Consider the following 55,645-nt stretch of genomic DNA (forward strand, 5'->3'; position numbering starts at 1 on the left):
CAGCCGCTCGCTCTGCCAATGGAGTGGCGGTCGCATGGCGCCCTTCTCGGGTTCCGATCCCGGCGGGCTGCTGCGGTCCCGCCCAGCCCCGGAAGATCGAATCGCGTGAGGGCCGGCCGCAAAGGATCGGGCACATCATTGGCCGCCCGAACGCCGACACTCGATCTGCGCCCGAGCGCTCTCGACGGCCGAACGGCTCCCCTACGGTCTGGATCGCCCTCCATCGCCGCGGCACCACCATGAAGGTTTCGGTGATGTCATCGTCGAGCCTGCGCAGACGGGAATTGCCGAAGCCTGAGCCGGCGGTCGGTTGGGCCTTTGGCACTCCGGTGAAGAAGCTGACTCATAGCGTGTCCTCTCCGACGGGGACAACGATACGCCATCACACCGTGGGTCTGAACACTCAGACAACGTAAGGTGTCGAGGAGACAGCAGGGATGATGGTTCCCCTAAATTCAGGAAACTTCGCCGAACCCGGGAGGTTTCGTCCTTCTGGAGGCCGAATTCATTATGGCCATTTCGTCTCACGGCCGCTCTACTTCGATTTTTCAATCGTCGTTACCGTCAGTGCACCATTCATCCGCTCAATGTTGAATTTTACCTTGTCGCCGGCCTTCACCTTGGTCAGAAAGGCCGTGTCGGCCACCTGGAAGACCATGGTCATTGCCGGCATATCGAGGGCCTTGATCTCACCGTGCTTGATCGTGAGCTTCTTCGCCGAAGCGTCGACCTTGGTGACCTGACCGTCGACGGGATCGGCGGCGAAGGCGGGAACGGCGGTACAGAGTACAGTCAGGAATGCGATCGTCTTGTACATGACAGGTCCTCAGCGGTTGGTGAGCTTCTGCTTGATGGGCAACACGACCAGCGTTCCCTTCATGCCGGCCTCGTAGTGTCCGGGACGCAGACAGGCGAATTCGAACGTGCCGGGCTTGGAGAACATCCAAACCAATTCGTTGCGATCTCCGATTTTCAACGACTTTCCGTTCGGATCGTCGTGTTCCATCTCCGGAAATTTCTGCATTAACGCAGCATGTTTCTGATTGTCCTCGACAGTACCGAGCATGAACTCGTGGTCGAGCTGGCCGGCATTGATGAGCTTGAAGCGGACGCGCTCGCCTTGGCGCACCTCGATGCGGTCGGGCAGAAAGGTCATGCGGCCGTCCACTTCTTTCATGCTCACTTCGACGATGCGGGCGGGCTTTTTGGGGTTGCCCGGTTCACCAAAGGCGAAGCCGTCGTGGGTGTGACCAGGCACACCTGCCCCGGCCCAGGCGGTAGCGGGCGCGACGGCGAGCGCGAGCACAAGGACGACGGCTGTCTGAAATCTCATGCGGTGTCTCCTCAATGTCCGGAATGTTTGGAACGACCCTTGCCGGGCTTGACCACGGTCACCTCCGCGCTCTTGCCCGGGATGACCTTGGCGGGCAGAGCTTCGGTCGCGGCCTTTTCTTCGCCCTTCCACTCATAGGCGACCGTGCCTGGCGGGTGGCGATACCAACCGGGGTCCTTGTAGTCGTCGCGGGCGAGGCCTTCGCGCACCTTCACGACCGAGAACATTCCGCCCATTTCGACGGGCCCGAACTGCGCGAAGCCGGTCATCATCGGCAACGTGTTGTCGGGCAGCGGCATTTCCATTTCGCCCATTTCCGCCATGCCGTTCGAGCCCATCGGCATATAGTCGGGCACGAGCTTGCGGATCGTCTTGGCGACATCTTTCTTGTCGACGCCGATCCAGGTTTTCACATCGTGGCCCATGGCGTTCATCGTGTGATGCGACTTGTGGCAGTGGATTGCCCAATCGCCCGGTTCGTCCGCCACGAATTCGTAGGCCCGCATGGCGCCGACCGGGATGTCGATGGTGACTTCCGGCCAGCGCGCCTCGGGCCTGACCCACCCCCCATCCGTGCAGGTCACCTCGAAATGGTAGCCGTGCATGTGGATCGGATGGTTGGTCATGGTCAGGTTGCCGACGCGCACGCGCACCCGGTCACCCTTGGCGCAGACCAGATGGTCGATTCCAGGGAACGCGCGGCTGTTCCAAGTCCACAGATTGAAGTCGGTCATGGTGTTGACCTTGGGTACATAGCTTCCCGGCTCAATATCGTAGGCGTTGAGCAGGAAGACGAAGTCCCGGTCGACCGGCATGAAGGCCGGATTCTTGGGGTGGACCACGAAGAAGCCCATCATGCCCATCGCCATCTGCACCATTTCGTCGGCATGCGGGTGATACATGAAGGTGCCGGACTTCTTCAGCTGAAACTCGTAGACGAAGGTCTTCCCGGGCTTGATATGTGGCTGGGTCAACCCCCCGACACCATCCATGCCGCAAGGCAGCAACTGGCCGTGCCAGTGCACGGTCGTGTGCTCCGGCAGCTTGTTGGTCACGAAGATCCGCACCTTGTCGCCCTCGACCGCCTCGATGGTCGGACCGGGGGACTGGCCGTTGTAGCCCCAGAGGTGGGCGACCATTCCGGGCGCGATCTCGCGTACGACCGGTTCGGCGACGAGATGGAATTCCTTCCAGTCGCCGTTCTGCCGCCACGGCAGGGTCCAGCCGTTCAAGGTCACGACCGGCTGGTAGTCGGGACCGCCGGCAGGCTTCAGTGGCGGCTGCATCGTCGGCTCGGTCATCACCGGAGCTTCCGGGATCGATGCGGCCTGGACGCGGCCGGAGACTGCGGAAGCTCCGATCAGCGCAGCGGCGGCGCCGCCGGCGCCGAGCAGGGAGCGACGGGAAACGGTCATCGGCGGTCTCCTTTCAATGGCCTGCGCCGCCGGCCCCGGCCGGTGCGGCGGCAGCTGCGACCAAGGGGCCGGACCCGCTCCCGCCGCCGACCAGGGCGGTTTCGAAATCGACGGCAGCGAGCAGAAAATCGCGTCGCGCTTCGATTGCACCGACGTTCGAGGCCGCGCTTTCGCGGGCAGTGGTGAGAAGCGTGAACACGTCCTTGAGCATCCCGTTATATTCGAGGACTGCTTGCTCGCTGACGATCCGCCGCAACGGCAGGATGCGGTTCTGGAACTGGCGGGCGATATCGTAGGTCGCCCGATAGGCCACATAGCCGGTGCGGACCTCGGAGCGGATGGCGACCGCTTTCTCGATCAGGCGGTTGACTGCCTGCATGTAGGTCTCGCGCGCCTTGCGCACCCCCGTCTCGCCGAGGTCGAAAATCGGGACGCGGACTTCCAGTTCGAGGCCGCGCCTGCGGGTACGGCTCGTTTCCCGTCCGTCCTTCTCCCACTCGGTGCTGGAGATGCCGGCCAATTCGACCGCAGAGACGTACCGCGTCGCCTCGGTGAGGCCGAGCGAAGCGGCGAGAGCGTCAAGTTCGAGCCGGTCGGCAATCAAGTCGACCCGTCGCAGAATGGCCTGCGTCTCGAAATCACCTGCGCTGCGCACCGACTTCGGCAGCGACGGCAGGCGCGTCGGAATTCGATAGCCAAGATCGCCCCCCCACAGGCCGAGCTGACGCGTCAGCGCTTCCCGGTCGATCGTCGCCTTGAGGCGCGCCCGGGCGAGATCGTTCGAGACCTCGGCGTGGAAGGCCGCGGCGCGGGCCTGATCAAGCTTCGTCGCCGTGCCGGCCGCGCCGAGCTTGCGGGTCAGTTCCGCTGCCGCCTCGGCGGAGAGCCGGGCTTGCTCCAGAAAGCCGACGGTCTCGGCCGACGCCACTGCGCGGATCCAGGCGCGCCGTGTCTCGGCCGCGGTTCGGAACGTGGCCTGGATCGCACGGTAGCCCGCCGCTTCGAATCGATCCCGGCCGATTTCGCTCCGCTTCTGCAGCGTGGCCAGCGAGAGGAGATCGGCAACCAGCCGACGCTCGATCTCCAGGATGCCATCGCCGACGAGTCGCTCGATCGAGAGGGTCGGACTTTCGGGCAGCGTGGCGGCGACATAGTCGGTCTCCGCAATGCCCAACGCGTTGTAGTCCGCCTGCAGGCCGCGATTGTTGAGGAGCGCGACCTGAACCGCATCGCCAAGTCCAATCGGCTTGGCCAGCTTGGCCCGGACCCGATCGCGCACCACGGCAGCGGTTTCCGACCCGTCGATCTTGACGACGTCCTGCTTCAGGTCGGCCGACGCGGCGGCGACGACCGGGGTCATGCCGCCGTCCTCCGTGAAACTCGCGCAGCCGCCAAGGATCGCCGCTGCGAAGAGGAGGGAGAGCACCGTCTTCATGGCACTTTGCCTCCCGGTCGGACGGCATCGTTGCTCGCCTTCCAAGGTTGCGGTTCGACCGGCTCGAAGACGGCCGTGCCGTCAAGGACGGGCCGGTAGGCGACGGGCCGGACTTTTGCGGCCGGGTCGGCAGGATCGGGCCCGGCTGTGACGACAGGCGCAGGGGATGCGCAGGCGGACAGCCAGAGGGCTGCGCCAAGCGCCAGACAGACTTTCATGATGGTCTCGCAGGAGCAGGGCCGCGCAACGGCGCGAGCCGGGGCCGATCACCGAACGGACGGATCGGCTGCGTGAGCAGCCGCACGCGCAGGCCGGGAGCGTCCCGGCGGCGCCGACATGCTCAGGCTCTCGGCGGGCGCTCCAGCAGATCAACCGGGCTGCCCGACCGGACGTCACTTCGCGCGAGGACTTGCAGGCTGGACGGGGTCGGCGGGGCCGCGAGGTTGAACAGGGGGCCGTCGGCAAGCGCGTGACATGCGGTTCCGCAGCAGGCGCCGTCGTCCGTATGGCTCGAAGCCGGACAGGGCAGTTCGCCGTGCCCGGCCGCAATCGGCGAGAATGCCCGGTCGGTCGTGTCGATCGCCGAGCCTACGGACCCGCGGATGTCCGCCTGTCGCTCCGCTGACGCCGGTCTGTGATGGGCATGCCCTGAATCGGCGTACGCCGTCGCGCTGGCCAGGAAGGCCAGCACCAAGGCGGCGAGCATGCCGAAAACCAGATGGCGAACCGTTCGGACCATATGCGGGATTATACGTTCGGTTCCCAATTCGGCAAGCCGGTGCATGCAGGCGAGCCGTCGCACCAGCGCGCGAGCGCGCCGGCGCGGTCAAATCGGCCGGCGGGCCGTGGCCTTCGCTGAATTCCGGTGCGTCAGCAGCGCCGTCTGTCGATGATCGCGGTCGCGGCCGCGAAGGCGCCGTCGCGGTCGAGATGGCTGGTGTCGAGCAGGACCGCATCGGGGGCGGGCTTCAGCGGCGCGGTCTGGCGGCCCGAATCGCGCGCGTCGCGCTCGCGCACTTCGGCGAGGATGCGCTCGTAGTCGACCGAGCGGCCCTTGGCGGCCAGTTCGTCGGTGCGTCGCCGGGCGCGCACCTCCGGCGAGGCGGTGACGTAGATCTTCACGTCCGCATCCGGACAGATCACGGTGCCGATGTCGCGCCCGTCCAGCACCGCGCCGGGCATGCGGGTGGCGTAGCCGCGCTGGAAGGCCACGAGCGCCTCGCGCACCGAGGGGTGGACGGCGACGCGCGAGGCGAGTTCGCCGGATTCGCGGCCGCGCAGGCCGGGATGTTTCAGATCCTCCGGATCGAGCGCCTCGGCGATCTGGCCCGCCAGCACGGCATCGTCCAGGTCGAAGCCGCGATCGGCCATCAGCCGGCCGATGGCGCGGTAGAGCAGGCCGGTATCGAGATAGGGCAGGCCGTAATGCCCGGCGAGGCGCTCGGCGAGGGTGCCCTTGCCGGCCGCAGCGGGGCCGTCGATGGCGATGACGAAGGGCTTTTCGGTCGGCATGGGGCCCGGTTTGGATCGATCAGGTCAGAAATCGAGGTCGGCGTAATGCGGCGCGGGCGGGATGGCAAGGATTCTGTCAGCCAGGATCGGCCGGAAGGACGGCCGCGACTTGATCCGGCTGTACCAGTGGCGGGCCTGCTCGTCGTCGTCCCAGGCGACCTCGCCGAGATAGTCGGCACAGGACAGCGTCGCGGCGGCGGCCAGATCCGCGAAGGTCAGCTTCGGCCCGGCCAGCCAGTCGCGGGTACCGGCGAGATAGCCGACATATTTCAGGTGGTGGCGCACATTGGCCCGCGCGGCGCGCAGCACCGCCGAATCCGGGGCACCGCCGCCGGCCTCGCGCGGCATCTCCAGCTTGTAGATCTTCTCGTTGACCAGATAGCCGGTGACTTCGCCCTCGAACTTGATCAGGAACCACTCGACCAGCCGGCGCACCTCGGCGCGCACTTCGGCATGGTTCGGCATCAGCCGGCGGTCGGCCATCGCGTAGCCGCGGGTCTCGTCGATATATTCCATGATCGGCGCAGCGCCGCAGATCGGCGGGCCGCCATTTTCGCTCATCACCGGCAGCGTCCCGGCCGGGTTCATGAGCAGGAACTCGCGGCGCCGGTCCCAGGGCCGCTCGACGACATATTCGGTCTGAATCCCGTATTCGGCGGCGACCAGACGCACGAAGCGCGATGCGGCCGAAAAGGGATGATGGAAGACTTTCAGCATGCGTCGCCGGATCCCGTTTTTCCGTCTGAAACGGACGGTCGCGCCCAGTTCGGGTGCGGGCGCCGGTCGCTTGGCCATTCGGACGGCGATGCGGTATAGAGCCGCCACAGCCCCCGAACAACCCCGATCGCGCCGGCATCCGCGAATTTAGCCGAGAGGTCATTGCATGAATCTTGATCGCGCCGTCGAAGCCCTCGTTTTCGGGGCCGTCGAGGGGTTGACCGAGTTCCTGCCGGTCTCTTCGACCGGCCATCTCCTGCTGCTCGGCCATGTTCTCGGGGTCGACGGGGAGGGGGCGTCCTGGAAGACCTTCGTGGTCCTGATCCAGCTCGGCGCTATCCTGGCCATCCTGCTGGTGTATTTCCGCCGGCTGCTCGGCATCGCGCTCGCCCTGCCGAGCGATCCGGGCGCGCGCCGCTTCGTCGCCGGCATCCTGATCGCCTTCCTGCCGGCCGCGGCGATCGGCGCCGGTCTGCACAAGTACATCAAGGAAGTTCTGTTCGAGAGCCCGGTGACGATCTGCATCGCGCTGATCGTCGGCGGCATCATCCTGCTCGCGATCGACCGCATGAAACTCAAGCCGCGCTATACCGACATCACCGCCTATCCGATGTCGCTCTACCTGAAGATCGGCTTCTGCCAGTGCCTGGCCATGATTCCCGGGGTGTCGCGCTCCGGCTCGACCATCGCGGGGGCGCTGCTGATGGGGACCGACAAGCGCTCGGCGGCGGAGTTCTCGTTCTTTCTGGCCATGCCGACCATGGTCGGCGCCTTCGTGTACGATCTCTACAAGAACAAGTCGGTGCTCGATTTTGCCGATGCGCAGTATATCGCGCTCGGCTTTGCGGCCGCCTTCGTGGCCGGCCTGATCGTCGTCAAGCTGTTCCTGGAGATCGTCTCGCGCCGCGGCTTCGCGCCTTTCGCGTGGTGGCGCATCGCCGTCGGTACGCTCGGCCTGATCGCCGTCCTGGCCTTCCCGCAGGGCCATCTGCGCAAGTCGGCCGAGATCGCGCCGGCCTACCGGAGCGTGCCCGGCATGCTGGCTCCGGCCGTCAATCTCTGAAGGCTGTCGCGGATCGAAACGCAAGGCGGGCGACCCATCCGGACCGCCCGCTGAAATCTTCCGGACGAAGCGCGCAGCCCATCAGGCCGCGCGGCTCTTCGTGAACTGGCCGTGCACACGATAGGGCCACAGATAGCCGGCCAGCACCGCGGCGAGCGCCTTCGGCTCGATGCCGAGCCCGGCGAGGGTGCGGCCTTGCGCGATCGCCTCTGCCGAAACGACGTTGTCGTGCTTCAGCATCTCGACCTGGTCGACGGTCAGAAGCGCGCCCGGCAGCGCCTGCAGGATGCGCGCCTGGACATGGGCGAGGCCCCACGGCACCGGCGCCAGGATGCGGCGGCGGCCGATCGTCTCAAGCATGAGTTCCATGCATTCCTTGAAGCTCTTCACCTCCGGGCCGCCCAGTTCGTAGACGGTCCCGGGTGTCGCGCGGCCCTCGACGGCGCGCGCCACCGCTTCGGCGACATCGCCGACATAGACCGGCTGGAACTTCGTTTCGCCGCCGCCGATCAGCGGCAGAACGGGGGAGAGACGGGCGATCGCGGCGAAGCGGTTGAAGAACTGGTCCTCGGGGCCGAAGACGATCGACGGCCGCATCACGATCGCGCCGGGAACCCGCTCGCGCACCGAGGCTTCGCCGGCGGCCTTGCTGCGGCCGTAGTCGGCCGCGCTGGCCGGGTCGGCGCCGATGGCGGACAGCTGCACCAGGGTGTCGATGCCGGCCTTGGCGGTGGCCTCGGCAACCACGCGGGCGCCGTTGGCCTGGACGGCCGCGAAGGTCTGGCGACCCGACTCGGCCAGGATGCCGACCAGGTTGACGACCGCATCGGCGCCCTCGACGGCGCGCTCCACCGACCAGCGGTATTCCGGACGGATATTGGCCTGCACGGCCTGGATCTGGCCGACGACGCCGTAGGGCTGCAGGTGGCCGGCGAGATCGGGCCGGCGGACCGCCGCGCGCACGCGCCAGCCTCGTTGCGCCAGGGCGCGGACGACATAGCGGCCGAGGAAGCCGGAGCCGCCGAAGACGGTGGCGAGTTTTCCGTTGAGCGGTGCGGTCATGGCGGGTCCCGGATTGGGCCTTGCCGCAAGCCGGAGCCCGCAGCGGGCTCTTCGCTGCGGCGCAGCGCGGGGTCTGAACGCTGGGTTCATACCGGCTCGGCGCCCGGCTGTGAAGGGCGGGAACGACCGGACCGGCTAGGCCTTTCGCCGGCCGTCGTCCTGCCCGGGCCGTGCCGTCCCGGAAAACGAAGCGGGCGCCCGGTTTCCCGGACACCCGCGGATCGGTGCGAAGGTCACGGCCGCCTTACTTGTCGAGGGCTGCCGTCATGGCGCCCAGCGCCGAAACGCGTCGCTCGGTCTCCTCGACAATGCAGGCCTGGCGTCCGGCGCTGCCGCCGGTCTGTTCGGCGAAGCGGCACAGGCCGGTCAGCGAGGCGCTCCAGGCCGACTGGCTGACATCCACCGCCGCCTTGCCGGTGCCGGCCTTCGCGCGCAGCACCTTCAGGAAGCCGGCCATGCGGCCGTTGGCGCCGCGCAGGGCGTCGGCGAGGCAGGTCGCCTTGGACGAGGCGGATACGGTCCTGCACCTGGCGGCGTCGGTGGTGACGATTGCGTCGGCCGCCATCACGCCCTCGACCCAGGATTCCACGGTCGTGACCCGGGTATAGACGCCCGGATACTTCTTCTTGGCGCAGCCGTTGCCCCAGCTGACGATGCCGGCCTGATACCAAGTCTGGGTGTTGGAATCCTGGACCAGCAGCGGGCCGCCGGAATCGCCCTGGCAGGAGTCCTTGCCGCCCTTCTTCTCGCCGGCGCAGAGCATGCGGTCGGTGATCGAATCCGAGCCGTAGGACTTCCGGCACTTCTTCTGCGACACGACCGGCACCGTGACCTGGTAGAGCTGGGTCGGGTAGCTGGTCGCGCTGCTGGCGTTGGTGTCGCCCCAGCCGATCACGGTGGCGTTGTCCCCGGAATCGGCGAGCGCGGATTGCGCGCTGGTCAGCATGGCCAAGGTCGACGGGCTCGGGATCGCCGAAGCGAGATGGATGACGGCCACGTCGTAGTCCTGGCTGTCCGGATCGTAGTTCGGGTGGATCGTGTAGGCGTCGACGGTGTAGCGGGTGCCGTTGCTGGTCGTGGTGGTCGAAAGGGTCTGGGTGCCGACCAGGACCTGCACGTCAGCCGCGCTGGTCAGATCGTAGACGCAGTGGGCCGCGGTCAGGATCCACTGCGAGGCGATGATGCTGGCGCCGCAGAACTGTCCGTTCCAATCGATCGGCTGGGAGGACTGCACCAGCGCCGCGATATACGGCCACTTGCCGGATTGCGCGACCGTGCCGCCGATGATCTTCGTCTCGACTTCCTTGGTCGCGGCCGGTCCGTCCGTGCGGCTGAGCACCGCCGCGTCGCGCTCGGAAATGGCGCGGCTGATCCAGTTGTCGCCTGCGGCAGCCGGAACCACGGTCGCGGCGCTGGCCGCGAGCCCGAACAGGAGCCCGGCCGCTCCGCGCCGGCGGGAACGAACGGATCGCAGGTTCGACATCGGAATTCCTCCACGCGAGGCCGCACGACCGGCGGCTTGAGGGGCGCAATTGCCCCGAAAAAATCTGTGGGCGACCGAATCCGACTCACGGCCGCCAGCGGCGCGCATGTTCGGTGAAGTCGCGTTTCCCCGCAACAGAGCGGCAACGCGTCTCCCGCCACGAACATCCGAGACCCTCATTGACAAGCCCGTCCCGAAGCCGTAATCACGCCGCCGTTGCCCAGGTGGCGGAATTGGTAGACGCGCTGGTTTCAGGTACCAGTGGTGAAAGCCGTGGAGGTTCGAGTCCTCTCCTGGGCACCAATCAACAGCGGAGCTGTTGATTGGACGTTAAGATCGGCACCCACATCCGAACAATGCGGTGGAAGACGATCTTTGCGGACGGAATCGATCGGTTCGGCGAGAGCGAGAGATGCTCGCTTGATGGACCCAAGCAACGCGGTTTGCGTCGGCCTTTTCGAGATAGCCGAATCGTTGCTACGGCTGATCGAAGCGCCGTAACGAGGACTCAGATCCCTTGCGTGCCATGGTCGTTGGCTTTCCAAAAACCGGGACGACGACCATCACCCGTGCATTGTCGACGGCCGGCTGGCGCACGGCGCATTGGCGAATCAACGAGGGTTTCGTCGGCATTCTGATCCAGGCCAACATCGAGGCCGGCCGTCCGGCCTTTGCGGGTCTGGAACGCTACGACGCGGTGACGCAGGCGGATGTCTGCCTGCCCGGCCGAGGGCTCAATTTCTGGCCCAATCTCGACCTGACGGTGCTCGACACGATTCGCCGGGACTATCCCGACTGTCTCTTCATCTTGAACACGCGCGATCCGGCCAAGACCATCGCCAGCATGCGCGGCTGGGGGCGGTTGCATCGTCGGATCATGCTTGCCGAGGTCCCGGGACTGCCGAAAGGGTGTGGCCGGTCGGATGCGGAACTGGAGCGGTGGATCCAGGCCCATTATGCGGCCGTCCGGCTCCGCTTCGGCGTCGACCCCCGCTTCGTCGAGTTCGACATCGAGGATCCTGCGGCGCGCGACATTCTGGCGGCCGCCACGGGACTCGACCTGGTCTGGTGGGGTCGTGCCAACCGCACGAACCTGGCACGCCAATCCACCGGCGGAACGCAGGGATCGAGTGGCGGGTCCGGGTCGCGCATCGCCCGGAAGGGAAAGACCTCGGGCGTCGGACCGAACCGGCGGCCGGCCATGCTGCGCTGGTTGAAGCGTCTGATGAAGCGCAATAAGACGGTGCGGTAGACGGATTGCGGCGCTCAGAGCGCCTTTTTGCGGCCGACGCGCGCGATCGTGCCGGCGGCCTCGGACGATGGGCGCAACTGCTCGCCGGGCTTCAACGCGATCCGCGCCGTCGGCACCCGCAATCTCTGACCGATGCCGGACCAGCGCTGGCGCAACGCCCGCGACAGCCGGAATAGCGGCGAGGCTTCGGCTGCCTCGAGCCGCGCAGCCAGTTCGGCCATGTCGGCGCGGACCGCGGGGGCGACGGCGAGCAGGTCCGGACAATGGAAATCGTTCAAGTCGAGGGACTTGAACAACTGGGCCGGATTGCCGCGTTTTTTCTGCGGCTGTCCCGCCGCGATGGTGCCGCGGCCGCGTGCGATCTTGCCCAGGAACTCCGTTTCCGATTTGACCGCATAGTGATGGACCCGGCCGGCGGCGGGCCGGATCTCCTGTGAAATTCCGTGAAGCTTGCCGAACTGCACCGGCGTCTCGTCCGGATGGACGGCGATGCCTTCGCTGAGGAAGGGGGCATGCACGTTGACGAGCGCGATCCGATCGCAGCGCGTCACCGATTTGAGATGACCGTTGACGGCTTGCTGTGGCGAAGAGGCCGACAGGAAGCGCTCTATGATCAGGCCCTCACCGGGGTCCTTCCGGCCGGACGATCCGAACACACGCCAATTGAATCCGACCTGCGAGACCTCGTCGTCGAAGCGGCGCAAAAGCTCGGGAAGGGTGCTGGCGCGCTCGAGAACGAGATACTCGTCGAGATCGAGAAACATCACCCATTCGGTGCGGCAGCAGCGGACGGCGTCCGTATAGGCATAAAATTGCGGGCCGCGACGGGGCCGGTCGGGCTGCCGGCGAAAGGTGATCACCCCAAGGGCTGCCAGCCCGGCCAGGAACTTCGCGCTGCCGTCGGTGCTGCCGTTGTCGTAGACGACGATCTCCTTGAAGCCGAGCCGTCGGTGATAGGCGATCCACTCCAGCAGATAGGGGCCTTCGTTCTTCGCGCAGGCCACCAGGGTGACGTCGGTCATCAGGCGGTCGCTTCTCTTGCCGGTACGCAGACAGTTGGAATTGTCATCCTATACCAATGCAGGTGGCGCCCGTCGACCCACACCGCGGCGGTCGTGCTGCCGATCGGCTGGCCGCCCTCTGGGCAGCGGTCCTCGACCTGGGGCTAAGCCGGTGGCCGGCGCCTGCCCGTCAGACGTCCGCTGCCCGTCAGACGTCCGCCGACGGCATGATCCGGGTGATGGCGGCCTGCAGTTCCTGAACGATGAACGGCTTCTGCAATGCGGGGACATCGCGTCCGAAATCGTCGATGGCACCCGGGCCATAGCCGGTGGCAACGATGAACGGGATGCCGCGATGGCGCAGATCATCGGAAACGACGGTGCTGCGTATCCCGTCGATATTGATGTCCAGGATCGCAAAGGCAATCTCGGACGCGCGCGCCACGTCAAGAGCTTCCTTGATGTCGTCCACCAGAGTGACCTGACGCCATCCGAGCTCGTTGAGCATATCTTCAATCAACATTGCCACGATGGGCTCGTCTTCCAGAACGAGAACCAGTTTCGATCTTGCTTCTATCATTCATGCTCCTGGGTCTTGATTTGAATTGTTAGGAGAATAGGACGCTTGAAGTTCAATTCTGTTCCCGGACGTCTGGAGATGCTCATGAACGCGTCGTGCATACCGGATCCTGCATGTCGACCCGGTCGCCACCCCGTGATCAGGCAGATCGGTGGAAACACATGGTCTCGTGATCATCGCCGTGATAGGACACCCGGCCCGCAGGATCTGGACCGAGCTGTACACGATGACCATCCGCTACCATGTCGGCGACTTGCCGGATCTGTCCCGCTACCAGGGCAGCGTCGCCATCGATACCGAGACCATGGGCCTCAACCCGCATCGCGATCGCTTGTGCGTGGTGCAGTTGTCGCCCGGCGACGGCACCGCCGATGTCGTCAAGATCCGGCTCGGCCAGACGCGGGCGCCGAACCTGGAAAAGCTCTTCGCCGACGAAGGCATCCTGAAGCTGTTCCACTATGCCCGGTTCGATCTCGGCGTCATCTACCACACTTTCGGCATCATGCCGGCGCCGGTCTATTGCACCAAGATCGCATCCAAGCTCGTGCGCACCTACACGGATCGGCACGGCCTCAAGGATCTGACCCGCGAACTGGTCGGGGTCGAACTGTCCAAGCAGCAGCAGAGCTCCGATTGGGGGGCTGACGATCTGACCGAGGCCCAGCTCGCCTATGCCGCCTCAGACGTGTTGCACCTGCATCAGCTCAAGGCCCGACTGGATCCGCTGCTGGCCCGCGAGGGCCGCACCGAGATTGCCGAGGCCTGTTTCCGGTTTTTGCCGACTAGAGCCCGTCTCGACCTGCTCGGCTGGATCGAATCGGATATTTTCGACCATTCATAAGCCACACCACACGCCGAGGCTGATCCGGGCTGGCCGATCGCAGTTGCAGAAGCCGGCCCGCCATACCATGCTGCGATGCGGAACCGATCGGCTCCGCACCTGCCGACCGTGAAGTCCGACCGACGGTTTCCGCCCGGTCCCCTGATCCGGATAGTCCGAGACGATGCTGAAGCGTCCGCCCCGCCCCAGTGCCGAAACGCCGCCGGACGCCGTCCGGGTGGCAACGGGGCGGTTTGCGGCTACTACGGAACGGCGCGCAGCGCGCCGTCATTCGACGCTGGTCCGGCTGCTCAAGGTCGTGCTGCCGATCCTGGCCCTCGGCGTGGCCGGCGTGGTTGGACTGCGCGTGTTTCTGTTCAGCTTCGCCCCGGACCTGAAGCTGCCGACGGTGCTCTTCTCCCGCGACGGATTGACCATGGTGGAGCCTCATCTGAGTGGCCGGTCCAAGGACCGCGCCTATGAGGTGACGGCCCTGCGCGCGGTGCAGAATCTCACCGACACCAAGAAGGTGCGTCTGGAGAAGGTGAGCGCCCGAATCGAGCTTGCCGACCGTCAATGGGCCAAGGTCGCCGCCGAGGGCGGGCTCTATGATGGTGGGCAGGAGACCCTGCGTCTCGAACAGGGTCTGGTAGTGACCACGTCGAACGGCTATCGCGCGGCGACCGACGGCGCCGACTTCGATCTGAAGTCGGGCCGGATCGTCAGCCGCGGCGCGGTTCAGGTCGAGGGACCCGCCGCCACGATCGAGAGCGAAGCGCTTGAGATCGCCGACAACGGCCACAGCTTCCTGTTCACCGGCCGGGTCCGGTTGAACCTGCGGCCGGCCGAAACCGACCGCTCATCCCCCGCGGCAGCGACCCGGCCGAACGGCTCGGAGCGATTGGCCGGATCCGATGGCGCGTCGCGTTCCCTGCCCCAGTGAGGACTTATGCCCCGCGTTCTGACCGTTCTCCTCGCCCTCGCTCTTGCCCCCGCGGCCCTTCCGGCTGCCGATGCCTTCGCCCAAGGCTCGATGTCCGAGGCGTTCAAGGGTTTCGGCGCCAACCGCAAGGATCCGATCCAGATCGAGGCCGACAGCCTTGAAGTGCGCGACAAGGAATCGGTCGCGCTGTTCAACGGCAATGTCCTGGTGCGCCAAAGCCAGACGGTGATGAAGGCGGCGCGGCTCAAGGTCTTCTACGATTCAAAGCCCGGCCAGGAGGGCGGCACCGGCTTGCCGTCGAACCAGCAGTTCCGCCGGCTCGAAGCCGATGGGCGCGTGATCATATCGCAGGGCGATCAGACCGTGACCGGCGAACAGGGCTGGTTCGACATGAAGTCCGAGGAGGCGATGATCACCGGCGGTGTGGTGCTGACTCAGGGCAAGAACGTGGCGCGCGGCGAGCGCCTCGCGATCGATATGAAGACGGGCCAGTACCGGCTGGACGCGGCGAAGGGCTCGGGGCGCGTGCAACTGATCCTGGAGCCGGCTGCCGCCAAGGGCGCCGGCGGCAAGCCGTGATCGGAGCGAGCGTCGACGTCGCGACCGAGGCGCAACAGGCGTGGAGACCGGCTTGGCTCTGAGTTCGGACAGGACGGCGCCGGCGACCTCTGGCGCCAGCGCCATGGCGAGGCCGGCCGGCCGCAGCGCGGGCGGACACGATCAGGCGCGCGACGGCGTCGGCGCCGAGGGGCTGATCGTGGCCGGTGTCGCCAAGAGCTACAAGCGGCGACAGGTCGTGCGCGACGTGAGTCTGATCGTCCACCGTGGCGAGGCGGTCGGACTGCTCGGGCCCAACGGTGCCGGGAAGACCACGGTCTTCTACATGATTACCGGTCTGATCCGCCCGGATCACGGCGACATCGCACTCGACGGCTATGCCATCACGGGCCTGCCGATGTATCGCCGGGCGCGGCTGGGCATCGGCTACCTGCCGCAGGAGGCCTCGATCTTTCGCGGTCTGACCGTCGAGGAAAACATTCTTGCCGTGCTGGAGGTGGTCGAGCCCGACCGCGCCCGGCGGCGCGAGCAACTCGACGAACTGCTCGATGAGTTCCGCATCGACCATCTGCGCAAGTCGCCCGCCATCGCCCTGTCGGGCGGCGAGAGGCGGCGCTGCGAGATCGCCCGGGCCCTGGCCAGCCGGCCCTCCTTCATGCTGCTCGACGAACCCTTCGCCGGCATCGATCCGATCGCAGTCGGCGAAATCCAGGCGCTGGTCGTGCATCTGACGCGGCGCGGCATCGGCGTCCTGATCACCGATCACAATGTCCGCGAAACGCTCGGCCTGATCGACCACGCCTATATCATTGCCGCCGGATCCGTTCTGACCGAAGGCCGTCCGCGCGAAATCGTCGAAAACCCCGATGTCCGCCGTCTTTACCTCGGCGAGCAATTCAGTCTTTGAATCGGTCCCGACCATGCGATAACTGAAGAAGACGCAAATTCCGGACCAGTTTCGCGGCGACCCGCGCGACCGTCCGGCGGGATCGATCGGGACGCGATGGCGCTTTCTGCGAAGCTGGAACTGAGACAGAGCCAGTCGCTGGTGATGACGCCGCAGTTGATGCAGGCGATCAAGCTGCTCCAGCTCGGCAGCCTCGATCTGGTCGCCTATGTGGAGGCCGAACTCGAACGCAATCCGCTGCTCGACCGCGACGAAGGCGAGGAACGCCGGGCCGATCGGGAGGCGCCCGACGGCGGCGGCGCAGCCGAGGCCGGGACGGCCCCGGAGGCTCCGGCCGGTCCCGACGGTCCGGGCTCCGGCGACGGCGAGCCGTCCGCCGACTGGGCCGAGCCGAGCTTCGAGACCGCCACGGCCATGTCGGAACGGCTCGATACCGACATGACCAATGTTTTTCCGGACGACGCCGCCGGCGGCGAGCGTCCGCTCGATCCGGGCCTGATGGTCGGCGACAGCTGGGCGGGCTCCGGCGCACGCTCGGGCCCGGGCGGCGACGACGAATACAATCTCGAGGCCTTCGTGGCGGCTGAGACCTCGCTCGCCGATCATCTCGCCGAGCAGCTGGCGCTGGCCGTCACCGATCCGGTCCGCCGCCTGATCGGCCACTACCTGATCGACGCGGTCGACGAGGCCGGCTACCTGCGCACCGATCTGGATTCGGTCGCCGAGAAGCTCGGCTGCCCGGTCGCGCTGGTCGAGGAGGTGCTCGCGGTCCTGCAGGGCTTCGATCCGTCCGGCGTCTGCGCGCGCGATCTCAGGGAATGCCTGGCCATCCAGCTGCGCGAGCGCGACCGCTACGACCCGGCCATGCGCAAGCTGATCGAGAATATCGAACTCTTGGCGCGGCGCGACTTCGCGCAGCTGCGCAAGCTGTGCGCCGTCGACGACGAGGACCTCGTCGAGATGATCGGCGAGATCAAGGCGCTCGATCCCAAGCCGGGCAACCGCTTCGGCAGCGCGCCCGTGCAGCCGGTCGTCCCGGACGTGATCGTGCGGGCCGGGCCGGACGGCGGCTGGCTGATCGAGCTCAACACCGAGACGCTGCCGCGGGTTCTTGTCAACCAGACCTACTACGCCACCGTCGCCAAGGGGGCGAAGGGCGAGAAGGACAAGCAGTATCTGTCCGATTGCCTGCAGAGCGCCAACTGGCTGGTCAAGAGCCTCGACCAGCGCGCCAAGACGATCATCAAGGTGGCGAGCGAGATCGTCCGTCAGCAGGATGCCTTCCTGGCCTACGGCGTCCAGCATCTGCGTCCGTTGAACCTGCGCATGATCGCCGATGCGATCGGCATGCACGAGTCCACGGTCAGCCGCGTGACGTCGAACAAGTACATGGCGACCAGCCGCGGCATCTTCGAGTTCAAATACTTCTTCACCTCGTCGATCGCCTCGTCCGAGGGCGGCGAGGCCCATTCGTCCGAGTCGGTCCGCCACCGCATCAAGGATATGATCGATGCCGAGGCGCCGAACGACATCCTGTCGGACGACACGATCGTGAAGCTCCTGCGCGAAGCCGGTATCGACATCGCCCGCAGGACGGTCGCCAAGTATCGCGAGGCGATGAACATCCCGTCCTCGGTCCAGCGTCGGCGCGAAAAATCGCTCGGCTGACAGCGATCCGTCATGCGCTCGCCGCAGCGCCGACGGTCGGAACCGGCGGCGTCAGGCGGCGCGTCGGCGTCCCCGCATCGCGGGGTTCGGCCGGCCGGTTGCGCCGCAACGACCCGCATCCGGCCAAAATCGTCGGTCCGGCGGCAGAACGGCCTGGAATCGACGCGAAGGCGCGCCATATCTTGAGTCTGGACGGATGCATCGCCGTCCTTGCGGGCGGCGACGCGGAGAATGCCGGATTTGACAAGACCAGCGGCAATGTTATGAGACCGCCCCCATTGCCGCCGCGCCTGAACGGACGGGGCAGATGAAAAAATGCGGGGCCGCCCGGTGCGGACCGTCGCCAAGGAGGTCGCATCCCATGGGCTTGAGGGTTTCGGGCAAGAACGTCGACATCGGCGAATCTCTGCGCACCCATGTGGAGGGCCGGATCGCCGAGACCCTGGGCAAGTATTTCAACGGCACCTGGAACGGCCATGTCACGGTCGAGAAGGATGGCCACGGCTTCCGAACGGAATGCGCGCTCCATCTCGGCACCGGGGTGACGCTGCAGTCTGAGGGCCAGGCGCACGAGCCCTATCCGAGCGTCGACCAGGCGGCCGAGCGGATCGCCAAGCAGCTGCGCCGCTACAAGCGCAAACTGCGTGACTATAATAACGGCAGCGCTCGCGCCGAGGCGGTCGAGGGAACCTATCGCGTCATCGAGGCGATTGCCGACGAGGACGAGGTGCCGGCCGACTACAGCCCGGTCGTCATCGCCGAGACCACCAAGACTTTGAAGACCCTTACGGTCGGCAGCGCGGTCATGGAACTCGACCTGACCCATGCACCCTTCGTGGTATTCCTGAATGCCGGCAATGGCGGCCTGAACGTCGTCTATCGGCGCCGTGACGGAAATATCGGCTGGATCGATCCGACATTGCCTGCAACCTCGGCTTGATCCGGTCGACCCGGTCCGGCAGTGTCATGACCGGGCGACGCGGGGCACCCCGCTTCGCCCGGCCGGACCTTCCATCCGGTCGAACAGTACCCGATCCCGATTCCGAGCTTGACGCGCCAGACGACCCGACCCGACCGTTCCGCGCATGGCGCCGGAGCCGGCGGCGGGCTCCTTTCCGGACCCATCGATGGACTTGAGCGACATTCTCGACCTCGGCGCCGTCATCCCGGCGCTCAAGGCCAATTCCAAGAAGCAGGCGTTTCAGGATTTGGCGACGCGTGCCGCGAAGGTGACGGGGCTCGGCGAACGCGAGATCTTCGACACGATCCTGCAGCGCGAGCGTCTCGGCTCGACCGCCGTCGGACGGGGCATTGCCATTCCGCACGGCAGGATCGACGCCCTGCCGACGTTGGTCGGCCTGTTCGCACGGCTTGAGCGCCCGGTCGATTTCGACGCGATCGACGATGCGCCGGTCGACCTGATCTTCATGCTGCTGGCGCCGGAGGGCGCCGGTGCCGACCACCTGAAGGCGCTCGCCCGGGTCGCTCGGGTGTTGCGCGACCCGGCCATCGCCGCCAAGCTGCGCGCTGCCAACGATGCCGACGCGCTCTACAGCGTGCTGACCCAGCCGCTCGCCTCCCACGCGGCCTGACCGGCCTTGGCGGCCGGCCTCGACCCTCGTGAGTGTGCCGTCGGGGCTTGCGGTTTCGGCTGCGTGCCGGGCCTGCGGCGTTCAGTGGACGCTGACCGTCGTCAACTCGTTTTCCAGGGCGCCGGCGACCGCAACGTCGCGCGAATCCGCGAGCAGGATCGGCGCGCCGCTGGCATTGATCAAAGCCCAGATGGTCACGCCCGGCGCGATGCGCGGCACGTTCGGGAACAGACCCGGAAGCTCTTCGGATTTGAGTTCGCGCAGATAGGCAACCTCGCCTTCGCCCAGATGGGCGAATTCGGCCGTCTCCATCACGGCCTTGGCGGCATGGTCCTCGGTCATGTGAATTCTCCTCGATAAGGTTCGACCCGGCGTCCGCACCGGGCGGACGTCGACGGGGTCAAGACCGGTGCGCTGCCGGTGCCCCGGTCGGCGGTCCGCCTTCAGTCGCTGGTCGCGATGTCGATCTTCCGGATCACCCGCTCCGGCTCCGGCCGGGCAAGATCGATCGACAGCAGGCCGTCCTTCAGCTCCGCGCCGATCACCTCAATGCCTTCCGCGAGCACGAAGGCCCGCTGGAACTGGCGCGCCGCGATGCCGCGGTGCAGGAAGTGACGGTCGCGGTCATCCTCGGTCTGGCGGCCGCGGATGACGAGCTGCTTCTCCTCCAGCGTCACGTCGAGCTGGTCGCGCGTGAAACCGGCCACCGCCAGGGTGATGCGCAGCACGTCGCCCCGGTCGCCAGGACGCAACAGGCGTTCGATATTGTAGGGTGGGTAGCCGTCGTTGGCGGCCTTGGAGACACGGTCCAGGACGCGCTCGATCTCGTCGAAACCGAGCAGAAACGGGCTCGAGAAGCCCGTGAGGCGTGACATGATCGAGGCCCTCCGTCGAAGCGACCCGTAGGCTTCCGGACCCCTCGGGCATCCGGCCGGGTCCGGTCGGACCCGTTACCGCAATATGGGTCGGCTTCGAACGAGGTTCAAGACGGTCCCGGGCGGCCGGCGGGCGCCCGGCGCCGACCGGCGTCAGACCGGATATTTCATCTTTGCGAGATCGTAGCCGGTCGCCGCCGCGAAGGCCCGGTTCTCCGGCCGGAAGGCTTCGATCAGCCGCTCGCGATGCGGCGTCGGATCGAACAGCGTGTTGTTCTCGATGACCCAGCGGAATCCGGCCTCGTCGGCTTGCAGCTGCTCCGGGGTGAACATGTTGCCGCGCTTGCGCAGGGCGGTGCGGTTGCGCTTCAGCTTCATGATGTGGCTCTCGTCGGAGGCCGTGCGGCGCCGGTGCGGCAGGCCCGGCGGCATCGTGATGCCCTCGTCGGCGAAGACGCGCCGCAGCATGGACTGGTCCCCGGTCACATCTTCGAACGGCACGAAGGCGACCCGGACGCCGGCCTCCGCCGCGGCGCGCCGGACGTGATCGTAGAAGAGGCTCGCGGTGACCGAACGCCAGGACGAGGCGGTGGCGAAGTCGTCCGATTGCTCGGACAGGAAATGTCCGAAGGTGAACGGATAGCCGGTGCGGATCAGGTGCTTCCAATAGGAGGTCAGGAAGGGCAGCTGGCTGCGCATGACCACGACCACCAGCGCCTCGGGGCCGAACAGGCGCCCCGCGGTCTGGATGATACCCTCGAGGCGACGGCGCGGCTCGTTGAAGAAGATGAAGCCGGCGCCGGACAGGACTTCGTCGGAGACCAGCAGCTTCGCCGGATCGCCCTTGAAACCGCGCACCGTGGCGTCGAGCTCGGCGCGCATCGCGGCGATTTCGCCGTCCGACAGGATGCGGTCCGACGGCAGCGCGTCACGGAAGATGTCGCGGATCGCCTTGGTCGGGTAGAGGCTCTCGCGGAAGCGCGGCGGTTCGCCCAGAAAGGTCCGGCGCATCCAGTCCCTGACCGCCTCGAGCCCCGTTGCATTCGCCCCCTTGCCCAGGAAGGTCGTGCCCCTTGCCTGGATGAACAGGACCTGCAGGCTGGTCGATGCGCATTTCGGCAGGCCGACATGGATGATCTTGGACATCGGGCGCGGGTTCCTGCGCTGTTCGGACCCGGCCGGGCCGGATGCAGCGCCACCCGGTCCCCTCCGCCGGGACGGTCCCGGCGGGCTTCTCTTGGACTGGATTTCCCGCCGTGTCGACCGGAAACCGCCGGGATCCGCCATTCCACCCGCCCCGACTTCCCGATCCCGGGACCCGCTCGCCGCAATAGACGACAACCGCATGAAACCGCCTTGCGTACCGCCCCGACATCCCCTAATTAGGCGCCTCTATGGACTGGAGAGGTGGCCGAGCGGTCGAAGGCGCACGCCTGGAAAGTGTGTATACGGGAAACCGTATCGCGGGTTCGAATCCCGCTCTCTCCGCCAATCAACTCAAAAATAGTTTCTCCACCCGTGATTTGGGCGGGAAAACTTCGTTAATCCCGAAGGATATGACGGAAGGCCGTGAACTAGCGGCCTTGCTGGCCGAGCCAAATTCTCCGTCTGAGGCCTGAATTCTCCGGACCTATGTACCTCGCGTCTTTAGAACACAGCTCGGGAACTGGCTGAATTCAGCCGACTTTGAGAACGGCGAGCTTTGTACCAATTCGATTTTGCGACCAGCTTTCGAATGGAGTCCCGATGACGTTGCCCCCAGTTTCTATCCAGCCTTGAGTTCGTTCCGGCGGTTGGATTGGCCCTCCCGGCCGGGTTGAGCGTCGAGGGCTGACGCAGAGCTATTCACGCTTCGTAGCGTCTGATCCCGCCGCGGGTGGAACGTGGCCGCGAAGTCCATCGGCGTCTGCCATCCAAGCTTCGAGTGCGGCCTTGTGGTGTTGTAGTCGATCCGCCGGTTGCGTGATCGTCTGCTCTCCACGGATCGCGTCCGGCGCGACCTTCGCCGTGAACTCCGCAGCGGACCGCTTCCCCGTCCCCGTCCCCGTTCCCATCATCGGGCTCGTCCTGCCTCAGGGCGAACCGAGCCTGGCTGCCCGTCGGGCTTCGGGAACGACCTCAGTCTCCGGGGGGCCATCACCCGCCACCCCCAGCGCCACCCTCGGACCGGGATCACCAGACCTCGATCTATGATCTAATTTGCGCAACTTATTCGCGGCCGCTTTGCGCTTTTGTTTCCATTTCCGAGCTGCCTTAATGTCGTGGACCGCCGGTTTCGCCTCAACCGGCCGAGCGAGAAATCCCTCATGATCGTTGCCCGCGCGCCGAAGACCGTTCATCAGATTCTGGCGGAAACGCTGGCGCGGCAGGGCGTTGAGGCCCTGTTCGGGCTGGTCGGCGACGCCAATCTGTTCATGACCGACGCCTTCGTACGCGCCGGATCGGGCCGCTACGTCGCCTGCCTGCACGAGGCCGCCGCGGTTCTTGCCGCTCTCGGCTATGCGCAGGTTTCTGGCCGCACCGGCGTCGCCACCATCACGCATGGCCCGGCGCTCACCAACGTGGTGACCGCGCTGGTGGAAGGCGTCAAGGGTGGCATTCCCATCGTTCTCGTCTGTGGCGACACGCCGCCCGGTGATACCCAGCACCTGCAGAAGATCGACCAGCGCAAGATCGTCGACGCCACCGGCGCCGGCTTCGTCGAGATGGCCTCGGCCGCGACCGCCGGCGCCGACCTCGCCCATGCCTTCCGGCAGGCCGCCGCCGAACGCCGCCCGGTCGTGTTCAACATGCGGGTGGACCTGCAGTGGACCGCCGCCGCCGAGGGGGCCCCGGCGGTCGGGTTCCCCCCGTCGGAGCGCGCCGCCGCACCCGACGGCGACGCCCTCGACGACGCTCTCGGCATCATCGCCTCGGCGCGCCGCCCGCTGATCCTGGCGGGGCGCGGCGCCATCGACGCGCGGGACGCCCTGCTGGCGCTGGCCCGCCGGCTCCAGGCGCCGGTCGCCACCACGCTCAAGGCCTCCGGCCTGTTCCACGACGATCCGTTCGACCTCGGCGTGTTCGGCGGCCTGTCTCGGCCGGCGACCGTCGACGCGATCCTTCGAGCGGACTGCATCGTCGCCTTCGGCGCCAGCCTCAGCAAGCACACCACCGAGACCGGCGCCTACACGCGGGACAAGCGGATCGTCCAGATCCTGCCCGATGACAAGCCGAACGATCGGCGCAACCGGCCGACCCTTCTCCTCCACGGTGACGCCGCGAAGACCGCCTGCGTCATGGTCGAGCGCTTCGATCTCGCCGAGATCCCGCCGAGCGGCTTCGCCGACGAGGACCTGAGGCAGGCGCTCGAAAGAGACCGCGCGGCCGTCGCCGAGATCCCCGCCTTCCGCCCGACCAGGCCGGGAACGGTCGATTTCGTGCCGGCCCTGCGCACCCTCGACCGCGCCATCGATCGCGACCGCACCCTGGTCGCCGATCTTGGTCGCTTCGTCACGTCGGGCTGGCGCGCGCTTCCCGTCACGGCGCCGAACCGCCTCGTCTACACCAGCCATTTCGGCTCGATCGGCTGTGGCCTGGGCGAGGCCATCGGCGCCGCGTGCGCCACCCGCGGCCAGACGGTTCTGATCGTCGGCGACGGCGGTTTTCAGTTGTCAGGCTTCGCCGAACTCTCGACCGCCGTGCGCGAGCGGCTCGACCTGGTGGTCATCATCTGCAACGACGGCAGCTACGGCGCCGAACACGTCCAGTTCACCAACCGGACGATGGATCCGGCCCTGTCGCTGATCCCGTCGCCCGATTTCGCGGCGGTGGCCACCGCGCTCGGCGCGGCGGCCGTGACGGTGCGCGGCACGGACGATCTCGCCGCCGCCGTCGCGCTCGCCGGCCGGGGCGGCGGGGTGCGGCTGATCGATCTCAGGCTCGACCCCGATCATGTCGACATGAGCTGACCACGCGTCGGAGACCGCTCGCCGGATCCGTCCGTCTCACCCGGCTGGCAGAGCGAAGACTGGACCGCCAAGACCCGGAAGGGAACCACAACCGAAGGAACTCGCAGATGAACTTCACTCGCCGCAGCTTCTTGCAGACGAGCGCCGGCCTCGCCGGGCTTGCCGCCTTCGACCTTCCCGCCTTCTCCCAGAGCGACAAGTTCATCGTCAACATGTTCGGTGGCCGCTGGGAGGACGACTGGCGCAAGTTCGTCATGCCGAAATTCGCCAAGCAGATCGGCAAGCCGTTCGATCTCGACATCGGCCTCGGCATGGGCTGGATCTCCAACTTCCGCGCAGCCGGTCCCGATCGCCCGCCGTTCCCCGCGGTGATGCTGAACGAGAAATACACGGCGATGATCCGCAACGACGGCTTCTTCGAGGAGCTGACGCCGGCATTGGTTCCCAATATGGCCGACTTGATCGAGCCCGCGATCCTCAAAGGCAAGACCGCGGTCACTGGCATGCTGGCGCCGCTCGTCCTCGCCTACCGCAAGGACATGGTCGACCGGCCGCCGAAGGGCTGGGCCGACCTGTGGGATGCGCGCTTCCGCGGCAAGCTCGGCCTCTACAAGATCACCAACTCGGCCGCCACAATGATGGCGCTGTGGGCAGGCGAACATTTCGGTTCCGGCCGCAGCGATGTCGCGACAGCCGTCGCCAAGTTCAAGGAACTCGCTCCCTTTCCGCAGATCGGCTATTCGGCGCAGCTGACCCCGCTCATGACCCAGGGTCAGATTGCGGTGGCGCCGATCGACATCGGCGAAGTCAAGGCCATGCAGGAGCAGGGCATACCGGTCGACTACGTCGTCCCGGCGGAAGGCATGTTTGTCTTCGATCACTCCTTCAGCGTATTCAAGAGCCATCCAAACAAAAAACTCGGCGAAGACTATATCAACTTCGTCCTGAGCCCCGAGATCCAACTCTGGATGGCGGAGAACTGGCTGATCGCCCCGACCAACAAGACCGTCAAGCTGCCCGCCTCCCTGCAAAAGTGGCCGCTCCAGGCGGACATCGTGTCGAAGGCCATCCGCTTCGACTGGGATGAGACGCTCGCCCTCATCCCAAAGCTCAACGACCTCTGGGACCGTACGATCTGAGCCATGGCCACGGTGGAGGTGAAGAATCTGCGCAAGCAGTACCGGAATGTCGTCGCCCTCGACGGCGTCTCGCTGGAGGCGCGCGCGGGCCAGATGGTGACGCTGCTCGGCCCATCGGGCTGCGGCAAGAGCACCACGTTACGCTGTCTGGCGGGCTTTCTCGAGCCCGACGGCGGCGACGTCCGGATCGACGGCGAGAGCATCCTGTCTATCCCCTCCAACCGCCGCGGCTTCGGCGTCGTGTTTCAGAACTACGCCCTCTTCCCGCACATGACCGTAGCCGAGAATGTCGGCTACGGTCTCAAGCTGCGCAAATGCGCCAAGTCCGAGATCCACGCCCGCGTGGTCGAGGTGTTGCGGCTGGTCCGCCTCACCGGCCTAGAAGACCGCCTGCCGCGCGAGATCTCGGGTGGCCAGCAGCAGCGCGTCGCCCTGGCGCGTGCCCTGGTGCTCAAGCCGAGGCTCCTCCTCCTCGACGAACCGCTCGCCAATCTCGATGCCCGTCTGCGCGACGAGGTGCGCTGGCTGGTGCGAGACCTGCAGCAGCAATCCGGCATCACGGCCTTCTACGTGACCCACGACCAGTCGGAGGCCATGGCGATCTCCGACATGGTCGCGGTGATGAAGGCCGGCCGGGTGGCACAGTTCGCCAGCCCTCGCGAGATCTATCAGCGCCCGGCCGAGCGCTACGTCGCCAACTTCACCGGCGAGGCCAATATCCTCACCTGCCGCACTGCGGTGCCGGCCGGCGAGACGCGCATGCGTGTCGGCGTCGGCGGCGCCGACTTGGAGGTCGACTGCGCCCCAGCCGCCCGCACGGCCGGCGATGTCGAACTGCTGCTCCGGCCCGAGGCCTTGCGCCTCGCCGCACCCGGCGACACCGCCGCCTTCCGCGGCATTGTCACCAAATGCGCCTTCCTGGGCGCCTCTCAGCATTGCGAGATCGAACTCCACGACGGCAACATCCTGAAGCTCGCCGCGCCGCCCAATGCCCGCGTCGTGCCCGGCGAGAACGCCGGCGTCGTCATCGACTGCACCCACGCCTGGGCCATGCCGAAGGTGCCGGCATGAGACGCGCGGCGCGACTGCAGCTGCTGCTCGGTCTGCCGGCCGTGGCGCTGATCTTCGTGTTCATGATCCTGCCGATCACCAACATGGTCGAGATGAGCTTCCGCACGCCCGGCGTCACTGAGCCGTTCGGCAACGACTACACGTTGATGCATTACGGGCGCGTCCTCGGCGATCCCTACTACTGGGGGGCCCTCGGCCGTTCGCTGCTCGTTGCGACCACCGTCACGGTCCTCTGCCTGATCGTCAGCTACCCGGTCGCCTGGCACCTGTCCAAAGCCGATGGGCTGAAGATGGTCATCCTCTACGCGCTGATCGCCTCGCCGCTGATGACCGGCGTGCTGGTGCGCAATTTCGGCTGGATGATCATCGCGGCGCTGAACGGGCCGCTCAACCAGTCGCTCCTCGGCCTCGGCCTCGTCGACCGGCCGCTGCGGCTCCTGTTCACGCAAGGTCTCGTGGTCCTGGCGCTCGTCCACGTCTTCATGCCGTTCATGGTGCTGCCGATCAACAACGCCATCCGCAACATCTCGCCGAGCCTCGTCGAGGCGGCCGCCTCGATGGGCGCTTCGCGGTCCGCCACCTTCCGCGACATCGTGTTGCCGCTGAGCTTCCCGGGCATCCAGGCCGGCGTGACCCTCGTCTTCGTGCTCGCGATCGCCGCCTACGTCACCCCCGCCCTGCTCGGCGGCCAGATGGTCACCTACATGCCGACGCAGATCATCGCCGAACTGACCGGCACCTTCCGCTGGCCGCTCGGCTCCACGCTCGCCATTGGGCTCTCGCTGACCACCCTTCTGGTGGTCGCGGTCTTCACCCTCGCCACCTGGCGGCTGCTCGATCGGGTGCGCGCGTGACCGCGGCTGCGACCCCCTTCGGCGACGCTCCGGCCGCACGCTACGGCTTCGGACTGCTGGTCGTCCTGCTCTACGTCTTCCTGCTGGCGCCCCTGGTGACCATCGTGGGCGCCTCCTTCACGTCCGGCATGCTGATCGAGTTTCCGCCGCGCGGCTTCTCGCTGCAGTGGTACGGGCAGTTCTTCCAGCGCGACAACCTCGTTGCCGCCCTCCTGGTCTCCCTGCGCGTCGGCCTGATCACGGCGGTCGTCACCAGCATCATGGCCATGATGGCGGCGCTCGCCGGCCAGGCCGTGGCGGGCAAGCTCGGCGGCTGGTTCCAGATCGGTATGGTGCTGCCGCTCCTGGTGCCGGAACTGCTGACCGGGGTCGGCCTGCTGTTCTTCCTCTACAAGATCGGTCTCGGCCGCAGCCTGCTCGGGCTGCAAATCGGCCATATCCTGATGTCGTTCCCCTACGCCTACGTGTCGATTTCCGCGGCACTGCGCCAGGTCCCGCCCTCGCTCGGCGAAGCGTCCTCGAGCCTCGGCGCCACCGGCTGGCAGACGTTCCGGCTGGTGACCCTGCCGCTGGTCCGGCCCGGGCTCGTCATGGGCGCCATCTTCGCCTTCATCAACAGCTTCGATCTCTACACCATGTCGCTGCTGTTGAAGCCGGTCGGCGGCACGACGCTGCCTTTGGCGCTGTTCGACTTCCTCACCTACGAGTTCAAGCCGACCGCCGCCGCCGCCGCGACGCTCTCCATTCTCCTCGCCCTTATCGGGGTCGCCCTCGTCCAGCGGCTCGTCGGCCTCCAACGGGCCTTTTGAGTCCTTCCCTCGTGTCGTCAACGGGCTCCAGCGATCCATGACCGCAATGTCGAACCGCATTCGCCTGCTCTACCAGCTGGTCAGTCCGCTGCATCGCACGGCCGGCCCGGCGGAGGTCGCCCGCCGCCTGGAGATGCTGCGCAGCTGGGCGCCCGGCCTGGAGGTCGACATCGCCTCGCCGTCGGAGGGTCCGCCGGCCGTGGAATCCGCCGCCGACATCGCGATGGTCTTCCCGGCGCTCAAGGACGCTGCCCTCGGCTGGCGCGACGACGGCTACGACGCGGTGCTGATCGGCTGCTTCAGCGACCCGGCGACCGAGGCGCTGCAGGAGATCTCCGGATTGCCGGTCTTCGGCCCCGGCGAGGCGGCGCTTCTGGAGGCGGCCGCGATCGGCGACCGCTTTTCCGTCCTCTCGTCCGACCCGACCCCACCCGGCCTGCGCCGCCGAATTCGCGGCATGGGGCTCGAACCGATGTTCCTCTCCGAGGTCCTGGTCGGCGGCACCGTTCGGGATCTGGTCCGGGACCCCGATCGGTACCTGCCCGCCATCGTCGCCCAGGCCCGCACATGCCGCAGCGAAGGGGCCGACGTGCTGGTTCTCGGTTGCCTCGCCATGTCCTTCGCCCCCGGCCTGCCCGATCGGCTCGGCGCCGCGGCGGGCATCCCGGTGATCAACCCTGTCGTCTCCGGCCTCAGGGCCGCTGAAGCGCAACTCGCCGCCCGGGGCGAAGCGATCCGGGAGCGGGCGCCGGTCGGCGTCCGGCCGGAGACCCCACGAGGAGACATCACACCATGACGATCCAATCCGAGGGCAGGCCAGCCGAGGCGGAGTTCGCCCACCTCCTCGCGGTCGCGGCCCGCCAGCGCGCGCGGCGTCTGCCGATCGACGGTTTCCGCTATCCGGCCGGTGTCCGCATCGCGGTCAACTTCACGCTCGACTTCGACGCCATGCTGCTGCGCCGGCTGCTCGAAGAACCGGCCGGCCAGCGCGCCAAGGGCGAGTTCGGCGGCCGCGTCGGGGTCTGGCGGCTGCTCGATATGTTCGACGCCAACGGCGTCAAGGTCACGCTCTTCACGCCCGGGCGGATCTGCGAACTCTACCCCGCCGCACTGCAACGGGCCGTTGCGGCCGGCCACGAGTTGGCCGACCACATGTGGCAGCACGAGGTCCCCGAGGATCCCGAGCGCGAGGAGGCCCATCTCGGCCGCGCGATCGAGGCCCTGCAGGCGATCGCCGGCCGACCGATCACCGGCACCCGCAGCAGCCATACCCCGGCGCTTCTGCGCCGGAAAGGCATCGTCTACAACTCCTTCACCTCCGCCCTCTACCGGCTCTTCTACGAGCTCGACGGGACCGGCGGCAATGCGATGCTGCAGTTGCCCTTCCACTATGCCCTTGATGACGCGATGTATTTCAGCTTCGGCTGGCTCGCGACCCCCAACGCCGCGCAGCGCATCATGGACGTCGACGAGGTGTTCGAGATCTGGTGGGCTGCCTTCGAGCACCAATACAAGGCCGGAGGCTACCTCAATTTCCTGCTCCATCCCTTCGTCTCCGGCCACGCGCTGCGCGTCGACATGCTCGAACGCCTGATCCGACGCATGCAGACCTTGCCGGGCGTCTGGTTCCCGACCTGCGGCGAACTCGCGGCGCACGTGTTCGAAAACCATCCCGTGCAATCCGTCCAGCAAGCGATGTGAGCGGCAAGATGCCCTGGAAAGACAACTACACCAGCTCCGACGAAACGACGGTCTTCGACGATAGGATCTCTTGGCCCTCTGGCGCGAGGATCGGCTTCAATCTGGTCGTCAACCTCAATCCGGCGAGCGGCGGCCGCGGCATCGACGCCAAGGATCTCGGCTCTCCGCAGTTTCATTTCGGCATGCATGAAGGCCTCGACGCCTTTCTCAAGCTGTTCGACGCGCTCGGCCTCGCCGCCACCTTCACGGTGCCGGCCCTGGTCGCCGAGGCCTATGCGGGCACGATCCGCTCCATCGCGGCCGCCGGCCACGAGATCGCCGCCCAGGGCCTCCTCGGTGAGGACCCGTCCGATCTTTCCGTGGAGGAGGAAGCCTGGCGGATGCGGCGGACGACCGAGACCATCGAGAAGACGATCGGTCGGCGCCCCGACGGCTGGTACGGCCTGCCGCGCCCCGACGACCGTTTCGCGACCGGCAGCCTGCGCCGCGAGACCATCGATCTCGCGATCGAGCAGGGCTTCCTTTACGTCGGCAACGGCCTCGCCGACGACCTGCCCTACTATTGGGTCACCGACCCGGCCGGTCCGCGATCGCTGCTGACGCTGCCCTACTACTATCATCTGGACGACACTTACTTTCTGATGTTTCCCCACGAGGGCACCGGTCTGGAGCGTCCGGCGCCACTGCTGCGCAACTGGCGCGCCGAATTTGCCGCCCAGTACCGCCGGGGACGCTATTTCCCCATGACGGTTTCGCCCGCGCGCTCCGGCTGGGGGCATCGTTTCACGATGCTGGAGACCTTCCTGCGCGAGGTCACGACCATGCCGAACGTGTTCGCCGCGAGCAGTCGCGAGATCGCGGCGCATTGGGCCGCGCATTTCCCCGCCGCCTCGACCCTGAAACTCCAACCCTCGATCTGGCGCGATCATGCCGACAGTCTCAGCTGACCCCGCGCCGAATCTGCTCGACAACGAGGTCCTGCTCGCCGGCCTCCGCCGCTGGGTGGAGATCGAGACTCCGACCGGCGCCGTTGTCGAGATCGGGCGCCTGCTCGACCGGATCACCGACGATCTTCGCCCGCTCGGCGCCGCGCTGGAGCGCATCCCCGGCCGTGACGGCATGGGCGACCATCTGATCGCACGCTTCGCCGGCGGCGCCGGCGCCGGCAGGGGCGTCCTGATCACCTGCCATCTCGACACCGTCTGCCCGCCCGGCTCGCTGCCGATGCGGCGCGACGGCGACCGCTTCTACGGTCCCGGCATCGCGGACATGAAGGGCGGCGCCTTTCTTGCCTTCGCTGCCTTGCGCGAAATTCTGGGCAGCGCGGAAGGCCTGCGCGGGCCGGTAACGCTGATCTACAACACCGACGAGGAGATCGGCTCGCCGACCTCACACGCATTGATCGAGCGGGAGGCGCGCGGGGCCGCGTGCGTGCTGGTGCCAGAGCCCGCGCGCGGCGACGAAGTCCTGACTTTCCGCAAGGGGCGAGCCCAATACGGCATCGACATCTTCGGCCGCGAATCCCACGCCGGCTCCGCCCATGCCGACGGCCGTAGCGCCATCTCCGAACTCGCCCGCACGATCGTCGCCCTCGACGCGCTGACGGACCCGGCGACCGAGACGACCCTCAATGTCGGCCGCATCGCCGGCGGCACCGAGCCCAATGTCGTCGCGGGCCATGCCCGCTGCGACATCGACGTCCGCTTCGTGGACGATGGGATCGGCCGGGCGATCGACCGCCGCATCCGAGGCCTCGTGCCGCAAGATCCGGACATCCGCATCGAGGTCGGCGGCGGCATCGAGAAGCCATGCCTGGCCCGGACCCCGGGAACCCTGGATCTCTTCGCCGTCGCCCGGCGCATCAACCAGGGCCTGGGCGTTCCGCTCGTCGAGACGCGCAGCGGCGGCGGGAGCGACGGCAATTTCGCCGCTGCGGTCGGGACTCCGACCCTCGACGGCCTCGGGGCGATCGGCAATGCCTGGCATTCGCCCGCGGAGCATATCGCGGTCTCCGCGCTGGCCCGTCGCGAGTTCCTGCTCAGGTCCCTCATTCAGGAACTTGCGGCCCGATGATCGACACCCGACGCGGCCCGGCAGCGTCGCTTGCCGCGTCAGGCACCATACTGACTGAACAGTGTCTTCACGCTCGCCGAGAACGCCCGCGACGCCGTCGACAGCGTGCGACCGGCCACTCTACAACAGGACAGCAGACCGCTGCCGATCGCCGTGTTGTCGACCCGAACGAAAGAAATTCGTTCCGGATGATATTGCAGGAACTGGCCGATCACCATGCTGACCCCAAGGCCGTTCTGTACCATTTGACGCAACAGCGTGAAGGAATTGGTTTCCATGACCGGGTGCACCTTCAACTGCGCCTTGGCAAAGGTGTCGTCCAGCATGCGGCGAAGCGCCAGCGACTTGTCCGGAAAGATGAACTTCTCGCCGGCGATTTCGTCCAGCCGGACCAGCCGCCGGCGCGCCAGCCGGTGGTCCAGCGACGTGATCAGGCACGTCTCGCGCTTCAGCGTCGACAGGACCTCGAGGTCCGCGGTCGGTGGGAAATTGTACCCGATGCCGATGTCCACGTCGCCATCCTGCAGTCGGCGAACGATCTCGGGCGTGTTCTCCACCATGACCGCATAGGTCAGATCCGGGAAATTGCTGTGGAAGTTGGCGATCAACCCGTGCAGCAGATCGCTGGCCACCACCTCGTTGACCGCCAGCCGCAGATGGCCCCGTTGCAAGCCCTTCAGCTCGTTCAGCTCCTCACCGACGATCACCAACTCGTTCATGATCGAGGCGACGCGATGCTGCAGGATCCGTCCCGCCTCGGTCAGTCGCAAGCCGGTCCGGCCGCGCTCCCGGTCGAACAGCTGCACCCCGAGCGTTGCCTCAAGATTGCTGATTTGGCGATTGATCGCCGACGGAGCGATGTTGAGTTGTTCGGCCGCACGGCGAAACGAACCGTAGTGGGCGACCTCGATGAAGTAGCGAAGGCTGGGGAGTCGAGCGAGGTTTGTGCTGATGGCCATCGATACACTTCTGGCATGCTGTTGCCACGTCATCGGCGAATATAATGCAATCATTTGAGGTCACAAGGGAAACATTCGGGTCGACTGGCAGCCGTTGCGCGGCACCACCCGACATGAGGGGAACAATGACGACGCGACATCCCGCCATCGACGATCTTCTCGGACGGCTCGGCGTCGGCGGCCTCATCGTCGATCCGGCCGATTGCGCCCGCCATGCGGCCGACCTGTCGGGAGAGCCCGGTGCCGTTCCGGTGGCGGTGCTGCGTCCGACCGATACCGACGCCGTCGCCGACGCCTTGCGCATCTGCCGCCGCCACGGCCTGCCGATTGTTCCCCAAGGCGGCCGCACCGGCCTCTCGGGCGGTGCGGTCTGCCTCGATGGCAACGCTGTCCTGTCGCTTGAGCGGATGTCCGGCGTGATCGCCGTCGACCCGGATGCCATGACGATGTGCGTCTGGGCCGGCACGCCGCTGCAAACGGTTCAGGAACGGGCCCGCGCGGTCGGCCTCGACTATCCGGTCGACATCGGCTCGCGTGGCTCAGCCACGATCGGGGGGACGATCGCCACCAATGCCGGGGGCATCCGCGTAGTCCGCCACGGCATGACGCGCCAGCACATCCTGGGTCTGGAGGTTGTGCTGCCCGACGGTACCGTCCTGGACGGCCTCGGCGAATTGCTGAAGGACAACGCGGGATACGATCTGAAGCACCTGTTCATCGGCAGCGAGGGCACTCTCGGCATCGTGACCAGGGCGATTCTGCGTCTGGTCCCGGCGACGGTGCGGACCAGTACCGCGCTTCTCGGTCTCGCCGGTTTCGACACTGCGCTGTCGCTGCTCGCCTCGGCGCGCCGGCACTTCGGTGCGGATCTGGTCGCCTTCGAGGGCATGTGGCCGTCCTATTGGGATTTCGTCTGCGGCGAGGCTAGGCTGGCCCGTTCACCGCTGGCCGGTCGGCACGGCATCTATGCCCTGGTCGAGACGGCGCACGACCGGTCCGACGGCGAGGCCGCGTTCGAAGGATGGCTCGGCGAACATCTCCAGGCCGGACGGGTCGAGGACGGCGTCATCGCCCAATCGCTGGCCGAGACACGGGCGATCTGGTCGGTCCGCGAGGCCGTCGGCGATGTCGATCCCGCCCTCGGCCCCCACATCAATTTCGATCTCGGCATCGCGCCGAGGCTGCTCGGCCGCTTCGTCGAGGCCTGCGATGCGGCCCTCGGCCGCCTTGGCGTTCGCCGCAGCCTTCATCTCGGCCATATCGGCGACGGCAACCTGCATCTGCTCGTCGCCACCGGCCACGAACAGCCCTGCAGTGCCCACGCCATCGAGACGGTGGTTTATGGGCTGGTCGACGAATGGTCCGGAACGGTGACGGCCGAGCACGGCGTCGGGACCATCAAGCGTCAATGGCTCGCCCGCTGTCGGACTGAAAACCAGCTGGCGGCGATGCGGCAGCTGAAAGGCCTGTTCGACCCGGACGGCCTCCTCAATCCCGGCAAGGTCGTGTGACGCGTCGTCGAGACACGACGGTCGGTCGCATGGCGGACCGACCGCGCTGATCGCCGACGACGATCCCGTCGCCACGCTCGCCCAGGCTCCGTCATCCCGATCGGCTACATGGGCGCCCACGCCATGATGCTCGCCGATTAAAGGGGAAGGGCGTCGGGGGGGGGGCGACGTCCCCGAACTGATCGATCCCGGCCGGATCCGGTATGCCGCGCGGGTCGGAAAGCGCGCACTTCAAATCTGGACCGAACCGGCGTAAGACCGGTTGTCAGGTTTCAGATTTGAAAAAACGCCATGGCCGAAGCGACACTCTCCCAGCGCATCCTCGAGAGCTATGACGATCTGACTCGCCAAGAGCGCCGGTTGGCCGATCTCCTGTTGGAGAATCCCGACCTGCTGGGACTGCATTCGGCGACGGAGATCTCCGGGAAGGCGAACGTCTCCAAGGCCACCACCGCGCGCTTCTTCCGTCGGCTCGGCTATGCGAGCTTCAAGACGGCCCAGAAGAAGGCGCGCGAGGGCAGCAATGCGCCGGAGCCGCGGTCGCGGCCGGAGAAGCTGGAGCGCAAGGTTGGGCGCGGCCAGCTGGCCGACCATCTTGCCGGCGATGTGCAGAACCTCGTGCGCACCATCGAGACGCTGCGCAGCGACGAGCTGAACATGGCTATCCACTTGCTGGCGCGAGCGGAAAAGTTCTGGGTCGTCGGCTTCGGCGACAACTATCCGCTCGCCCATTTCGCCCGGGCTCTGCTCATCCGCATCAAGCCGGACATCCGCATGATCCCGATCGGCGGCTTCTCGGTGCCTGAGGAGTTTGCCTCGATCAGCCCGACCGACGCCATGCTGGCGCTCGGGGTCGGGCGCAAGACGCGCAATCTGCGCTCGATCATGCGTTCGGCGATCCGCGCCGGCGTCCAGGTGATCTATCTCACCGACCAGGCCGCGCGCGGCTCTGCCGAGGTCGCCAATGTCACGCTGCGCTGCCGCACGCGGGGCGTGTCGGTCTACGAGTCGGTTGTCGCTCCGGTCTCGCTGATCACCTATCTCTGCTCGGCGGTCGCCCTGCGGATCGGCGAGGACGCGATCGAGCGGCTGCATTTCATCGAACACATCCATGAGGAATGGGGCGATCTGGTCCCCGGCGATCTCTAGCACGCAGATCATTTGTGAACCGAAATCGGCGAAAAAGGCCGAATTGGTTTCAGCCGAGGAAATATATTGATCAATTCTGAAATTGTGTTGACTTGTTTTCCGGCCTAAATCAGCTTGGCCCCCAAGCGGAAGGCCACGTCACGCGCCGCATCTCCCCGGGGACCATGATCCCGACCGGAGGCGGCGACCGTCACGACATCGGACATCATGAGGGACCCCTTGCGGACACGCCGTCCGCGAGATCGCTCCCTCATGTCCGCAGGCTCTTCGTGCCAGGATCTAACAACGGGGTCAGGAACGATGGTTGCTATTCGCCGTCTAACAAGAAGCTGTGCCGTCGCCGGCGCGATCGGCCTTGCCTGCGTCGGGACCGTGCAGGCCAAGGATATCGTCTGGGCGCGGTATGGCGATATCGACACGCTCGACCCGCACAAGGCGACCAGCACGCTGTCGCTGCAGGTCTGGAGCCTGATCTACGACACGCTGCTGGCCACCGACAAGGACGGCAATCCGGTCCCCAATCTGGCCAAATCCTGGACCGTGAACCCGGCGGGCACGGAATATGTGTTCACGCTCAATGCGGGCGCGGTCTGCCATGACGGCTCGCCGCTCGATGCCAGCGACGTGAAATACACTGTCGACCGCGCCTTCGACCCGGCCAGCCCGAGCGTCACCAAGGCGAGCTGGGGCCCGATCAGCAAGGTCGAGGTCGTCGACCCGCTGACGGTGAAGTTCACGCTCGACAAGCCCTTCGTCGCGCTGGTGCCGTTCCTGGCCGACAGCTTCTCGTCGATCCTGTGCGATAGCAACAAGGGTGCGGCCGGTTTCGGCACCAGCACCGCCGTCGGCTCCGGACCGTGGAAGCTGGTCTCCTGGACCAAGGGCGACCGGATCGTCCTCGCCAAGAACCCGGGCTACCGGAACTTCGGCAAGCTCGCCGCCAACAAGGGCGCGCCCTACATGGACGGGCTCGTCATCTCGGTGGTGCCGGAGCCGCAGGCGCGCCTCGCCGCACTCAAGACCGGCGAGGTCGATATCGCCGAGCCGCCGCTGGACGATGTCGAGGCCCTGAAGGCGTCGGGCGCGCTGAAGGTCGTCGTCGCCGGCAATACCGGGCAGAACGTGTTTTGGGAATTCGCCGCCCATCGCCCGCCCTTCAATGATGCGCGCGCCCGCCTGGCCGTCGGCCACGCCACGGATGCCGCCGCGGCGATCAATCTGGTCTATGGCGACCTCTCGCTGCCCGAAGCCTGCCCGGTCTCGCGCGGCGTGTTCGGCAACGACCAGGACGTCTGCCTGAAGCATCGGCCGAACTACGATCCGGCCAAGGCCAAGGCGCTCTTGAAGGAACTTGGCTACGGCCCCGGCAAGCCGCTCGAGACCAGCATGCTGGTATGGACTGGCGGCAACCGCCAGAAGCTCGCCGAGGTGTTCCAGGCACAACTCGCCGAGGTCGGCATCAAGGCCAATATCGAGATGATGGACATCGGCACCATGAATGCCCGCGTCCGCCGGGAGAACGAGACGGCGACCGGCAAGGGCAGCATGGATATGATGACCTGGTCCTGGTACGACCCGGACATCCTCTATGCCCTCTGGCATTCGCCCGGCGCCTATCGCGGCTATACCTCGCCCGAACTCGACGCGATGCTGGACGAGACCCGCGTGCTGACCGATCCGGCCGCCCGCAAGGCCAAGGTGCAGGACGTGTTCAAGTATCTGCTCAGCAAGGGCATCCATATCCCGCTCTACACGCCCGGCTGGGAATGGGTCTTCGCCGCCCGCCCGGCGGTGGAAGGGTTCCAGGTGGCGCCCTTCGTCTATCCGGTCTTCAACGACGTGAAGATCGCCGACAAGAAGTCCTGATCGCACAGGGCGGGTCCGGGCGACGCTCGGTACCGTCATCACCCCCCGAGTTCGGATCGAGGCGGATGGTTGCCGTCCGTCTCGACAATCCATTCCCCTCGCTCTTCGAGTGCGAGGTGCAACGGTCAGTCCGGGTCCACCAGCAGGGCAGCAAAGTCCCATGTGGCGCTACGTTCTCGGTCGCCTCGCCATGGCGTTCCTCACCATCTTCGTGACCACCGTGGCGGTGACGCTGCTGATCCATCTGGTGCCCGGCGATCCCGTGCAGATCATGTATTCGCAGAGCCAGGGCACCACGCCGGAGCAGATCGAGGAGATCCGCCGCAGCCTGGGGCTCGATCAGCCGATCTACATCCAGTACCTAACTTTTGTCGGCAAGCTGCTGCATGGTGACCTCGGCCACACCATCCGCGGCCACCAGCCGGTGCTCGACGTGATCATGCAGCGGCTGCCCAACACGCTGCTTCTCGCCTCCGCCGCCATGATGGTCGCCATCGCCATCGGCCTGCCCATCGGCTTCCTCGCGGCCTACAAGCGCGGCACCCTGCTCGACACCAGCCTGATGATTGGCGCCATCGCGGGCGTGTCGATCCCCCATTTCTGGCTCGGCCTGCTGCTGCTCCTGGTCTTCGCGGTCGATCTCGGCTGGTTCCCGGTCAGCGGCACCGGCCTTGCCAATCTGGTGCTGCCGGCGGTGACGCTCGGCCTGTCCAACGCCGCCGTCATCGCCCGCATGACCCGCTCCTCGATGATCGACACCATGCACCAGGACTTCGTCCGCACCGCCGAAGCCAAGGGGCTGCCCAAGGCCGTTGTGTTGCACCGGCATGTGCTGCGCGCCGGGCTCGTCCCGATCATCACCATGATGGGACTGCAGTTTTCCTTCATGATGGGCGGCGCGATCGTGGTCGAGAACATCTTCGCCTGGAACGGCGTCGGCCGCATGGCCATCGAGGCGATCTTCCAGCGCGACTACCCGGTGATCCAAGGCTTCATCCTGACCTTCTCGACCGTGGTCGTGCTGGTGTCCCTCCTGATGGACACCGTCTACGCCCTCGTCGACCCCCGCATCCGCCGGAGCTGACGGCCATGAGCGACAGCACGGGCGACATGGCCGACGAACCGATGCCGGCCCCCATCCAGCCCGCCGCTTCGCGTGGCGGCCTTGGCTTCCTGATACGCGTGGCGCGCACGCCGGCCGGCATGATCGGGCTCACGCTCGTCGGCGTGCTCGTCCTGAGCGCTGCCTTCGCGGATGTCCTGGCGCCCCATTCGCCGATCAAGATGGGCGTCGGCAAGCGCTTCCTGCCGCCGAGCCTCGCCTATCCGCTCGGCACCGACGAGTTCGGCCGCGACCTGTTCTCGCGCATGCTGCACGGCAGCCGGCTGACCCTGATGATCGGCGCCATCGCGGTCGGCATCTCGATGACGGCGGGCCTGCTCGTCGGCCTGGTCGCCGCCTATCGCGGCGGCTGGACCGAGCGGGTACTGATGCGGCTGACCGACGTGCTCCTGTCCTTCACGGAAACGCTGATCGCGCTCGCCTGCGTGGCGGTGCTCGGGCCGAGCCTGACCAATGCGATGATCGCGGTCGGCCTCGCCGGCATTCCATTCTATGCCCGCACCTGCCATTCCGCCGTGCTGGTCGAGCGCTCGAAGCCCTATTTCGAGGCGAGCGTCGCCGCCGGCGCCGGCCATGTCCGGCTGGTCTTCCTGCATCTCCTGCCCAATGTGCTGCCGACCATGATCGTGGTCGCCACGCTCGGCATCTCCGGCGCCATCCTGGCCGCGGCGGGACTGAGCTTCCTCGGTCTCGGCGCGCAGCCGCCGCAGCCGGAATGGGGCGCCATGCTGTCCGGTGCGCGCGACTACATGAACCGCGCGCCCTGGCTGATGGCGATCCCCGGCATCGCCATCGCGTTGACGGTGCTCGGCTTCAACCTGCTCGGCGATGCCCTGCGCTCCGCCCTCGACCCGCGGGAGACCGGTTCATGAGCGATCATCCGGTGCTCGCGGTGAGCGACCTCCGCGTCGCCTTCGGTCGTGGCGCGCAGGCGCGGCAGGTGGTGCGGGGGCTTTCGTTCCAGGTTGCGGCCGGCGAGACGCTGGCCATCGTCGGCGAGTCCGGTTCGGGCAAGTCGGTGACCGCGCTCGCCATCATGGGACTTCTGCCGAAGCCGGCGGCAAGGCTGGAGACCGGCAGCATCCGGCTGCTCGGCGAGGACCTGGTGTCGCTGCCTGCCGAGACCCTGCGCCGCCGGCGCGGCGAGCGGATGGCGATGGTCTTCCAGGAGCCGATGACCTCGCTCAATCCGGTCCTGTCGATCGGACGGCAGATGACGGAGGGACTGGTCGCGCATGGTGGGGCCTCGGCGCGCGCGGCGCTCGCCGAGGCGGCGCAGATGCTCGAACGGGTCGGCATTGCCGATGCAGCGGAATGCCTGCGGCGCTATCCGCACGAGCTCTCCGGCGGCATGCGCCAGCGGGTGATGATCGCCGCCGCCATGATGATGCGCCCGGCGCTGCTGATCGCCGACGAGCCGACGACCGCGCTCGATGTCACCGTGCAGGCGCAGATCCTCGATCTCCTGCGCGATCTCACCCGCGAGACCGGGACCGCGCTGATGCTCGTCACGCATGACATGGGGGTGGTCGCCGAGATGGCCGATCGCGTCCTGGTCATGCGGCACGGCGTCGGGGTGGAACAGGCCGATGTCCGGCGGCTTTTTGCGGCGCCCGCGCAGCCCTACACCCGGCGCCTGCTCGCCGCCGTGCCGCGCAGCGACACCGTCCCGTCCGAGGCGGCCGCACCTGTCGGCGGACCGCCCCTTCTGGTCACGCGCGACCTCTCCAAGAGCTTCGGCTCGGGCCGGCTGTTCGGGCGCGGCACGCCGAAGCGGGCCCTGGACGGCGTCGGCTTCAGCCTCGGCCGGGGCGAGATCCTCGCCGTGGTCGGCGAGAGCGGCTCCGGCAAGTCGACGCTCGGCCGGGCCGTGGCGCGGCTGATCGATGTCGATGCCGGGTCCATCACCTTCGACGGGCAGGACCTCGTCCGGCTCTCCGGCGGGGCGCTGCGCCGCAAGCGCGCCGGCATCCAGATGATCTTCCAGGACCCCTATGCCTCGCTCGACCCGCGCTTCACCATCGGGCGCACCATTGCCGAGCCGATGCTGATCCACGGCCATGCCAACCGTGCGGAGGCGCCGGGGCGGGCGGAGGCGCTTCTGGAGCGAGTGCGGCTGGAGCGCGGCATGGCCGGGCGCTATCCGCACGAATTTTCCGGCGGCCAGCGCCAGCGCGTCGCCATTGCCCGCGCGCTCGCCGCCGAGCCGCAGGTGATCATCGCCGACGAACCGACCTCCGCCCTGGATGTGTCGGTACAGGCGCAGATCCTCGATCTGTTGGCGGATCTGCGGGCCCGGGACGGGCTGTCCTTTCTGTTCATCTCCCACGATCTCGCCGTCGTGCGCCGCATCGCCGACCGGGTGGCGGTGATGCGCGCCGGGCGCATCCTGGAGATCGGCCCGACCGAGGCGGTGCTGCAGGCGCCGGCCCATGTCTACACGCGCGCGCTGCTCTCCGCCGCCCCGGTGCCGGACCCGCTGCAGCGCGAGCGGCCACGGCTCCGCCTTCCCGGCGCGGGCTATCCGGCCGGACCTCTCGTCGAAATCTCTCCCTCGCACTGGGTCGCATCATGACGATCGGCATTGCAGCCTATGGACCCAATGCAGGTCTTTCGATCCTGCGCGCGCTGGCGGCGGTCGAAGCCGTCGGGCGCGGCGCCATCGGCGGTTTCGTCAGCATGGTCGCGCTGTCGTCCAGCGGCGCGGTGCTGCGCGCCGAGACGCAACAGGGCGGCAGCCGCGGCCTGTTTCCGGACGGCTTCGGCGCCGCTCCGCCGGACCTGACCGCCGCGGCGGTCGCCGGCCTGATTTCGAGCGGGCCGAACCGCCCCGAGCCGCTGGCGCAGTTCACGCCGGCCCTCGGCGGGGTCGGACTGGTCACCGGTCACCGCATGCCGAACACCGCCGGCGTCAGCGGCCGGCAGGTCAACGAGGAGGTGCTCGATCGGCTCCGCCAGGGCACTTCGGCGGAACGGGCCGTCGATGAGGTGTTGCGTGCCAACCCGCTCGCCGATGCCGGCGTCATCGCTCTGACCGTCGATGGCGATCTTCATGCCGCGGACACGGACTATGTCGCCCGGCGCGGGGATTCCGGGCGGGCGATCGTCGGATCGCGGGCCACCGGCGCGGTCGTCGGCGTGCTGCACAATTCCATCCACCCCTACCGTCCGCTCGCCGCCCTGGCGGCCGAGGTCGCACTCGATGTCATGCAGCCCGCCGACCGGGTCGACGGCTGGATCACCATCCGGGCGGGCGCCGTCCTGCGGGCCGGCACCGAGAACGCGGTGGAAATCGACCAGGACGGCCTGGTCGAGGCCATCGTCGTCGAGGATCACCGCTTCCTGACCGGCGCCTGGAGCGTGGGGCTGGGCTACCAGACCCTGGTCGTCAGGGCCGGGGCGCCGATCGGGACCATGCTGCTGGAGCCCTACATGGTCGTCCGTGACGGCCGCGTGCTCACGGTCGACGGCCGACCCGAGCAATCCGTGCCCATCCGCACCGCCCGCGTCAGATAGGCAGCGCCGCCGGTCAGCCGGCACCGATTTCCGCGAGAGCCGCCCTCAGGCTCTGGCCGAACAGGACGGCGATCACCTCCAGTTCGGCCTCGGTGGCGATATAGGGCGGCGCCAGGATGACGGTGTCGCCGGCGGTGCCGTCGACATTGCCGCCAGAGGGATAGCAGATCAGGCCGCGCTCGAAGGACGCGTTGCGGATGCGCAGATAGAGATTCTCGGCTGGGTCGAACGGGGTCTTGTGGGCCCTGTCAGTTCAGCCGTCGGTGTGAACGAACTTGGCGATCATTCGCCTTGGCTTCTGGATGATGAAGGGCGCCCACGACGCCGTCTTCCCGGACCCGACGGTGCAGACCTGCATCGTCCATCTGATGCGAAACTCGCTGGACTTTGCCTCCTGGAATGACCGCAAGGAGTTGGCAGGCGGACTAAAGGCGATCTACGCCGCCCTCGACGACAAGACGGCCGAGGCGTCTCTGACCGCCTTCGAAGTCGGTCCCTGGGGCCGGAAATACCCGGCCATCGGTCAGATCTGGCGCCGCGCCTGGCAGGAGGTCATCCCGCTCTTCGCCTTCCCGAAGGACGTTCGGCGGATCATCTACACCACCAGCGCCATCGAGGCCTTGAACTCAAACCTTCGACGGGATTTCGAAAGTTACTGGCTCGCCGTGATCCCACCGTCGACGAACACCACCTGTCCGGTGACGAAGTTCGAGGCAGCGGAGGCCAAGAACAGCACAGCGCCGGCGACATCGATCGGGTCGGCGATCCGGCCGAGCGGTATCCGGGCCAGGATCGCGTCCCGGAAATCCGGCCGGTCGTAGACGTGGCGGATCAGTTCGGTGTTGACGAAGGTCGGCGCGACGCCGTTCACGGTGATCCCGTGCGGGGCGAGTTCCATGGCGTGCTGCTTGACCAGCATAGCGAGCGCGCCCTTCGTGGCGCAATAGGCCGAATAGCCCTTGCCTCGGATCGCGAGTTGGGAGCGAACGGACAGGAGATGGATGTGCCGCCGGCCGTCGCCGCCGTCAGTGACCTGATGCCGGGACACGGCCTGGGCGAGAAACATGGCCGCCTTCAGATTGACGGAATAGACCTTGTCGAAGCTCTCCTCGCGCACGTCCAGGAGCGGCTCCTCGATCTGGATGCCCATGCTGTTGACGAGAATGTCCAGGCGTCCGAACCGGCGATGAGCGGCGGCCACTGCCCGCCGGATCGAGCCGGTTTCGGTCGCCTCCATCCCGAACCCCGCGGCCGGTCGACCGGTCGCGGCCTCGATCGCGGCGGCAAGCGCCTCGGTCCGGGCCGGATCCCGGCCGGTCACCGCGACCTGCGCGCCGGCGCCGGACAGCGCATACGCGATGGTCTCTCCGAGGCCGCCGGTCGCGCCCGCGACCAAGGCGGTTCGGCCAGTCAGGTCGAAGAGGCCCCGCATGGCGGCGAGATCGACCGGCGGAGCGATCGGCGTCGGGGCGTCGTCGGTCACCATGGAACTCCATCCCGAAACGGCGACGGGCAGAACCGAACCGCGACCCTTCCCGTCATGCCAGAGCCTCCGCTTGGGCGGCCATTTCGCGCCCGAAATACTGACGGACCCGATCGTCGCCGACGAGGTCGGCGAAACCAGCCTTCGCCTCCGCCCGCCCGCCATGCACCAGCAGGAAGCGCTCAGAGATCTCCTTCAGGATTTCCAGATGATAACGCGCGGTCGGGTGCAGGCACACGAATACCAAACGGCCTTCGCGTCGCAACTTCCGAAAGAAATCGAGCATGAAGCCGATATAGCCGTCCTGGGTGTTGAATTGCGGTTCGTCGAAGAGATGGAGCACCGGCTGCGGCGTCGGCGAGGCATCCAGGAAGACGGAGGGGATGCGCCGCTTGAAGGCGCGGACCTGGTAGGACTGGTGATAGTGGATCGCCAGCCGGTCGCGCTCGCGATACTTGACGCGGTGAATGTCCTGGCCGGCGACGAGCACGCGACCGGCGCTCGGCTCGTTCGACCCGGTGATCATCTCGAAGAGCGTGGTCTTGCCGGCACCGTTGGGGCCGATCACACCGACGATCGCGCTCTCCGGAAAGCGGAGATCGGCTTCCAGCCGGAAGGTCGGGCGGCGGGCGACGAGGCCCGTCCGGTAGACCTTGGCGACGCCGTCGAGGACGAGGAGGGGCGCGGAGGTCGCGGTCTTTGGGAGCATGGTCACGTTCCGATCAACTGGCGGCGCAGGACAGGGTCGTCACGCAGCCGCCCGGCTTCGCCCGCCCAGGCGATCCGGCCCCGGTCGAGCACCACGGCCCGATCGGCGACCGACAGCGCCAGCGCGGCATTCTGCTCGACGACGATCGAGGCCACACCCTCGTCGCGGAGGCGTCGGATCGTGGCGAGGACGTCCTCGACGATGCGCGGCGCCAGTCCCTGGCTCGGCTCGTCGAGCAGGACCAGGCCGGGAGAGCCGAGCAGGGCGCGCGAGATCGCTGCCATCTGCATCTCGCCGCCCGACAGGTTCTCCGCCTCGCGGTGCAGGAGGTGCTCCAGGGCCGAGAAGATGCCGCAGGCCTCCTTGAGGCTCCAGGGCCGGAACCGGGTTCGCTTGCGGGCGATCGCGAGGTTCTTCGACACGGTCAGGGTCGGGCACAGACGGCGATCGTCGGGGACCCAGCCGATCCCGGCCCGCGCGATCCGGTAGGTCGGCCAGTCGGTGACCTCGGCGCCGTCGAACCGGACCCGCCCCTGCCGCGGCCGGGTCAGCCCCAGGATGGACCGGAGCGTCGTCGTCTTGCCGGCTCCGTTCGGGCCGAGCAGCGCCAGCACCTCGCCGGGTCCGACCGAAAGCGAGACGTCGAACAGCACCTGGCTCTCGCCGTAGAAGGTGTCGATCCCCTCGACCGCGAGCAAGGGCGAGGCCGCGCGGTCGTCGCGCCGGGCGAGCGCCGTCATTGCAGTCTCCCGAGGTTGGATCGGCGGACCCAGTCGTTGGAGCGGAGGTCCCGGGGCGAGCCCCTGGCGATCACCTGGCCCCAATGGACGACAGAGACCCGGTCGGCCAGGCGGAACAGGAACTCCATGTCGTGTTCGATCGCCACGATGGCGAGGCTGCCCTTCAGGGTCCCGATCAGCTGGGCGAGCCGTGCGACCCCGTCCGACCCGAGACCGGAGGTTGGCTCGTCGAGGCACAGCACCCGCGGGCGCTGCGCCAACGCCACCGCGATCTCCAGCGCCCGTCGATCGCCGTAGGCGAGATCCTTGGCGCTCAGGCGGGCCTTGTCGGCGAGCCCGACCCGCGCCAGGACGTCGAGCGCCTCCGCCTCGAATCCTCTGTCGCCGACGGCGGCGCGTCGCATGTCGAAGCCGCGCGCCCGGAACGTGGGCAGCGCCACGGCGACGTTCTCGAGGGCGGTGAACTCGTTGAACAGGGTCATGATCTGGAACGACCGGGCCACCCCGAGCGCGGCGATCGCGTGCGGGCTGAACCCGGTCACGTCCCGGCCCGAGACAATCACGCGCCCGCGGCTCGGCCGGACCCGGCCTGTGAGCACATTGAAGAACGTGGTCTTGCCGGCCCCGTTCGGCCCCATGATGCCATGGAACTCCGCCTCCTCGACCGTGAAGGAGATGTCTTCCAGCACGACCCTGTCCCCGAACCGGACGTGGATGTCCCGCGCTTCTAGCACCGCCATGACCTACACCTTCAGAACCTGGGCGAGCGCGGCCGAGCCGCGGAGCCGCAACCGTTTCAGATCGACGCCCTTAGTCGCGGCCTGCCAGGCTCCCGCGATACCCTCGGGCCGGAACAGCACGACGAGGATGAAGAGGAGGCCGAACCAGAGCATCCACGTGTTCGTGACAGCGCCGATCACATCGCGCGCGACCAGGAAGACGACCACCCCGACGACCGGCCCCCAGAAGCTGACCAGGCCGCCGCCGACGAGCACCATCATCACAACATAGCCGGAATGGTGCAGGCTCATCACGTCCGGGAAGGCCGAGTTCTGCGCCATGGCGAACAGCCCGCCGGCCAGGCCGGACAGAGCCGCCGACAGGGTGAAGACGCTCATCTTATAGACGCGGACGTGGTAGCCGAGATGGGCGGCCCGGGTTTCGCTCTGTCGGATGGCCGACAGCACGCGCCCGAACGGCGAGTGGGTCAGCCGCCAGAGGCCGACCACGACGACCAGGAACGCGGCCAGTACGAAGTAGAACAGGCTGACGTTGTCGGTGATGTCGAAGGCGGCGATGCCGAGGTCGACCGGCGGCCGGGCGATCTTCAGGAGCCCGTCCTCGCCGCCGGTCAGGTCGCGCAGCTTCATCGCCATGAACCAGAAGATCTGCCCGAACGCGATGGTCATGAAGGCGTAGTAGATGCCGCGCCGATGCGAGATGAAGGCCGCGACGACGAGGCCGGCCAGAGCCCCGGCCAGCAAGGCGCCGGTCAGGCAGACCCACAGACCCGGCGCGACATGCAACTGCGTCAGGCCGAAGGCATAGGCGCCGACCCCGAAATAGGCGCCGTGCCCGAAGGACGGCAGGCCGGCCGTGCCGAGCAGCAGGTTGTAGGCGAGCGCATAGATCGACCAGATCAGGATCTCGACGCCCAGATAGGGATAGAGGCCGATCTTTGTGATCCAGAGTGGCACGGTGGCGAGCACCACGCCAAGCGCCAGCATCATCGGCGTGACGAGCCGGGCGGCGTGCGGAGACGGGGTCATGAGCGTGTTCCCGGGTCGGCAGGGATCGGTTGTGACATTTCAGGCTTCCAGAATGCTCTTCTTGCCGAACAAACCGCGCGAGCGGACCGTGACCACGGCGACCAGGAGCAGGTACATCGAAAGGAGCGACCATTCGGACGCGTAGGCACCGGTCAGACCGACCACGAGGCCGACCATCAAGCCGGCCACCACAGCGCCCCAGAACGAACCGACGCCGCCGAGCACGATGACCAGGAAGGCCGGCACGACCGCGTCGACGCCCATATGCGGGCGGATGCCCCAGATCGGCGCCATGATGATGCCGGCGAACGCCGCCAGCATGGTCCCGAGCACGAACACGCCGGTCCGCAGCGTCGCGAGGTCGAACCCGAGCGCTCGCACCATTTCGCTGTCGTGGGCTCCGGCCTTGATCACGGCGCCGTAGGGCGTCTTCTCGATGAAAAGCCAGGTGAGCAGGATGACCCCGGCCGCGACGGCTGCCGCATAGAACCGGTAGGTCGACCAGATGAGGTCGCCCGCGATAAAGCCGCCCGCGATGGTGGTGGGCGTCGGCAGCGAATAGTCGCGGGTGCCCCAGATCGACCGGATGGCCTCCTCGATCACCATGGCGACGCCAAAGGTCAGGAGCAGCCCGTAGAGCGGGTCCTTGCCGTAGGTCCGCCGCAAGGCAAGTTCCACGACAGCGCCGACGAGACCGACGATCATGGGGGCGATCAGCAAGGTGAGCGCATAACGCATGCCCAGGCCCTGTCCGACCCACCACTCGAAGAGACCTGGCGGCAACGGCGGCTGCGGACCGAGCAGGACGACCGCGACATAGGCTCCGAGGGCGAACAGGGATCCGTGCGCCAGGTTGATTTGCTCCATCACCCCGACGATCAGCATGAAGCCGAGGGCGATCAGGGCGAAGAGCAGGCCAAGCGTCAGGCCGTTCACGATGTGGGGCAGCAGGTCGAACATCGGAGCCTCGGGATTGCCTCGTCTCGGCGCCGGGCCGGCGCCGAGGATCGTGCCGGCCGGTAGATCGTCGCGCCGCGGCGGGCGCAAGGCCCGCGTCGGCGGATGCGACCCTCCCCGACGCGGGGGGCGAGGAGGGCGCGCCTCACGCGTCGACCGTGGGCACCTGATCGTGCGGAACCAGCTTGCACTTGCCGGCCGCAGCCTCGTCCACGACGTCCTGCGGCCGCGTCCACGACAGGATCTCGTAGAGATCCGTCGGGTCGGCCGGCTTCACGTTGCGCCGAGCGAGATAGATCGTCTGTTGCAACTGATGCGTCGCCGGATCCATGTAGGCTTCGAAGTGCTGCATGCGATCCTCGGCGGGAATGCGCAGCGCCTCAAGTTGGCGGATGATCTTGATGTTGTTGGTCGAGCCGGCTCGTTCGATCGCGCGGAGGAGTTCGCGCGTCGCCATGTAGCCGTTGTAGGAGACGTTGCCCGGGACCGGGATGGCGCCGCCGTCCGCAGCGGCTTTCCACTTCGCCACGAATTCCGGGACGCCCGGCAGCGCGAGCTTGTGGTACCAGGTCGTGCCGAACACGCCGAACAGGGTGTCGGGCTGGCCCCAGATGTCCGGCCAGTCCTGCTGGTTGTTGATCCAAGCCGGCTTGCCGTCGAGCTTCAACTGCGCGACCTGGGTCCGGAGCGCCTTAATGTCGTCGCCGCCGATGGCGGTGGCGACCACATCGGGCTTCAGCTGCTGGACCTTGAGCAGGTAGGAAGTGAAGTCGCGAGTGTTCTGGGGCACCAGCAGGTTGTCGACGATGCGCCCGCCGGCGGCTTCGACCAGCGCCTTCGTGGCGTTCGAGGTCGAATGGCCCCAGACGTAGTCGTTCGTCAGCAGGAGCCAGTTCTTGCCGATGCTCTCGACCGCGTTGCGGACGGCGGCCTTGGAGAAGTTGGAACCATTGCCGTCCCACACGAACTTGACGCGCGAGCAGTTCTCGCCGGCCTCGCTCGGAGCGGACGAATTGGTGTTCAAGTAGATGATCCCGTGCTTGGCGGCGACCTGCGTGATCGCGTTCGCCACGCCCGAATGCACCGCGCCGATGAGGAAGGCGGCCTCCTCGCGCACAAAGCGCTCGGCGATGCGGGTTCCGGTCGCCGGCGTGGTCTCGGTGTCGGCGGTGATCCATTCGATCTTCCGTCCGAGCACGCCGCCGCGGGCATTCGCCTCGGCGATGGCCATGCGGATGCCGCGCAGATCGTCCTGACCGGAATTGCCGTATTGCCCGCTCGCGTCGCAGGTCAGGCCGATCTTGATCGGCTTCGACTGGGCGTAGGCGCGGTTGTGATGCCACGGGCCGAAGAACGAACCGACCCCCGCGAGGGCGGCGGCCGTCGCGCTGCCCTGAAGCAGCCGGCGACGAGACACTTCACGTTCAGACATGGCGCTCCCTCCTTGTATCGTTGGATCGGTGTTCCGATCATCGAGTGTGACGATTGGCCTGGACCCGGACCGGTTCGGATCAACGGCCCGAACTGTCGTGGCTGGCGCGTCTTGGAGATCGGTCGGACGCCCTTCGTCCGATCGGAAAGGACTTCAGGCGGCAGCGCCGCAAGCCGGTCGGCGAGCGATCCGTGCCCCGGTCAGGTTTTCCTGCGCCTTCCCCAGCGAGCCGACATACTCGCCGCCGAAACCCATGGCGGAGGCGAGCACGAAGGCCTGGTGCACGGCCTCGCCGAGATGCGAAGGGAGATTCAGGCTCTCCGTCATGTGCGTGTAGTAGCGCAGATCCTTCCGGGCGAGGTCGAGCCCGAACCGCAGCCCGTCGAAGGTGCCGGCGAGCATCGAGGGGGCGACCATCTGGAAGATGCCTGAATTGGCGCCCCCGGCCGAAACGACGCGGACGAAGGCATCCAGGTCGAGCCCGGCCTCTGCGCCGGCAGCCATGGCCTCCGCGATCAGAGCGATCTGGCCCATGGCGAGGAAGTTGTTGACGAGCTTTGTCTTATGGCCGGCTCCCGGGCCGCCGACATGGAAGATGTTCTCGGCGAAGGCTTTGAGGACCGGCTCGACCCGGGCGAAGATCGCCGGTTCGGCGCCGACCATCACGTTGAGCCGTCCTTCCGCGGCCTCTTTGGGCGTCCGGGCGAGAGGCGCATCGACGAAGGCGGTCCCGGATCGCGCGAAAGCCTGGCAGAGCTTGGCGCTCGACGACGGTTCGCTCGTCGAGCAATCCATCACGATCAGACCGTCGCGGGCGGCTGCCAGCAACCCCTTCGGGCCATCGCAGATCGCCTGCACCTCCGGCGAACCCGTGACGCAGATCACGACGATGTCGCAGGCCGCCGCCACGGCGGCAGGATCACGACCTTCCACGGCCCCGCGCCGCACGAGATCCTCGACCGGCGCCCGGTTGCGGTTGCCGAGAATCGTGGTGGGAAAGCCCTTCTCAACCAGGTTCCCGGCCATGCCATGGCCCATCAGTCCGACACCGATGAAGCCGACGCGCGGTTTCTCCATCCTGGTCCCTCCCGGTCTCGCGACCTGACTTGGAATTTTTATTCTATTGATCTTATCTCATAGAATGCCTATTCTATTTCAGCTGTCAATGTGGAATTTCTGGATCGGATCCGATCCGGCCTCTCCGGGACCCGCCATGAGCCTCGAAAAGATCGCCGCCCCCCGTACCTACGAGGACCTCACCTCCCAGCTCGCGCAGCGGCACGGCAAGCTGTCCGATCGGCTCCGCCAGATCGCCGAATTCGCCGTCCGGCACCCGAACGACATGGCGCTCGGCACGGTCTCGTCGCTGGCGCAGGCGATCGGCGTTCAGCCCTCGGCCATGCTGCGCTTCGCCAACAGCCTCGGCTACGACGGTTTCTCGGAGATGCAGCAGGTATTCCGCGCCCGACTGGTCGATGCGGCCAGCCCCAGTTACCGGGATCGGATCGCCTCGATGCGCCGCGGCCAGGACGGCGACCGCCGCGTCGGGGATCCGGCGGACGTCCTGGCCGAGTTCGTCGCCGACGACATCGCGTCCCTGGAGTCGCTCTATGCCGCGGTGCCTGCCGGCAAGCTCGATCAGGCCGTCCGCCTGCTCGCGGAGGCCGACACGGTGTTCCTGCTGGCCCAGGGGCGCTCGTTTCCGATCGCCTACTATCTCGACTACGGCCTGTGCCGGCTCGATCTCAGGAGCCATCTGCTCGACGGTGTCGGCGGCCTCGTGCATCAGCGCGCCCGGGTCATGACGACCCGCGACGTGCTGGTGGTGGTGAGCTTCAAGGATTATGCGCCGGACACGCTGCGGGTCGCCACGGAGGTCGCCGCACGCGGTGTGCCGGTCGTCGTGATCACGGACGTGCCGCTCAGTCCCTACGCAGCCCTGGCGACGCTGTCGCTCGAGGTCGGCGAGGCCTCCAACAAGCCCTTCCGGACCCTCGTCGCCCCGATCTGCCTGGCACAGACCCTGGTCGTGGCCATCGGCCACCATCTCGCGGCTCGCAACGGCGCCATCTCGTGACAGCCGGCGAAGGGGCCGCGTCCCGGTCTCCGCCCATCCTCCTCATGCTCGAGCGCCCGGTGCGCCCTGGAGTGTCCTCATGAGCCCCACGACCGATCCGCGCCGGTTCGATCTTGTCACCCTCGGCCGCGCCGCCGTGGATCTCTATGGAGAGCAGGTCGGTGGCCGGCTCGAGGACATGGGAACTTTCGCCAAGTATCTGGGCGGCTGCCCGGCCAACATCGCGGTCGGTGCCTCTCGACTCGGATTGCGGGTGGCGATGATCGCCCGGGTCGGCGACGAGCATATGGGGCGTTTCGTGCGCGAGTCCCTGGCACAGGAGGGCGTCGACGTCTCGCAGGTTCGGACCGACCCGCATCGCCTGACCGCTCTCGTCATTCTCGGCATCCGGGACGAGAACACCTTTCCGCTCATCTTCTACCGCGAGAACTGCGCCGACATGGCTGTGACCGGCGCCGACATCGATCCCGATTTCGTGGCCTCGGCCAAGGCGCTCCTGGTCACGGGCACGCATTTCTCGACGGCCGGCACCGCAGGCGCTTCGCGGGCCGCCATGGCGGCGGCCCGGCAGGCCGGAACGCGCGTGATCCTGGACATCGACTACCGGCCGGTTCTGTGGGGCCTCACCGGTCACGGCATGGGCGAGTCGCGGTTCGTGGCCTCCGACACGGTCTCTCGCCATCTCCAGGCGATCGTTCCGGACTGTGACGTCGTGGTCGGCACCGAGGAGGAAATCCACATCGCGGGCGGCTCGACCGACACCTTCGAGGCCCTGCGGACCCTACGCTCGCTGACCGCCGCGGCCCTCGTCGTGAAGCGCGGCGCGGCCGGCTGCACAATCTTCACCGGACCGATTCCCGACACCTTCGCGGACGCTATCGACGTCCCGGGCTTCCCGGTCGATGTCTTCAACGTGCTGGGCGCCGGTGACGGCTTCATGGCCGGGCTTTTGCGCGGATGTCTGCGCGACGAGCCATGGGAGCGGGCCGGGACGCTCGCCAATGCCTGCGGCGCGCTCGTCGTGTCACGGCACGGCTGCGCGCCCGCCATGGCGAGCACAGCCGAACTCGACGATTTCCTGGCCCGGGCCGACCGGGTGACCCGGCTGCACGACGACGCGCGCATCCTGCATCTGCATCGCACCACGACCGGGCGGCCCCAGCCCGAGTCCATCACGGCATTGGCTTTCGATCACCGCCAGCAATTCGTCGATCTCGCCGCCGCGGTCCGTGCGCCGGTAGAGCGGATCGGCGTCCTGAAGGGCCTCATCGCCGAGGCGCTGCTGGGTCTGCCGGGTCACCGGGCCGGCGCGCTGGTGGACGGTCGCTTCGGGCGAGAGGCGCTGGCGAGGCTGACGGGGACGGGGCGCTGGATTGCGCGGCCGGTGGAACGGCCGGGCAGCCGCCCGCTCGCGTTCGACTTCCCCGAAGAGCCCGCGCTCCATCTCCGCACCTGGCCGATCGAGCACGTCGCCAAGTGTCTGGTTACCTACCGGGCGGACGACCCGGACGATCTCTGCAGCGCCCAGGAGGCGAGTCTCCTCGCGCTCCAGCGCGCCTGCCACGGCACGGGCCGTCGCTTTCTGCTCGAAGTCATTCCCACCGGATGGGAAGCCGATCCAGGGTCGGTCACGGCGGCCGTCGAGCGACTCTACGAGGCCGGCCTCACGCCCGACCTGTGGAAGCTGCCGCCGATGGAGCGGCCGATAGACTGGGCCACGGTCAGCGGGGCGGTTCGCCGGCTCGATCCGCAGTGCGGCGGGATCCTCGTTCTCGGGCTGGATCGGCCCGAGCCGTCGCTCGCGACCGCCTTCGAGGCGAGCGCGGGGCTCGACGGCATCCGCGGCTTCGCCATCGGGCGGTCGGTGTTCCGTGCCGCGGCCGAAGGCTTTCTGAGCGGCCGGCTCGGCCCGAGAGAGACGATCGAAGCGGTTCGGGTCCGCTACTCAGCCCTGCTGATGGTGTGGGATCGGTTCCACGCGCCGGCGCCCGTCGGCTCGGTCGCCTGACGGGGGACCGGAACGACCTGCAGCGTCAGAAACTCGCGCGCCTGTTCGAGGCGCTGCGACCCGCGCAGCAAGTCGGCTGGATCGCGACCATCAGCGATCCGGTCGCGCGATGCCTTCAGCAACCGGTCGCGGGCCAGGAGGCGAACCCGAAGCCGGTCGACGAGTCGTCCCGGTCGCGGCCGGTGGACGATCAGCACTTCGTGCACGAGGCGGGCGGTCCCGCGCGGCGATGACGGATGCTGGCATTGCATGGCTGTTTGATGCGCTTAGGGCTCCGTATTGAAAACCTGCCTTCCGGAGCCGGGTGGGGCCGATGATCCGTTTCGATGCCAGTCGCGATCGGATGACAGTTCGACGATCACTGATAGCGCGCAAGCGAACCATCTGGATGGCAGAGAGATTTGGATCTGTGGTCCTTCCCCTCCGCCAGTTATTCCATGATTATATTCTCTCGGAGATGCGACCGTTTTGAATATGTCTTTATTTTCAAAAGTTTTTATTGCGTGCTGTGAAACTGTGATCTTGTAAAGTTTGATTTTTTTCTCTGCCTGAACCGGTTTTTCTGGACCAGTGTACCTCACATCTTCAGTGCCCGGCTCGGATGTTGGCAGAATTCAGCTGCTCCTGGCGAAGGCGAGCTGTGTGCCGATTCGATGTTGTGATCGAATTTCGAACGAAGTCCCGGTCCAACCGGAGCTTCTGTTTTGGCGGGAATGTGCGAACGGCGGGTTCTAACCCGAAGCCGGCTTCTGGCCTCCGTCAAAGTTATTGTCGCCGGTGCCGTTGGGATTGTTCTCGGCATGGTGCTCGGCACCGGACGCTGGTGGGAGCGCGTCACCCGCGACCTCGTCGGCGCCGCCGGCGCCTAAGTCTGGCATCCCGTCGCGGCCAAGATCCTGATCGGGACGGCTGCGCTCCTGCTCGAAGACAAGCACCTGCCGTCTCCGGCCGAGATGGAGCCCGCCGCCGCCTTCCTGTTCGGCGTCGCCGGCATGATCGCCTGACCGAGCGTGTCGTAGCCGTAGTTCCAGTCCTCCTTGGCGGTGGTGGACCGCGCCTGCGTGATGCGTCCGCCGGGATCACGGGTGTAGGTCTTGTCCTCGATGACGGTCGCGCCGTTGGCGGTCAGGACGCGGTCGAGCCAACCGCGGGCGGTCGAATAGGTGAAGTCGGTGGTGACGCCGTTGGCGTAAGTGGCGCGCAGGGTGCGGCCGGCGGCGTCATAGGTGAAGCTCGCGACATGGCCGGGGATCGACAGAAGCCGGCCGGCGGCGTCGTAGGTGACGGGGGCGGCGGGCGTGCCGACCGCGTCGCCGTCCGGAAAAACTGGAAACAGCGAAATGAGCCATTGTTCTTAAGAAATTTCAACATTTGCACAAAATTAAATGAACCCTTAAATTCCAGGATATTTTTTTAGAATTTTTCTCATAGATTTATAAATTGAGATTGCTTCTTGAGGTGCCGGGACGAGTGTACTCGTACGCCTCATTGCCGATCTGTTAGCCAAGAACAGTGAACCTTGCAGGATACCTTCTTTTTTTGTTAAATATTGCGTCAATTCAATGAATGGTCCGCCAAACGATGAAATCACAAATAATGGGCTTTCGTCTTTATTTATGATCTCAACATCAGGATACTCGACGGTCCAAATCGGAGACCCAATAAAGTAATGTCGCCCAGGAATTACGTCTTCTTCATAAATTATTCTATTCATAAAAGTAACATCAGCAACCTCATGCGAAAAATTACTCAAAGCCATATTGCATCCACTATCAGATGCAAAATTTAAAGCAGCCACAATATTAGATTTCATTGTGACATAATTGTAATTCATCTCAAGACTCCGGTCGCTTCCATCGATTTATTAGAGTCCGTTTGGAAACTCAAAGATTCGCGTTCCGCCTGATGAGCAAGCCTCCCATGGCGACGTGAATCATAGCGATGGGCACGTCGATGCGACGCTCGTAGTCACGCACGAGGCGTCTCCAGCGGACCATCCAGCCGAAGCTGCGCTCGACGACCCAACGGCGGGGCAGGACCTGGAAGCTTGCCTGCCCTTCGTTGCGACGGATGATCTCCAGGACGAAGTCGAGATAGGCGGCCTTGTCCATCAGGTATAGCCGATCATAGGCGCCATCGGCGAAGAGGTGCTTGACCCACGGCCAACGCTTGCGGATAGCATCCAGGATCGCCTGCGCTCCGGCGCCGTCCGAGATGTTGGCGGGCGTCAGACGAACCATCAGGAGCCGTCCGTCGGTGTCGACCGCGATGTGCCGCTTGCGTCCGACGATCTTCTTGCCCGCGTCGTAACCCCTTGTTTCGGCATGAGGCGCCTTGACCGATTGGCTGTCAATGACCGATGCCGACGGGCTTGCCTCGCGCCCGGCCCGCTCGCGATCGAGCATCAGTTCAAGGTCATGGATGGTCTGAAACAAAAAGCGCCGCGCCAATTCGCGAAACCAGCCGCAGATCGTGGGCCAGCGTCCGAAATGCACCGGCAGCATCCGCCAGCCGCAGCCGGACCGTACCAAGT

General features: G+C 66.8%; 53 protein-coding genes, 2 tRNA genes and 2 pseudogenes (1 of these 57 running past the window's edge). 30 read left to right on the plus strand and 27 right to left on the minus strand.

The features are described from left to right. Positions 1-535: 535 nt before the first annotated feature. The 7 genes from KL771_RS15635 to KL771_RS15665 form a co-directional block, all read right to left on the minus strand. Complete coding sequence (locus KL771_RS15635) at positions 536-817, minus strand: copper-binding protein (RefSeq protein WP_261969475.1); 282 nt, start codon at positions 815-817, stop codon at positions 536-538. 9 nt (positions 818-826) lie between these two features. Next, the gene (locus tag KL771_RS15640) at positions 827-1,333 is read right to left on the minus strand and encodes a cupredoxin domain-containing protein (RefSeq protein WP_261969476.1); all 507 of its coding nucleotides are present in this window, start codon (positions 1,331-1,333) and stop codon (positions 827-829) included. A gap of 11 nt (positions 1,334-1,344) precedes the next feature. After that, positions 1,345-2,748 (minus strand): multicopper oxidase family protein, encoded by a 1,404-nt coding sequence (locus KL771_RS15645; RefSeq protein ID WP_261969477.1) that lies wholly within the window; start codon positions 2,746-2,748, stop codon positions 1,345-1,347. A 13-nt stretch (positions 2,749-2,761) separates the two neighbouring features. Next, positions 2,762-4,183, minus strand: coding sequence for a TolC family protein (locus tag KL771_RS15650; RefSeq protein ID WP_261969478.1), 1,422 nt, complete (start codon positions 4,181-4,183; stop codon positions 2,762-2,764). A gap of 340 nt (positions 4,184-4,523) precedes the next feature. Then, the gene (locus KL771_RS15655) at positions 4,524-4,967 is read right to left on the minus strand and encodes a hypothetical protein (protein ID WP_261969479.1); all 444 of its coding nucleotides are present in this window, start codon (positions 4,965-4,967) and stop codon (positions 4,524-4,526) included. A gap of 86 nt (positions 4,968-5,053) precedes the next feature. Then, positions 5,054-5,695, minus strand: coding sequence for a (d)CMP kinase (cmk, locus tag KL771_RS15660; RefSeq protein WP_261969480.1), 642 nt, complete (start codon positions 5,693-5,695; stop codon positions 5,054-5,056). Between the two features lie 24 nt (positions 5,696-5,719). Beyond that, positions 5,720-6,412, minus strand: coding sequence for a glutathione S-transferase family protein (locus KL771_RS15665; RefSeq protein WP_261969481.1), 693 nt, complete (start codon positions 6,410-6,412; stop codon positions 5,720-5,722). A 166-nt stretch (positions 6,413-6,578) separates the two neighbouring features. Here KL771_RS15665 and KL771_RS15670 point away from each other — a divergent pair, with 166 nt between their 5' ends. Continuing rightward, positions 6,579-7,475 (plus strand): undecaprenyl-diphosphate phosphatase, encoded by an 897-nt coding sequence (locus KL771_RS15670; RefSeq protein WP_261969482.1) that lies wholly within the window; start codon positions 6,579-6,581, stop codon positions 7,473-7,475. Between the two features lie 81 nt (positions 7,476-7,556). Here the strand turns inward: KL771_RS15670 and KL771_RS15675 are convergent, their stop codons facing one another. Both KL771_RS15675 and KL771_RS15680 read right to left on the minus strand, forming a co-directional pair. Further along, positions 7,557-8,537 (minus strand): complex I NDUFA9 subunit family protein, encoded by a 981-nt coding sequence (locus KL771_RS15675; protein WP_261969483.1) that lies wholly within the window; start codon positions 8,535-8,537, stop codon positions 7,557-7,559. Positions 8,538-8,781: 244 nt separating this feature from the next. After that, entirely contained in the window at positions 8,782-10,020 is a 1,239-nt protein-coding gene (locus KL771_RS15680; protein ID WP_261969484.1) for a serine protease, read from the minus strand. 218 nt (positions 10,021-10,238) lie between these two features. Between KL771_RS15680 and KL771_RS15685 the strand changes: the two genes are divergently transcribed. Both KL771_RS15685 and KL771_RS15690 read left to right on the plus strand, forming a co-directional pair. Beyond that, positions 10,239-10,323: transfer RNA gene (locus KL771_RS15685), tRNA-Leu, on the plus strand. Positions 10,324-10,546: 223 nt separating this feature from the next. Next, the gene (locus KL771_RS15690; RefSeq protein WP_390866968.1) at positions 10,547-11,272 is read left to right on the plus strand and encodes a sulfotransferase; all 726 of its coding nucleotides are present in this window, start codon (positions 10,547-10,549) and stop codon (positions 11,270-11,272) included. A 14-nt stretch (positions 11,273-11,286) separates the two neighbouring features. Here the strand turns inward: KL771_RS15690 and KL771_RS15695 are convergent, their stop codons facing one another. Both KL771_RS15695 and KL771_RS15700 read right to left on the minus strand, forming a co-directional pair. Then, the gene (locus KL771_RS15695) at positions 11,287-12,294 is read right to left on the minus strand and encodes a glycosyltransferase family 2 protein (RefSeq protein ID WP_261969486.1); all 1,008 of its coding nucleotides are present in this window, start codon (positions 12,292-12,294) and stop codon (positions 11,287-11,289) included. Between the two features lie 187 nt (positions 12,295-12,481). Beyond that, positions 12,482-12,853 carry a response regulator gene (locus tag KL771_RS15700; protein ID WP_261969487.1) on the minus strand — a complete coding sequence of 124 codons (372 nt, stop codon included), beginning with the start codon at positions 12,851-12,853 and terminating at the stop codon, positions 12,482-12,484. A 226-nt stretch (positions 12,854-13,079) separates the two neighbouring features. Between KL771_RS15700 and KL771_RS15705 the strand changes: the two genes are divergently transcribed. From KL771_RS15705 to ptsN, 7 genes are all read left to right on the plus strand, one after another. Next, on the plus strand, positions 13,080-13,694 hold the full coding sequence (locus KL771_RS15705; RefSeq protein WP_261969488.1) for a ribonuclease D: 615 nt from the start codon (positions 13,080-13,082) through the stop codon (positions 13,692-13,694). 163 nt (positions 13,695-13,857) lie between these two features. Next, complete coding sequence (gene lptC / locus KL771_RS15710) at positions 13,858-14,616, plus strand: LPS export ABC transporter periplasmic protein LptC (protein WP_261969489.1); 759 nt, start codon at positions 13,858-13,860, stop codon at positions 14,614-14,616. A gap of 6 nt (positions 14,617-14,622) precedes the next feature. Next, the gene (locus tag KL771_RS15715) at positions 14,623-15,195 is read left to right on the plus strand and encodes an LptA/OstA family protein (protein WP_261969490.1); all 573 of its coding nucleotides are present in this window, start codon (positions 14,623-14,625) and stop codon (positions 15,193-15,195) included. A 103-nt stretch (positions 15,196-15,298) separates the two neighbouring features. Continuing rightward, on the plus strand, positions 15,299-16,081 hold the full coding sequence (gene lptB / locus KL771_RS15720) for an LPS export ABC transporter ATP-binding protein (RefSeq protein ID WP_261969609.1): 783 nt from the start codon (positions 15,299-15,301) through the stop codon (positions 16,079-16,081). Between the two features lie 96 nt (positions 16,082-16,177). Further along, the gene (rpoN, locus tag KL771_RS15725) at positions 16,178-17,749 is read left to right on the plus strand and encodes an RNA polymerase factor sigma-54 (RefSeq protein WP_261969491.1); all 1,572 of its coding nucleotides are present in this window, start codon (positions 16,178-16,180) and stop codon (positions 17,747-17,749) included. Positions 17,750-18,110: 361 nt separating this feature from the next. Next, the gene (hpf, locus tag KL771_RS15730; RefSeq protein WP_261969492.1) at positions 18,111-18,689 is read left to right on the plus strand and encodes a ribosome hibernation-promoting factor, HPF/YfiA family; all 579 of its coding nucleotides are present in this window, start codon (positions 18,111-18,113) and stop codon (positions 18,687-18,689) included. Positions 18,690-18,876: 187 nt separating this feature from the next. Further along, positions 18,877-19,341 carry a PTS IIA-like nitrogen regulatory protein PtsN gene (gene ptsN, locus KL771_RS15735; protein ID WP_054362051.1) on the plus strand — a complete coding sequence of 155 codons (465 nt, stop codon included), beginning with the start codon at positions 18,877-18,879 and terminating at the stop codon, positions 19,339-19,341. 81 nt (positions 19,342-19,422) lie between these two features. On the opposite strand, the gene KL771_RS15740 is transcribed toward ptsN, so the two are convergent. From KL771_RS15740 to KL771_RS15750, 3 genes are all read right to left on the minus strand, one after another. Next, positions 19,423-19,683 (minus strand): BQ00720 family protein, encoded by a 261-nt coding sequence (locus tag KL771_RS15740; RefSeq protein WP_261969493.1) that lies wholly within the window; start codon positions 19,681-19,683, stop codon positions 19,423-19,425. 101 nt (positions 19,684-19,784) lie between these two features. Beyond that, a complete protein-coding gene (locus KL771_RS15745) occupies positions 19,785-20,216 on the minus strand; it encodes an Hsp20 family protein (protein WP_054359329.1) in 432 nt (143 codons plus the stop codon). A 153-nt stretch (positions 20,217-20,369) separates the two neighbouring features. Continuing rightward, the gene (locus KL771_RS15750; protein ID WP_261969494.1) at positions 20,370-21,362 is read right to left on the minus strand and encodes a hypothetical protein; all 993 of its coding nucleotides are present in this window, start codon (positions 21,360-21,362) and stop codon (positions 20,370-20,372) included. 255 nt (positions 21,363-21,617) lie between these two features. On the opposite strand from KL771_RS15750, the gene KL771_RS15755 reads away from it, so the two are divergent. Then, positions 21,618-21,707, plus strand: a tRNA-Ser gene (locus KL771_RS15755). A 274-nt stretch (positions 21,708-21,981) separates the two neighbouring features. Here the strand turns inward: KL771_RS15755 and KL771_RS15760 are convergent. After that, positions 21,982-22,170, minus strand: a pseudogene (locus KL771_RS15760) (IS3 family transposase); the annotation flags it as partial. Between the two features lie 352 nt (positions 22,171-22,522). Between KL771_RS15760 and KL771_RS15765 the strand changes: the two are divergent. From KL771_RS15765 to KL771_RS15805, 9 genes are all read left to right on the plus strand, one after another. After that, positions 22,523-24,166, plus strand: coding sequence for a thiamine pyrophosphate-binding protein (locus tag KL771_RS15765; RefSeq protein WP_261969495.1), 1,644 nt, complete (start codon positions 22,523-22,525; stop codon positions 24,164-24,166). 107 nt (positions 24,167-24,273) lie between these two features. Beyond that, entirely contained in the window at positions 24,274-25,305 is a 1,032-nt protein-coding gene (locus KL771_RS15770) for an extracellular solute-binding protein (protein WP_261969496.1), read from the plus strand. 3 nt (positions 25,306-25,308) lie between these two features. Next, positions 25,309-26,376 carry an ABC transporter ATP-binding protein gene (locus KL771_RS15775; RefSeq protein WP_261969497.1) on the plus strand — a complete coding sequence of 356 codons (1,068 nt, stop codon included), beginning with the start codon at positions 25,309-25,311 and terminating at the stop codon, positions 26,374-26,376. After that, complete coding sequence (locus tag KL771_RS15780) at positions 26,373-27,230, plus strand: ABC transporter permease (protein ID WP_261969498.1); 858 nt, start codon at positions 26,373-26,375, stop codon at positions 27,228-27,230. Before KL771_RS15775 ends, KL771_RS15780 begins: the two co-directional genes overlap by 4 nt. Next, complete coding sequence (locus tag KL771_RS15785; RefSeq protein ID WP_261969499.1) at positions 27,227-28,039, plus strand: ABC transporter permease; 813 nt, start codon at positions 27,227-27,229, stop codon at positions 28,037-28,039. The genes KL771_RS15780 and KL771_RS15785 overlap by 4 nt, the downstream gene beginning before the upstream one ends. A 37-nt stretch (positions 28,040-28,076) precedes the next feature. Next, positions 28,077-28,835 carry an aspartate/glutamate racemase family protein gene (locus KL771_RS15790; protein ID WP_261969500.1) on the plus strand — a complete coding sequence of 253 codons (759 nt, stop codon included), beginning with the start codon at positions 28,077-28,079 and terminating at the stop codon, positions 28,833-28,835. Further along, on the plus strand, positions 28,832-29,740 hold the full coding sequence (locus KL771_RS15795; protein ID WP_261969501.1) for a polysaccharide deacetylase family protein: 909 nt from the start codon (positions 28,832-28,834) through the stop codon (positions 29,738-29,740). The genes KL771_RS15790 and KL771_RS15795 overlap by 4 nt, the downstream gene beginning before the upstream one ends. A gap of 8 nt (positions 29,741-29,748) precedes the next feature. After that, complete coding sequence (locus KL771_RS15800; protein ID WP_261969502.1) at positions 29,749-30,687, plus strand: polysaccharide deacetylase family protein; 939 nt, start codon at positions 29,749-29,751, stop codon at positions 30,685-30,687. Continuing rightward, positions 30,668-31,813, plus strand: a complete 1,146-nt coding sequence (locus KL771_RS15805; RefSeq protein ID WP_261969503.1) for a M20 family metallopeptidase — start codon at positions 30,668-30,670, stop codon at positions 31,811-31,813. Before KL771_RS15800 ends, KL771_RS15805 begins: the two co-directional genes overlap by 20 nt. 38 nt (positions 31,814-31,851) lie before the next feature. On the opposite strand, the gene KL771_RS15810 is transcribed toward KL771_RS15805, so the two are convergent. Continuing rightward, positions 31,852-32,772, minus strand: a complete 921-nt coding sequence (locus tag KL771_RS15810; protein ID WP_054359437.1) for a LysR family transcriptional regulator — start codon at positions 32,770-32,772, stop codon at positions 31,852-31,854. Between the two features lie 125 nt (positions 32,773-32,897). On the opposite strand from KL771_RS15810, the gene KL771_RS15815 reads away from it, so the two are divergent. From KL771_RS15815 to KL771_RS15850, 8 genes and pseudogenes are all read left to right on the plus strand, one after another. Beyond that, positions 32,898-34,283 carry an FAD-binding oxidoreductase gene (locus KL771_RS15815; RefSeq protein ID WP_261969504.1) on the plus strand — a complete coding sequence of 462 codons (1,386 nt, stop codon included), beginning with the start codon at positions 32,898-32,900 and terminating at the stop codon, positions 34,281-34,283. 291 nt (positions 34,284-34,574) lie between these two features. Continuing rightward, a complete protein-coding gene (locus KL771_RS15820) occupies positions 34,575-35,432 on the plus strand; it encodes a MurR/RpiR family transcriptional regulator (protein ID WP_261969505.1) in 858 nt (285 codons plus the stop codon). A gap of 300 nt (positions 35,433-35,732) precedes the next feature. Beyond that, the gene (locus KL771_RS15825) at positions 35,733-37,298 is read left to right on the plus strand and encodes an ABC transporter substrate-binding protein (RefSeq protein ID WP_261969506.1); all 1,566 of its coding nucleotides are present in this window, start codon (positions 35,733-35,735) and stop codon (positions 37,296-37,298) included. 160 nt (positions 37,299-37,458) lie between these two features. Further along, on the plus strand, positions 37,459-38,382 hold the full coding sequence (locus tag KL771_RS15830; protein WP_261969507.1) for an ABC transporter permease: 924 nt from the start codon (positions 37,459-37,461) through the stop codon (positions 38,380-38,382). 5 nt (positions 38,383-38,387) lie between these two features. Next, the gene (locus KL771_RS15835; RefSeq protein ID WP_261969508.1) at positions 38,388-39,293 is read left to right on the plus strand and encodes an ABC transporter permease; all 906 of its coding nucleotides are present in this window, start codon (positions 38,388-38,390) and stop codon (positions 39,291-39,293) included. Beyond that, positions 39,290-40,996 (plus strand): ABC transporter ATP-binding protein, encoded by a 1,707-nt coding sequence (locus tag KL771_RS15840; RefSeq protein ID WP_261969509.1) that lies wholly within the window; start codon positions 39,290-39,292, stop codon positions 40,994-40,996. The genes KL771_RS15835 and KL771_RS15840 overlap by 4 nt, the downstream gene beginning before the upstream one ends. After that, positions 40,993-41,937 (plus strand): DUF6963 family protein, encoded by a 945-nt coding sequence (locus KL771_RS15845; RefSeq protein WP_261969510.1) that lies wholly within the window; start codon positions 40,993-40,995, stop codon positions 41,935-41,937. The genes KL771_RS15840 and KL771_RS15845 overlap by 4 nt, the downstream gene beginning before the upstream one ends. A gap of 323 nt (positions 41,938-42,260) precedes the next feature. Continuing rightward, positions 42,261-42,578: pseudogene (locus tag KL771_RS15850) on the plus strand (transposase); the annotation flags it as partial. A gap of 11 nt (positions 42,579-42,589) precedes the next feature. Here the strand turns inward: KL771_RS15850 and KL771_RS15855 are convergent. From KL771_RS15855 to KL771_RS15890, 8 genes are all read right to left on the minus strand, one after another. Next, positions 42,590-43,423 carry an SDR family NAD(P)-dependent oxidoreductase gene (locus KL771_RS15855; protein ID WP_261969511.1) on the minus strand — a complete coding sequence of 278 codons (834 nt, stop codon included), beginning with the start codon at positions 43,421-43,423 and terminating at the stop codon, positions 42,590-42,592. Positions 43,424-43,475: 52 nt separating this feature from the next. Further along, positions 43,476-44,129: an ATP-binding cassette domain-containing protein gene (locus KL771_RS15860; protein ID WP_261969512.1), complete on the minus strand. Its 654-nt coding sequence runs from the start codon at positions 44,127-44,129 to the stop codon at positions 43,476-43,478. 2 nt (positions 44,130-44,131) lie between these two features. Then, positions 44,132-44,869: an ABC transporter ATP-binding protein gene (locus tag KL771_RS15865; protein ID WP_261969513.1), complete on the minus strand. Its 738-nt coding sequence runs from the start codon at positions 44,867-44,869 to the stop codon at positions 44,132-44,134. Then, positions 44,866-45,609, minus strand: a complete 744-nt coding sequence (locus tag KL771_RS15870; protein WP_261969514.1) for an ABC transporter ATP-binding protein — start codon at positions 45,607-45,609, stop codon at positions 44,866-44,868. Before KL771_RS15870 ends, KL771_RS15865 begins: the two co-directional genes overlap by 4 nt. 3 nt (positions 45,610-45,612) lie before the next feature. After that, positions 45,613-46,638 carry a branched-chain amino acid ABC transporter permease gene (locus KL771_RS15875; protein ID WP_261969515.1) on the minus strand — a complete coding sequence of 342 codons (1,026 nt, stop codon included), beginning with the start codon at positions 46,636-46,638 and terminating at the stop codon, positions 45,613-45,615. Between the two features lie 39 nt (positions 46,639-46,677). Beyond that, entirely contained in the window at positions 46,678-47,598 is a 921-nt protein-coding gene (locus tag KL771_RS15880; RefSeq protein WP_261969516.1) for a branched-chain amino acid ABC transporter permease, read from the minus strand. 142 nt (positions 47,599-47,740) lie between these two features. After that, complete coding sequence (locus KL771_RS15885) at positions 47,741-49,027, minus strand: ABC transporter substrate-binding protein (RefSeq protein ID WP_261969517.1); 1,287 nt, start codon at positions 49,025-49,027, stop codon at positions 47,741-47,743. Between the two features lie 153 nt (positions 49,028-49,180). Then, on the minus strand, positions 49,181-50,104 hold the full coding sequence (locus tag KL771_RS15890; RefSeq protein ID WP_261969518.1) for an NAD(P)-dependent oxidoreductase: 924 nt from the start codon (positions 50,102-50,104) through the stop codon (positions 49,181-49,183). Between the two features lie 136 nt (positions 50,105-50,240). On the opposite strand from KL771_RS15890, the gene KL771_RS15895 reads away from it, so the two are divergent. Beyond that, on the plus strand, positions 50,241-51,104 hold the full coding sequence (locus KL771_RS15895; protein WP_261969519.1) for a MurR/RpiR family transcriptional regulator: 864 nt from the start codon (positions 50,241-50,243) through the stop codon (positions 51,102-51,104). A gap of 79 nt (positions 51,105-51,183) precedes the next feature. Further along, a complete protein-coding gene (locus tag KL771_RS15900; protein WP_261969520.1) occupies positions 51,184-53,112 on the plus strand; it encodes a bifunctional 5-dehydro-2-deoxygluconokinase/5-dehydro-2-deoxyphosphogluconate aldolase in 1,929 nt (642 codons plus the stop codon). A gap of 731 nt (positions 53,113-53,843) precedes the next feature. On the opposite strand, the gene KL771_RS15905 is transcribed toward KL771_RS15900, so the two are convergent. From KL771_RS15905 to KL771_RS15915, 3 genes are all read right to left on the minus strand, one after another. Beyond that, complete coding sequence (locus KL771_RS15905) at positions 53,844-54,047, minus strand: hypothetical protein (RefSeq protein WP_261969521.1); 204 nt, start codon at positions 54,045-54,047, stop codon at positions 53,844-53,846. Positions 54,048-54,505: 458 nt separating this feature from the next. Next, on the minus strand, positions 54,506-54,946 hold the full coding sequence (locus KL771_RS15910; protein ID WP_261969522.1) for a hypothetical protein: 441 nt from the start codon (positions 54,944-54,946) through the stop codon (positions 54,506-54,508). 49 nt (positions 54,947-54,995) lie between these two features. Then, positions 54,996-55,645: the 3' portion of an IS5 family transposase gene (locus KL771_RS15915; protein WP_261969523.1), read on the minus strand. It continues 175 nt past the right edge of the window; only the last 650 of its 825 coding nucleotides appear in the window; the start codon falls outside the window, past its right edge; it ends in the stop codon at positions 54,996-54,998.

Source organism: Prosthecodimorpha staleyi (assembly GCF_018729455.1).
GTDB classification, from domain to species: Bacteria; Pseudomonadota; Alphaproteobacteria; order Rhizobiales; family Ancalomicrobiaceae; genus Prosthecodimorpha; species Prosthecodimorpha staleyi.

Bases quoted from the DNA above. Each gene is read 5' to 3' on its own strand.
- KL771_RS15665 (WP_261969481.1), bottom strand. From the start codon at position 6,412: ATGCTGAAAGTCTTCCATCATCCCTTTTCGGCCGCATCGCGCTTCGTG.
- lptC (WP_261969489.1), top strand. From the start codon at position 13,858: ATGCTGAAGCGTCCGCCCCGCCCCAGTGCCGAAACGCCGCCGGACGCC.
- KL771_RS15815 (WP_261969504.1), top strand. From the start codon at position 32,898: ATGACGACGCGACATCCCGCCATCGACGATCTTCTCGGACGGCTCGGC.
- KL771_RS15790 (WP_261969500.1), top strand. From the start codon at position 28,077: ATGACCGCAATGTCGAACCGCATTCGCCTGCTCTACCAGCTGGTCAGT.
- KL771_RS15895 (WP_261969519.1), top strand. From the start codon at position 50,241: ATGAGCCTCGAAAAGATCGCCGCCCCCCGTACCTACGAGGACCTCACC.
- KL771_RS15635 (WP_261969475.1), bottom strand. From the start codon at position 817: ATGTACAAGACGATCGCATTCCTGACTGTACTCTGTACCGCCGTTCCC.
- KL771_RS15840 (WP_261969509.1), top strand. From the start codon at position 39,290: ATGAGCGATCATCCGGTGCTCGCGGTGAGCGACCTCCGCGTCGCCTTC.
- KL771_RS15825 (WP_261969506.1), top strand. From the start codon at position 35,733: ATGGTTGCTATTCGCCGTCTAACAAGAAGCTGTGCCGTCGCCGGCGCG.
- KL771_RS15855 (WP_261969511.1), bottom strand. From the start codon at position 43,423: ATGGTGACCGACGACGCCCCGACGCCGATCGCTCCGCCGGTCGATCTC.
- KL771_RS15695 (WP_261969486.1), bottom strand. From the start codon at position 12,294: ATGACCGACGTCACCCTGGTGGCCTGCGCGAAGAACGAAGGCCCCTAT.
- KL771_RS15780 (WP_261969498.1), top strand. From the start codon at position 26,373: ATGAGACGCGCGGCGCGACTGCAGCTGCTGCTCGGTCTGCCGGCCGTG.
- KL771_RS15830 (WP_261969507.1), top strand. From the start codon at position 37,459: ATGTGGCGCTACGTTCTCGGTCGCCTCGCCATGGCGTTCCTCACCATC.
- KL771_RS15765 (WP_261969495.1), top strand. From the start codon at position 22,523: ATGATCGTTGCCCGCGCGCCGAAGACCGTTCATCAGATTCTGGCGGAA.
- KL771_RS15870 (WP_261969514.1), bottom strand. From the start codon at position 45,609: ATGGCGGTGCTAGAAGCGCGGGACATCCACGTCCGGTTCGGGGACAGG.
- KL771_RS15810 (WP_054359437.1), bottom strand. From the start codon at position 32,772: ATGGCCATCAGCACAAACCTCGCTCGACTCCCCAGCCTTCGCTACTTC.
- KL771_RS15845 (WP_261969510.1), top strand. From the start codon at position 40,993: ATGACGATCGGCATTGCAGCCTATGGACCCAATGCAGGTCTTTCGATC.
- KL771_RS15705 (WP_261969488.1), top strand. From the start codon at position 13,080: ATGACCATCCGCTACCATGTCGGCGACTTGCCGGATCTGTCCCGCTAC.
- KL771_RS15820 (WP_261969505.1), top strand. From the start codon at position 34,575: ATGGCCGAAGCGACACTCTCCCAGCGCATCCTCGAGAGCTATGACGAT.
- KL771_RS15860 (WP_261969512.1), bottom strand. From the start codon at position 44,129: ATGCTCCCAAAGACCGCGACCTCCGCGCCCCTCCTCGTCCTCGACGGC.
- hpf (WP_261969492.1), top strand. From the start codon at position 18,111: ATGGGCTTGAGGGTTTCGGGCAAGAACGTCGACATCGGCGAATCTCTG.
- KL771_RS15670 (WP_261969482.1), top strand. From the start codon at position 6,579: ATGAATCTTGATCGCGCCGTCGAAGCCCTCGTTTTCGGGGCCGTCGAG.
- KL771_RS15900 (WP_261969520.1), top strand. From the start codon at position 51,184: ATGAGCCCCACGACCGATCCGCGCCGGTTCGATCTTGTCACCCTCGGC.
- lptB (WP_261969609.1), top strand. From the start codon at position 15,299: ATGGCGAGGCCGGCCGGCCGCAGCGCGGGCGGACACGATCAGGCGCGC.
- KL771_RS15690 (WP_390866968.1), top strand. From the start codon at position 10,547: ATGGTCGTTGGCTTTCCAAAAACCGGGACGACGACCATCACCCGTGCA.
- KL771_RS15890 (WP_261969518.1), bottom strand. From the start codon at position 50,104: ATGGAGAAACCGCGCGTCGGCTTCATCGGTGTCGGACTGATGGGCCAT.
- KL771_RS15800 (WP_261969502.1), top strand. From the start codon at position 29,749: ATGCCCTGGAAAGACAACTACACCAGCTCCGACGAAACGACGGTCTTC.
- KL771_RS15640 (WP_261969476.1), bottom strand. From the start codon at position 1,333: ATGAGATTTCAGACAGCCGTCGTCCTTGTGCTCGCGCTCGCCGTCGCG.
- KL771_RS15910 (WP_261969522.1), bottom strand. From the start codon at position 54,946: ATGAATTACAATTATGTCACAATGAAATCTAATATTGTGGCTGCTTTA.
- KL771_RS15715 (WP_261969490.1), top strand. From the start codon at position 14,623: ATGCCCCGCGTTCTGACCGTTCTCCTCGCCCTCGCTCTTGCCCCCGCG.
- KL771_RS15650 (WP_261969478.1), bottom strand. From the start codon at position 4,183: ATGAAGACGGTGCTCTCCCTCCTCTTCGCAGCGGCGATCCTTGGCGGC.
- KL771_RS15880 (WP_261969516.1), bottom strand. From the start codon at position 47,598: ATGTTCGACCTGCTGCCCCACATCGTGAACGGCCTGACGCTTGGCCTG.
- KL771_RS15680 (WP_261969484.1), bottom strand. From the start codon at position 10,020: ATGTCGAACCTGCGATCCGTTCGTTCCCGCCGGCGCGGAGCGGCCGGG.
- KL771_RS15700 (WP_261969487.1), bottom strand. From the start codon at position 12,853: ATGATAGAAGCAAGATCGAAACTGGTTCTCGTTCTGGAAGACGAGCCC.
- rpoN (WP_261969491.1), top strand. From the start codon at position 16,178: ATGGCGCTTTCTGCGAAGCTGGAACTGAGACAGAGCCAGTCGCTGGTG.
- KL771_RS15835 (WP_261969508.1), top strand. From the start codon at position 38,388: ATGAGCGACAGCACGGGCGACATGGCCGACGAACCGATGCCGGCCCCC.
- KL771_RS15645 (WP_261969477.1), bottom strand. From the start codon at position 2,748: ATGACCGTTTCCCGTCGCTCCCTGCTCGGCGCCGGCGGCGCCGCCGCT.
- KL771_RS15740 (WP_261969493.1), bottom strand. From the start codon at position 19,683: ATGACCGAGGACCATGCCGCCAAGGCCGTGATGGAGACGGCCGAATTC.
- KL771_RS15750 (WP_261969494.1), bottom strand. From the start codon at position 21,362: ATGTCCAAGATCATCCATGTCGGCCTGCCGAAATGCGCATCGACCAGC.
- KL771_RS15795 (WP_261969501.1), top strand. From the start codon at position 28,832: ATGACGATCCAATCCGAGGGCAGGCCAGCCGAGGCGGAGTTCGCCCAC.
- KL771_RS15775 (WP_261969497.1), top strand. From the start codon at position 25,309: ATGGCCACGGTGGAGGTGAAGAATCTGCGCAAGCAGTACCGGAATGTC.
- KL771_RS15885 (WP_261969517.1), bottom strand. From the start codon at position 49,027: ATGTCTGAACGTGAAGTGTCTCGTCGCCGGCTGCTTCAGGGCAGCGCG.
- KL771_RS15875 (WP_261969515.1), bottom strand. From the start codon at position 46,638: ATGACCCCGTCTCCGCACGCCGCCCGGCTCGTCACGCCGATGATGCTG.
- ptsN (WP_054362051.1), top strand. From the start codon at position 18,877: ATGGACTTGAGCGACATTCTCGACCTCGGCGCCGTCATCCCGGCGCTC.
- KL771_RS15745 (WP_054359329.1), bottom strand. From the start codon at position 20,216: ATGTCACGCCTCACGGGCTTCTCGAGCCCGTTTCTGCTCGGTTTCGAC.
- KL771_RS15865 (WP_261969513.1), bottom strand. From the start codon at position 44,869: ATGACGGCGCTCGCCCGGCGCGACGACCGCGCGGCCTCGCCCTTGCTC.
- KL771_RS15655 (WP_261969479.1), bottom strand. From the start codon at position 4,967: ATGCACCGGCTTGCCGAATTGGGAACCGAACGTATAATCCCGCATATG.
- KL771_RS15805 (WP_261969503.1), top strand. From the start codon at position 30,668: ATGCCGACAGTCTCAGCTGACCCCGCGCCGAATCTGCTCGACAACGAG.
- KL771_RS15675 (WP_261969483.1), bottom strand. From the start codon at position 8,537: ATGACCGCACCGCTCAACGGAAAACTCGCCACCGTCTTCGGCGGCTCC.
- KL771_RS15770 (WP_261969496.1), top strand. From the start codon at position 24,274: ATGAACTTCACTCGCCGCAGCTTCTTGCAGACGAGCGCCGGCCTCGCC.
- cmk (WP_261969480.1), bottom strand. From the start codon at position 5,695: ATGCCGACCGAAAAGCCCTTCGTCATCGCCATCGACGGCCCCGCTGCG.